The sequence below is a fragment of the Gluconobacter sp. P1D12_c genome (assembly GCF_018812105.1).
GTDB classification, from domain to species: Bacteria; Pseudomonadota; Alphaproteobacteria; order Acetobacterales; family Acetobacteraceae; genus Gluconobacter; species Gluconobacter oxydans_A.
On the sequence record NZ_JACSIQ010000011.1, the window covers coordinates 56,748 to 110,146 of the forward strand.

Annotated in this window: 50 protein-coding genes, 1 tRNA gene and 2 pseudogenes (1 of these 53 only partly in view); 23 read left to right on the forward strand and 30 right to left on the reverse strand. The window is 54.9% G+C overall.

Annotation, left to right across the window (positions count from 1 at the left end; genetic code table 11):
* Nucleotides 1-222, reverse strand: partial view of a POTRA domain-containing protein gene (locus KP705_RS12515; protein ID WP_046900796.1) — the 5' portion only. Its footprint begins 435 nt before the window's first position; the window shows 222 of its 657 coding nt (coding positions 1-222); it begins with the start codon at nt 220-222; its stop codon lies off the left edge, out of view.
* Between the two features lie 301 nt (nt 223-523).
* Between KP705_RS12515 and KP705_RS12520 the strand changes: the two genes are divergently transcribed.
* Complete coding sequence (locus KP705_RS12520; protein WP_046900795.1) at nt 524-2,092, forward strand: carbohydrate porin; 1,569 nt, start codon at nt 524-526, stop codon at nt 2,090-2,092.
* A gap of 171 nt (nt 2,093-2,263) precedes the next feature.
* Nucleotides 2,264-4,513: a TonB-dependent siderophore receptor gene (locus KP705_RS12525; protein ID WP_046900794.1), complete on the forward strand. Its 2,250-nt coding sequence runs from the start codon at nt 2,264-2,266 to the stop codon at nt 4,511-4,513.
* A gap of 83 nt (nt 4,514-4,596) precedes the next feature.
* On the opposite strand, the gene KP705_RS12530 is transcribed toward KP705_RS12525, so the two are convergent.
* The 11 genes from KP705_RS12530 to KP705_RS12580 form a co-directional block, all read right to left on the reverse strand.
* Nucleotides 4,597-6,144 carry a carbohydrate porin gene (locus tag KP705_RS12530; RefSeq protein ID WP_046901006.1) on the reverse strand — a complete coding sequence of 516 codons (1,548 nt, stop codon included), beginning with the start codon at nt 6,142-6,144 and terminating at the stop codon, nt 4,597-4,599.
* Nucleotides 6,145-6,338: 194 nt separating this feature from the next.
* Nucleotides 6,339-7,847, reverse strand: coding sequence for a peptide MFS transporter (locus KP705_RS12535; protein WP_046900793.1), 1,509 nt, complete (start codon nt 7,845-7,847; stop codon nt 6,339-6,341).
* Nucleotides 7,848-7,881: 34 nt separating this feature from the next.
* A complete protein-coding gene (locus KP705_RS12540; RefSeq protein WP_167386128.1) occupies nt 7,882-8,031 on the reverse strand; it encodes a hypothetical protein in 150 nt (49 codons plus the stop codon).
* A 2-nt stretch (nt 8,032-8,033) separates the two neighbouring features.
* The gene (locus KP705_RS12545) at nt 8,034-8,945 is read right to left on the reverse strand and encodes a DnaJ C-terminal domain-containing protein (RefSeq protein ID WP_215764540.1); all 912 of its coding nucleotides are present in this window, start codon (nt 8,943-8,945) and stop codon (nt 8,034-8,036) included.
* The gene (locus tag KP705_RS12550) at nt 8,942-9,100 is read right to left on the reverse strand and encodes a hypothetical protein (protein WP_167386127.1); all 159 of its coding nucleotides are present in this window, start codon (nt 9,098-9,100) and stop codon (nt 8,942-8,944) included. The genes KP705_RS12545 and KP705_RS12550 overlap by 4 nt, the downstream gene beginning before the upstream one ends.
* A gap of 49 nt (nt 9,101-9,149) precedes the next feature.
* A complete protein-coding gene (locus KP705_RS12555) occupies nt 9,150-10,118 on the reverse strand; it encodes an alpha/beta hydrolase (RefSeq protein ID WP_252348364.1) in 969 nt (322 codons plus the stop codon).
* Between the two features lie 50 nt (nt 10,119-10,168).
* Entirely contained in the window at nt 10,169-11,674 is a 1,506-nt protein-coding gene (locus KP705_RS12560; protein ID WP_046900791.1) for an efflux transporter outer membrane subunit, read from the reverse strand.
* Between the two features lies 1 nt (nt 11,675).
* Nucleotides 11,676-12,587, reverse strand: coding sequence for an HlyD family secretion protein (locus tag KP705_RS12565; RefSeq protein WP_046900790.1), 912 nt, complete (start codon nt 12,585-12,587; stop codon nt 11,676-11,678).
* A 12-nt stretch (nt 12,588-12,599) separates the two neighbouring features.
* On the reverse strand, nt 12,600-12,794 hold the full coding sequence (locus KP705_RS12570) for a DUF1656 domain-containing protein (protein WP_007284708.1): 195 nt from the start codon (nt 12,792-12,794) through the stop codon (nt 12,600-12,602).
* A gap of 171 nt (nt 12,795-12,965) precedes the next feature.
* Entirely contained in the window at nt 12,966-13,400 is a 435-nt protein-coding gene (locus KP705_RS12575) for a hypothetical protein (RefSeq protein WP_046900789.1), read from the reverse strand.
* Between the two features lie 82 nt (nt 13,401-13,482).
* Entirely contained in the window at nt 13,483-13,761 is a 279-nt protein-coding gene (locus tag KP705_RS12580) for a hypothetical protein (RefSeq protein WP_046900788.1), read from the reverse strand.
* Nucleotides 13,762-13,847: 86 nt separating this feature from the next.
* On the opposite strand from KP705_RS12580, the gene KP705_RS12585 reads away from it, so the two are divergent.
* The 8 genes from KP705_RS12585 (at nt 13,848) to KP705_RS12620 (ending at nt 19,825) form a co-directional block, all read left to right on the forward strand.
* Nucleotides 13,848-15,008 carry an ABC transporter ATP-binding protein gene (locus KP705_RS12585; RefSeq protein WP_215764541.1) on the forward strand — a complete coding sequence of 387 codons (1,161 nt, stop codon included), beginning with the start codon at nt 13,848-13,850 and terminating at the stop codon, nt 15,006-15,008.
* Nucleotides 15,009-15,050: 42 nt separating this feature from the next.
* On the forward strand, nt 15,051-16,238 hold the full coding sequence (locus KP705_RS12590; RefSeq protein ID WP_252348365.1) for an extracellular solute-binding protein: 1,188 nt from the start codon (nt 15,051-15,053) through the stop codon (nt 16,236-16,238).
* The gene (locus tag KP705_RS12595) at nt 16,235-16,666 is read left to right on the forward strand and encodes a hypothetical protein (protein WP_215764542.1); all 432 of its coding nucleotides are present in this window, start codon (nt 16,235-16,237) and stop codon (nt 16,664-16,666) included. Before KP705_RS12590 ends, KP705_RS12595 begins: the two co-directional genes overlap by 4 nt.
* Nucleotides 16,663-17,151 (forward strand): YcgN family cysteine cluster protein, encoded by a 489-nt coding sequence (locus KP705_RS12600; RefSeq protein ID WP_046900785.1) that lies wholly within the window; start codon nt 16,663-16,665, stop codon nt 17,149-17,151. The genes KP705_RS12595 and KP705_RS12600 overlap by 4 nt, the downstream gene beginning before the upstream one ends.
* A 4-nt stretch (nt 17,152-17,155) precedes the next feature.
* Nucleotides 17,156-17,839, forward strand: a complete 684-nt coding sequence (locus tag KP705_RS12605; RefSeq protein WP_215764543.1) for a M48 family metallopeptidase — start codon at nt 17,156-17,158, stop codon at nt 17,837-17,839.
* Nucleotides 17,840-17,846: 7 nt separating this feature from the next.
* Nucleotides 17,847-17,932: transfer RNA gene (locus KP705_RS12610), tRNA-Leu, on the forward strand.
* 94 nt (nt 17,933-18,026) lie between these two features.
* On the forward strand, nt 18,027-18,569 hold the full coding sequence (locus tag KP705_RS12615) for a DUF6538 domain-containing protein (protein WP_046900783.1): 543 nt from the start codon (nt 18,027-18,029) through the stop codon (nt 18,567-18,569).
* A gap of 347 nt (nt 18,570-18,916) precedes the next feature.
* Nucleotides 18,917-19,825 (forward strand): hypothetical protein, encoded by a 909-nt coding sequence (locus KP705_RS12620; RefSeq protein ID WP_215764544.1) that lies wholly within the window; start codon nt 18,917-18,919, stop codon nt 19,823-19,825.
* Between the two features lie 77 nt (nt 19,826-19,902).
* On the opposite strand, the gene KP705_RS12625 is transcribed toward KP705_RS12620, so the two are convergent.
* Both KP705_RS12625 and KP705_RS12630 read right to left on the reverse strand, forming a co-directional pair.
* The gene (locus KP705_RS12625; protein WP_252348370.1) at nt 19,903-20,901 is read right to left on the reverse strand and encodes an alpha-E domain-containing protein; all 999 of its coding nucleotides are present in this window, start codon (nt 20,899-20,901) and stop codon (nt 19,903-19,905) included.
* 26 nt (nt 20,902-20,927) lie between these two features.
* Nucleotides 20,928-22,400, reverse strand: a complete 1,473-nt coding sequence (locus tag KP705_RS12630; RefSeq protein WP_215764546.1) for a circularly permuted type 2 ATP-grasp protein — start codon at nt 22,398-22,400, stop codon at nt 20,928-20,930.
* A gap of 261 nt (nt 22,401-22,661) precedes the next feature.
* Here KP705_RS12630 and KP705_RS12635 point away from each other — a divergent pair, with 261 nt between their 5' ends.
* Together KP705_RS12635 and KP705_RS12640 are read left to right on the forward strand one after the other, a co-directional pair.
* Nucleotides 22,662-23,510: a transglutaminase family protein gene (locus tag KP705_RS12635; RefSeq protein ID WP_215764547.1), complete on the forward strand. Its 849-nt coding sequence runs from the start codon at nt 22,662-22,664 to the stop codon at nt 23,508-23,510.
* Between the two features lie 39 nt (nt 23,511-23,549).
* Nucleotides 23,550-24,632: a putative zinc-binding metallopeptidase gene (locus KP705_RS12640; RefSeq protein WP_046900779.1), complete on the forward strand. Its 1,083-nt coding sequence runs from the start codon at nt 23,550-23,552 to the stop codon at nt 24,630-24,632.
* Here the strand turns inward: KP705_RS12640 and KP705_RS12645 are convergent.
* Nucleotides 24,629-25,561, reverse strand: a complete 933-nt coding sequence (locus KP705_RS12645) for a LysR family transcriptional regulator (RefSeq protein ID WP_046900778.1) — start codon at nt 25,559-25,561, stop codon at nt 24,629-24,631. The genes KP705_RS12640 and KP705_RS12645 overlap by 4 nt on opposite strands.
* Nucleotides 25,562-25,668: 107 nt before the next feature.
* Between KP705_RS12645 and KP705_RS12650 the strand changes: the two genes are divergently transcribed.
* Entirely contained in the window at nt 25,669-26,691 is a 1,023-nt protein-coding gene (locus KP705_RS12650; protein ID WP_046900777.1) for an isocitrate/isopropylmalate dehydrogenase family protein, read from the forward strand.
* A 33-nt stretch (nt 26,692-26,724) separates the two neighbouring features.
* Nucleotides 26,725-29,415: an aconitate hydratase AcnA gene (acnA, locus tag KP705_RS12655; RefSeq protein ID WP_046900776.1), complete on the forward strand. Its 2,691-nt coding sequence runs from the start codon at nt 26,725-26,727 to the stop codon at nt 29,413-29,415.
* Between the two features lie 58 nt (nt 29,416-29,473).
* Here the strand turns inward: acnA and KP705_RS12660 are convergent, their stop codons facing one another.
* Nucleotides 29,474-31,159: a Hint domain-containing protein gene (locus KP705_RS12660; protein ID WP_046900775.1), complete on the reverse strand. Its 1,686-nt coding sequence runs from the start codon at nt 31,157-31,159 to the stop codon at nt 29,474-29,476.
* 128 nt (nt 31,160-31,287) lie between these two features.
* Here KP705_RS12660 and KP705_RS12665 point away from each other — a divergent pair, with 128 nt between their 5' ends.
* Complete coding sequence (locus KP705_RS12665; protein WP_252348366.1) at nt 31,288-32,391, forward strand: LuxR family transcriptional regulator; 1,104 nt, start codon at nt 31,288-31,290, stop codon at nt 32,389-32,391.
* 64 nt (nt 32,392-32,455) lie between these two features.
* Here KP705_RS12665 and KP705_RS12670 read toward each other — a convergent pair whose 3' ends face one another.
* The 6 genes from KP705_RS12670 to KP705_RS12695 all read right to left on the reverse strand — a co-directional run bounded on the left by KP705_RS12670 (nt 32,456) and on the right by KP705_RS12695 (nt 37,964).
* Nucleotides 32,456-32,788 carry a YegP family protein gene (locus tag KP705_RS12670; RefSeq protein ID WP_046900773.1) on the reverse strand — a complete coding sequence of 111 codons (333 nt, stop codon included), beginning with the start codon at nt 32,786-32,788 and terminating at the stop codon, nt 32,456-32,458.
* Between the two features lie 110 nt (nt 32,789-32,898).
* On the reverse strand, nt 32,899-33,567 hold the full coding sequence (locus KP705_RS12675) for a LysE family translocator (RefSeq protein ID WP_046900772.1): 669 nt from the start codon (nt 33,565-33,567) through the stop codon (nt 32,899-32,901).
* Between the two features lie 29 nt (nt 33,568-33,596).
* A complete protein-coding gene (gene ahpF / locus KP705_RS12680) occupies nt 33,597-35,159 on the reverse strand; it encodes an alkyl hydroperoxide reductase subunit F (RefSeq protein WP_046900771.1) in 1,563 nt (520 codons plus the stop codon).
* Between the two features lie 98 nt (nt 35,160-35,257).
* Nucleotides 35,258-35,821: an alkyl hydroperoxide reductase subunit C gene (ahpC, locus tag KP705_RS12685; protein WP_046900770.1), complete on the reverse strand. Its 564-nt coding sequence runs from the start codon at nt 35,819-35,821 to the stop codon at nt 35,258-35,260.
* A 146-nt stretch (nt 35,822-35,967) separates the two neighbouring features.
* The gene (add, locus tag KP705_RS12690; protein ID WP_046900769.1) at nt 35,968-37,113 is read right to left on the reverse strand and encodes an adenosine deaminase; all 1,146 of its coding nucleotides are present in this window, start codon (nt 37,111-37,113) and stop codon (nt 35,968-35,970) included.
* Nucleotides 37,114-37,232: 119 nt separating this feature from the next.
* Nucleotides 37,233-37,964, reverse strand: a complete 732-nt coding sequence (locus KP705_RS12695; RefSeq protein WP_046900768.1) for an SDR family oxidoreductase — start codon at nt 37,962-37,964, stop codon at nt 37,233-37,235.
* Nucleotides 37,965-38,109: 145 nt separating this feature from the next.
* Here KP705_RS12695 and KP705_RS12700 point away from each other — a divergent pair, with 145 nt between their 5' ends.
* Together KP705_RS12700 and KP705_RS12705 are read left to right on the forward strand one after the other, a co-directional pair.
* Nucleotides 38,110-39,042 carry a hydrogen peroxide-inducible genes activator gene (locus KP705_RS12700; protein WP_215764548.1) on the forward strand — a complete coding sequence of 311 codons (933 nt, stop codon included), beginning with the start codon at nt 38,110-38,112 and terminating at the stop codon, nt 39,040-39,042.
* A gap of 141 nt (nt 39,043-39,183) precedes the next feature.
* Nucleotides 39,184-40,128: an SMP-30/gluconolactonase/LRE family protein gene (locus KP705_RS12705; protein WP_046900766.1), complete on the forward strand. Its 945-nt coding sequence runs from the start codon at nt 39,184-39,186 to the stop codon at nt 40,126-40,128.
* Nucleotides 40,129-40,145: 17 nt separating this feature from the next.
* On the opposite strand, the gene KP705_RS12710 is transcribed toward KP705_RS12705, so the two are convergent.
* The 7 genes and pseudogenes from KP705_RS12710 to KP705_RS12740 form a co-directional block, all read right to left on the reverse strand.
* Nucleotides 40,146-40,610: a hypothetical protein gene (locus tag KP705_RS12710; protein ID WP_235271767.1), complete on the reverse strand. Its 465-nt coding sequence runs from the start codon at nt 40,608-40,610 to the stop codon at nt 40,146-40,148.
* Between the two features lie 60 nt (nt 40,611-40,670).
* On the reverse strand, nt 40,671-41,924 hold the full coding sequence (locus KP705_RS12715) for a sodium:proton antiporter (protein WP_046900764.1): 1,254 nt from the start codon (nt 41,922-41,924) through the stop codon (nt 40,671-40,673).
* Between the two features lie 149 nt (nt 41,925-42,073).
* Nucleotides 42,074-43,159, reverse strand: a pseudogene (locus KP705_RS12720) (DNA topoisomerase IB).
* Nucleotides 43,160-43,543: 384 nt separating this feature from the next.
* Nucleotides 43,544-44,200, reverse strand: a complete 657-nt coding sequence (locus KP705_RS12725) for a glutathione S-transferase family protein (RefSeq protein ID WP_215764549.1) — start codon at nt 44,198-44,200, stop codon at nt 43,544-43,546.
* A 2-nt stretch (nt 44,201-44,202) separates the two neighbouring features.
* The gene (gene mnmA / locus KP705_RS12730) at nt 44,203-45,285 is read right to left on the reverse strand and encodes a tRNA 2-thiouridine(34) synthase MnmA (protein WP_046900760.1); all 1,083 of its coding nucleotides are present in this window, start codon (nt 45,283-45,285) and stop codon (nt 44,203-44,205) included.
* A gap of 5 nt (nt 45,286-45,290) precedes the next feature.
* Nucleotides 45,291-45,605 (reverse strand): ferredoxin family 2Fe-2S iron-sulfur cluster binding protein, encoded by a 315-nt coding sequence (locus tag KP705_RS12735; protein ID WP_046900759.1) that lies wholly within the window; start codon nt 45,603-45,605, stop codon nt 45,291-45,293.
* Between the two features lie 17 nt (nt 45,606-45,622).
* Nucleotides 45,623-46,771, reverse strand: coding sequence for a cysteine desulfurase family protein (locus KP705_RS12740; RefSeq protein ID WP_215764550.1), 1,149 nt, complete (start codon nt 46,769-46,771; stop codon nt 45,623-45,625).
* A gap of 93 nt (nt 46,772-46,864) precedes the next feature.
* Between KP705_RS12740 and KP705_RS12745 the strand changes: the two genes are divergently transcribed.
* The gene (locus KP705_RS12745; RefSeq protein ID WP_215764551.1) at nt 46,865-47,029 is read left to right on the forward strand and encodes a hypothetical protein; all 165 of its coding nucleotides are present in this window, start codon (nt 46,865-46,867) and stop codon (nt 47,027-47,029) included.
* Here the strand turns inward: KP705_RS12745 and KP705_RS12750 are convergent.
* Nucleotides 47,026-48,117 (reverse strand): cysteine desulfurase family protein, encoded by a 1,092-nt coding sequence (locus KP705_RS12750; protein WP_215764552.1) that lies wholly within the window; start codon nt 48,115-48,117, stop codon nt 47,026-47,028. The two genes, KP705_RS12745 and KP705_RS12750, sit on opposite strands and share 4 nt — an antisense overlap.
* Before the next feature lie 137 nt (nt 48,118-48,254).
* On the opposite strand from KP705_RS12750, the gene KP705_RS12755 reads away from it, so the two are divergent.
* From KP705_RS12755 to KP705_RS20130, 5 genes and pseudogenes are all read left to right on the forward strand, one after another.
* Entirely contained in the window at nt 48,255-48,920 is a 666-nt protein-coding gene (locus tag KP705_RS12755; RefSeq protein WP_064274695.1) for an alpha/beta hydrolase, read from the forward strand.
* 104 nt (nt 48,921-49,024) lie between these two features.
* Nucleotides 49,025-49,894: an ABC transporter ATP-binding protein gene (locus tag KP705_RS12760; protein ID WP_046900755.1), complete on the forward strand. Its 870-nt coding sequence runs from the start codon at nt 49,025-49,027 to the stop codon at nt 49,892-49,894.
* Nucleotides 49,895-49,896: 2 nt separating this feature from the next.
* A complete protein-coding gene (locus tag KP705_RS12765; protein WP_046900754.1) occupies nt 49,897-51,315 on the forward strand; it encodes a hypothetical protein in 1,419 nt (472 codons plus the stop codon).
* 280 nt (nt 51,316-51,595) lie between these two features.
* Nucleotides 51,596-53,152 (forward strand): carbohydrate porin, encoded by a 1,557-nt coding sequence (locus KP705_RS12770; protein WP_046900753.1) that lies wholly within the window; start codon nt 51,596-51,598, stop codon nt 53,150-53,152.
* A gap of 87 nt (nt 53,153-53,239) precedes the next feature.
* Nucleotides 53,240-53,399, forward strand: a pseudogene (locus KP705_RS20130) (glycerol dehydrogenase); the annotation flags it as partial.

Below are 53,399 nucleotides of genomic sequence, written 5' to 3' on the forward strand. Positions count from 1 at the left end.
ACCGTCGTGATAGCCGAATGCTGCGAGAATATCCGCAGATGGAACACGCTTGTTCCCCTCCACAGACACCGAGCCCAGTTGAAGAGGGGAATCGAGAGCGGGAACAGTTGGTGGAGCGACTGGGCCTGCGGCGGGCTCGGCCAGAACCGAGCCTGTCATTAAAATTGCCCCCACGGCAAGACCCGCTCCTGCACGTGTCAGCATGGAACGAGAGAACCTCATGCTGCCTCCTGTAAAAAAAACAAAAAATCAAGAGATTGTCTTACGCCATAATACTCCGGGAGTTGCCCTTTATCTGGACCATGATGGTCTCCATCCACACAATGTCACACTTCTCATGGTCAAAGACCAAACCACTTTAGTTCCCTTGCACACATTGACAGCGGGTCGGGCGGTCTGCGACACACCACCTCTCACTCCATAAATTGGAATTCATTTTCTTCGCCCCACCCTGTGGGAAAGTCTTCGAAGAAGACCGTCTTCCTGTTCGCCATCATCAGACAGAAGAGAGATTCGCTGCCTTATGGTCGTGCTGACTGATCACGCTCGCCTTTTTCGTTCCGGACATCTGCGGACCGTTTTTCTGGGACTCCTGTCCGCCTCGACACTGGCATTTGCGCCAGGCCAAGCCTGGGGTCAGTCGGCCTCTCCTTCAGGATCAACCCCGACAGCAGGCCCGTCGGCAGAACCCTCGGCAGGCAACAGCAAATCCGAACTGACACCGCACCCTATGGATACAGGGCGACGCGTTCCAATCCTGCAAAACAACATGCGCGGCGTACGCAGCGCTGGCACTCCTGACGAAGTTGAAGATCCGGGCGCGTTTTTCGCAGCCCCCATGGGATCGCAGCATTTCTTCGGAGACTGGGGCGGCATCCAGCCATGGCTTGTCAATCACGGCATTCATCTCCTCGCCGCAGTTAACGAAGAATTCGCCGGCAACGTGACGGGCGGTAAAGACCGCGCCTATTCGGATACAGGGCAGGTCGGCGTCGAAGTGGATATCGATTGGGACAAGATGGCCGGTATCAAAAACTTCTGGACGCATACGCTGATCGTCAACGGGCACGGCCAGAACGTGTCCCGGATGTTCGGCGATTCCATAGCTCCAGTGCAGGAAATCTATGGTGCACGTGGCAACGTCGTAGCGCATCTCGTGTCGATGTATGGGGAAGCGTCTTTTTACCATAACCGTATCGACATCAGTGCCGGCTGGATTCCAGTCGGCTCATTCTTTGCTGCCTCGCCGCTTTTCTGCGACTTCATGAACGTCGCCGTCTGCGGAAATCCAGCACCGAACAAATATACCGAAGGCAACCGCGACTGGCCGTCCGGTAACCTTGCAGCCATTGCCCGGGTCATGCCAACGGCCAACACATACATTATGGGTGGCCTCTTCGCCGTAAGCCCGCATGCTTACAACGGCGGCATTTCCGGTTGGTCCTGGGCGCAATCGGGGCTGGGGAAGTTCTCTACGCCTGTCGAAATCGGCTGGATTCCCCGTTTTGGGAAAAACCGTCTCGTTGGTCATTACGAGCTTGGATATTCCTACGACAATTCACGCTATCTGAACCTGTACGAGGACATTCACGGGAACTCGTGGCAGCAGACCGGCCTGCCTCGCCGCTATGAAGCCGGGCGCAACAGTGCGTGGCTGATCATGGATCAGATGCTGATGCGCAACGGTCCGGGTGATACCAACGGTCTGATCCTTATGGCAGGCGCCATGTACAGTGACGGCAAGACCGTCGCCATGCGAGACCACACATGGGTCGGCATGATTGATACAGGCAAAGCGTGGGGTCGTCCGCTCGATACAGTAGGCGCGATGTGGCAGCACTTCGATATGAGCACCACAGCAGCCTTGCAGCAGGAATCCTCCAAGCAGCTCAACCTGCCCTATCAGGACAACCAGTGGGGCACAGTCTACGGCCCGCAGAGCCATGAGAACGTGTACGAGCTGTTTTATAGCGCGCATGTAGCGCGTGCGATGGCGATCCAGCCCGACTTCCAGTACATTCAACGCCCAAGCGCGACGACGACATTTCGTGACGCCGCGGTGCTGGGTGTTCAGTTCACCGTCGTGCTCTGAATTCATCGACGAGCAAAAAACGACAAAGCGAAGCCCGAAAATGGCTTCGCTTTTTTTATGCCCGGATCAGACATACAGACGTAGTCATATTAAGTTACATTGATTTATTTGAGATTAATTCTCATTACCGTATGTAGCGCACATCTTCTCCTCCAATCGAGGCTTCTTTCCGTGCGCGCATATCTGCTTTCCCGCCCCAGACCTGCTCGCCATCGCAGGCACTTGGCCTGCCTGCTTCTGGCCGGAACAACCCTTCCCGCTTTCGCCTACGCAGCAAGCCCCTTGCCGAACCAGACCCAGGTCGCGTCCACCAAGGCTGCGGCAGTTCCCAGCGCAGCCAAATCGTCCACACCGAACGATGAAGAAATCATCGTAAAGGCCAAGCGCCGAAACCAGATGGAAGTCACGAGTGGCGGACAGCTGGGTGCACTGGGAAACAAGAAGGGCCTGGACGTACCCTTCAACATTCGCAGTTATTCTTCCAGCATGATCCTGAACCAGCAGTCCCAGACACTGGGACAGGTTCTGGAAAATGATCCATCCGTTCGCACAACGTATGGATACGGCAACTTCTCGGAAATGTTTGTCATCCGCGGTTTCGCCGTCAACGGTGATGACGTGGCCATAAATGGTCTTTACGGCATCACGCCCCGGCAGCTTGTCTCACCCCAGCTCTACGACAGTGTTCAGGTTCTTAACGGCGCCAGCGCGTTCCTGAACGGCGCTGCACCAAGTGGGTCTGCTATTGGCGGCAACATCAACCTGATGTTCAAACATGCAACGGATGCCCCAATCACCCGCCTGACGGGAGACTACACGAGCAGCGCCATGGGAGGCGGCAGCATTGACGTGGGCCGCCGTTTTGGAACGGAGAAGCAGTTCGGTGTTCGCCTGAACGTAGCCGGTCAGTCTGGCGAAGATTCCATCAATAATGAATACCGGCACTCCACCGCTCTGGGGGCTGATTTTGACTGGCACAGCCGCGATAACAGCACACGCATTTCGATGGACATGAACTATCAAAATCAGGGCGTTGATGGTGGCCGCCCCGGGCTGCTGCTGAGTTCATCGGTCACCAGCGTCCCGCGCCCGGTCGCCCCATCTCACAATTTCGGTCAGAAATGGGCGTATAATGACCTGAACTACATTTTTGGAATGCTGAACATTGAGCATGATCTCTCCAAAAATGTGACCCTATATGGGGCCTTTGGTGCACTGAACGCGAATGAGAAGGGCAACTATTCCAGCCCGACCCTAACGGATGCAGCCACCGGCGCTGCAACTGCGGGCAGCATGTATGTGCCTTACAATCAGACGAATGAGAGCACCCGCGCCGGCGTTCGGGCGCACTTCCGAACGGGCTTCATCAAGCACGAGGTCAATGCTGGTGGCTCTGCGCTCTGGGAAGATTCGGCTGCGGCCTACGCGATGGCCCTGACCTCTCCGACCACAAACATTTACAAGACACCGCAGTTTGCCTCCCCGGCTCAAACTTTCGTTGGGGGTGTTTTAAACGACCCGCAGACGACAAACTGGACACGCCTGTACAGCCTGTTTTTCTCTGACACGATGTCTTTCCTGAATGGTCGCGTCGCCCTCACCGGGGGCTTCCGCTACCAGAACATGATGATCAACGGGTACAACTACAGCACAACCGGCCGAGGCTCGTTAAGCACTCCGTATAACCAGGATGCCATTACGCCTGTTGTCGGGCTTGTCATTCACCCGACGCGTCAGACGTCCATTTACTTCAACCGGATTGAGGGCATGTCTCAGGGTGATACCGCCCCTGCGAGTGCCCAGAACGTCGGACAGATTTTCCCACCCTATAAGTCTGCCCAGTATGAAATCGGCGCCAAGTACGACATTGGTCGCTTTAGCGCTGCTCTGGCGTTTTATCAGATTTCACGCCCTAATTCTTATAATGTGCCCATCGAAGGCACGGGGTATTCCGTTTATAAACAGGACGGCCTGCAACGGAACCGTGGCATCGAACTCACCGTGAATGGAGAAATCCTGCCGGGACTGAGATTCAATGGCGGCGGCACGCTGATTGATGCGGACCTGCGGCACACTGCTGGCGGCCTGCAGAATGGTAATTCAGCGATCGGCATTCCGAACTATACGATCAACGGCAATCTGGAATACGATCTCCCGTTCCTGAAGGGAGCCACGGTCGTCGGGCGTGTCGTCAATACAGGCAAGCAGTGGGTTAACACAGCCAATACCCTGCATCTGCCCGTCTGGACGCGCTTTGATCTGGCAGCACGCTATACGTTCACGACGTACCACAAGCCTGTCACTCTACGCTTTGGCGTCGATAACATCGCCAACACGCGCTACTGGTCTTCATCCTTCAACGGCTATCTGCTTGAAGGCCTTCCCCGGACATTCAAGTTCTCCTTCACGACTGACCTCTGATTTCACATCAGATTACAGGCACAAAAAAACGCGCCACCTTGATCGGGTGGCGCGTTTTTCATGTCTGGCTTTTGCCAAAGAAATCAGAAGGTAATGCCCGTCTCAAAATCAAGCAGCAGAGCATTCTTGTAGCGGTTGGTGCCCCCGGGATGCATAAGATACTGCGCACCCGGACGGATCACGAGCCACGGGGTCGGGCGCCAGCCATAGTTCAATTCAATGGCATGCTCTTCAGAGGGCTTGAACAGGTTTGTTGCCCCGGCAGCCTGCATCTGTCGCGCCCAGATCGTTAACTTCGGGTTCACCCACAGCATCTTCATGCCAAGGCTGATCGTATCATTGGGTCGGCTCGGGAAAGTCCCCTTACGCGTGATGCCCCACGTAATGAAGTAAGGTGCAATCGCGGTGCGCGGATCGCCCCAGGTGAACGAACCAAAGAACGATGTTCCACGGTTCGGATCAGCCTTGTCACGTTCCAGCATACGGTCGAACTGGAACCAGCCACCAAAACGGCCACGAACCTGCTGGGTCGGCGCTGAAATCAGATACTCTGTCGGAACACCGAATGTGCCAAGCTGGCCATAGACGTTCTTGACCTGCGAAGAGTCCCAGTAGCCACCAATCTTGATGTTGGTCTGAAGCGGGCCGCTGTAATCGTCCTTACCGCCCTGATGCCATCCAAGCTGAAACGGAACGTACGTCCCCGTTGCACCATGAAGGTTCATTTTCCAGCCATTATGGGTGTTGGCGATGGTCGGATCGACCGAATACGCCCCGAACTGGATCAGGTAATGATTGTTTCCGGCAGGGTAGAACTTCACCCAGGCACCCGGATGCGCCGTGGGGTAATATCCGTAGCCCGAGTTCATTGCGACAGACTGCGGCATACCGCAGATGGCGTTGGACTCAAACTGGCAGTACTGGCTCATGCCCCAGTACATGGACGACTGCTCGAAATCATTCTCAGTGTTGATTTCACCGACTTCGGTAGAAACATACCGGTTCCACGGCATCTCCCACGAAAGACGGGTCAGGCGCACGGTTTCACCAGAGCCAAAGATCTGCTGCGGGCTATCCAGCGCCGGAAGCTTGGCACCAATACCCAGACCCTGACGCGCGGTGCTGAGGAAATGGAACAGGCCAAGGTTCCAGCCGGTCAGGCGCTTCAGATCGAGATCGATGTTAAGACCGAATTCATCCGCATAACGAACGGTCTTGGCCTTTCCACCCATCGGATTTCCTGCACTGTCCTGCAGGAAGTGGCCACCGATATTGATCCCTTTTTCCGTAAGCCAGGTGCGATATCCGCCCCAGTCACCGGTCATGGTGCTCTGCGTCAGCCAGTCATGGAAACTGGCCGGGAAGAAGCGGTTTTCTGTGGTATCTGAAGGCTGCACGTCCGCGAGGTGCGACGGGGTCGGAGCGGGTTTGACTAGCAGAGGGGTCGGCTGGATGGACCGGGTGCGAAGAACCGGGTGCCCTGCACTGTTATGGGCGCGAGGCTGACCAGGTTTTCCCTGATCAGATGCAGAAGCCGTCTCGGCGTATGCAATCTGGGGTGTGGAGAGCGTCGTGCTCAAAAGACAAGCCGCCCCCAGAGCCTTCGTCAAACCGCTTTTAAACCTCTGCATCTTTTCCCGCGTCTCCTTCTCACGTCGCCTGTAACCGGAAATCATGAATGACTTTCCCATACAGGCCGATGCCGGTCCGGAATAGAGAGAGGAAGACGGTTGTTTTCGTAATGCGACACTTCCGCCGCATCACTTCAGATCATGTCTAATCTTTTTCCTAGGTTTTCTCCCGAATTACAAAACCTTCACATGGTTCAATTCGGTGAAAGTTTCCTGTTCACAGTTATGTGTTCTCGGTCCCAACGGCGTGTCAAAGGCTCCAGGCAGACCAGAATCACAACAACAACAACCGCCACTTCACACAACGTCCGGAACAAACTGGCATACAGGGCATTTCCAGCGGAAGCTGCCATATCGGCTGGCATGGCCGCTCGGTTGGCGATGACACTGCCCACATACATCGCAATGCCCCACAGCAGATAAAGTGCGCCCATCATGAAGCCGCTCAGACGCGCGGGCGTATAGCGGGCTACAATCGCCAGACCCAAACCATTTGTCAGCAACTCGGCGAAAGACAGAAGTCCATAACCCGCGACCATAATCCAGGGGGAAACCAAACCTGTCGTTCCGACGGCAGAGAGCCACCAAACCGCGAACGCCATAGCCACCATCACGTAGCCAATCAGCATTTTCCGAGCCAGCGACAGGTCCCGCCCCTGTGCGCCCAGCCGATTGTACAAAATCGCCAGTAATGGGCTGATCGCCATGATCCAGATCGGATTGAGCGCCTGAAACTGGCCGGCCGACATATGGAAAAGCGTTACGCCGCCGATGCTGAAGTCGCCCGAGACATCTCGCAGTGCGAACAACGTCAAGGACGTGATCATCTGCTGATAAAAGACGAGATAAATCGTTCCCTGCAGGCACAGCATGTATGTGAGCCGCAAACCCGGTCGCTCTTCTCCCGGTGCACGGACGTACAGGACGACCCAGGACAGGAACAGCAACACAGCGGCAGCAAAAATACAGATCCGGGCAAGGCCGTCGCTGCTCATGATCCAGGCGTTAAAAACGGTCAGCGCAAGAAGTCCGAGCCCCACAAGAGCAAAACGGCTGGCAGGTACGCGCTCTTTTTCCAAAGGGCTGGCGGTCTGGGCAAGCCATCCTGAACGCCACACATAATAGAGCAACCCAATCACCAACCCGACCGAACAGGTCGCGAAAGCAACAGGTGCGCCGTAGTTGATCTGTAGCCACGGTGTCAGCAGCATCGATACCGTGGAGCCAACGTTGACGGACATGTAATAGAGGGTGAACGCCGCATCAAGGGCGGCATTGTCCCCCTCATAAATCCGGCGAACCAGATTACCCGCATTCGGCTTGAAGAGGCCATTTCCTGTAGAAATCAGCGCCATGGCCAGCAGAAGCAATGTCGGGGATGTCAGAGAAGCGGCAAGGCAGGCATAGCCGATGGCAAGAGAGATGGCTCCCATAACCATAGTGCGCCGCGTGCCGAGAAAACGATCTCCCAGCACGCCACCCAGAACAGGCGTGATATAGGTCAGGGCGGAGAAAGCCCCCAGCATCAGATTGGCCGTGGTATCAGCCATTCGAAGCTGCTGGACCATAAACAGCGTCAGAACTGCCTGCATGCCGTAATAACCGAACCGTTCCCACAGCTCGATTGCCAGCACAACGGTAAAGGCGCGACGACGTGTCGTCGCCAGCGGTTGCCCGGAGGCAGGTGTAGAATAAGAGGTCATGAAAAACCCGTCAGAAACAAAGACGGGCTTTATCTTAGGGCAAATGCCACTCCCCGGCGAGGATGAGGGCATGGGATCCGATCACGCTCAGCACAACAACGAAGATGATGGCGAAAATGCCACCAATAATCTGACGCCATGGCCAGTCTGGAATACGTGCTTTTGCGCGACGGATCATTCCCATGATCAGGCCTCCTGCTCAGCGAAGAAGGCTTCCAGTTCAGGAGAAACCGTCCCGATATGCACCTGTAACGTCACGAAAAGGTCGCCTGCAGGGTTCTTTTTGTCAGCGCCGATGCCACGTCCCGCAAGACGGAGCACCTTTCCACTGTCAGAGTGCTTGGGAACCTTCACCACGACGTCTCCTTTCGGCGTCGGGACAGTAACCTTCCCACCCAGGACTGCGGTCTTGAGGTCAACATTCTGGGTCATGCGCAGATTACGACCATCGCGGACATAACGTTTGTCTGGCGTGACAGAGATCGTCAGCAGCGCATCACCTGGAACGCCCGGCTGACCATCCATGCCTGGACGACCTGGCGCGCCCTTACCCCGTACACGCAGGGTCTGCCCTTCTTCGACACCCGGCGGAATACGAACTTCCGTATGACCGCCTTCGCCCAAAGCCAGATCCAGAGACGTCCCAAGAACGGACTGTTCAAAGGTGATGGTCACCGAAAAACGGCGGTCAGAGCCCTTCGTGGCCCGACGTCCTGCCGCACCACCGGGCTGGAAGTCCCCACTGAACCCGCCGCCACCAAACATGTCGGAGAAGAACGCGCCCAGATCTTCCTGATTGAAATTTCCCTGGAAGCCATGTGCCCCGGCTCCCGGACCGCCGCCACCGAAACCACCGCCGCCAAACGGTCCACGCTCCTGCCCTTCGGCATCAATCTCGCCGCGGTCAAAGCGCGCACGCTTTTCCTTGTCTCCGACGATGTTATACGCCTGACCAACAGCCTTGAACCGCTCTTCCGCGTCCTTGCTGTCAGGGTTGTGGTCCGGATGGTACTGTTTGGCCAGCTTCCTGTATGCGCTGCGGATTTCCTTGTCCGTGGCCGTCTTGGAAACCCCAAGAACTGAATAAGGGTCTTTCATCTCAACTCCGCATCATCTGCTGCGCCGTCATCCAGAAGATCAATCAGTACGGCAAGTACGACATCACGCGAAAATCCCGCGCTCACACCTTCTTCAATCAGACTGTCCAGCTTTGGTCTGAGGTAATCCTCAGCCGGGTGACCATCCTGTGCCATTGGTTTATTCCTCCATTACTTTCAGATGTGTGACGTTGATCGCTTCGGGTCAATGACCGAGGACAAACTCCGCGACATGCGGCACCAGATCTGGATCAAGAGGGCCGAAAGAAGGAAGGCCAGCTCCGGTCATGGTTTTGGAATCAACACCCGGCATGTCCGTCAGAAAGTGACTTGCAGAGGGCAGATAGACAGCCGTCGCGCGAGGGTCAGCAGCCTGGAGCAAAGGCAGATCTTCTGTCGGGCTGATCTGATGATCCTTTCCACCCTGCACCAGCAGAACGGGCCCATGATATGCCTTCAGAAGCGCAGCGGGATCATAACGCATGACATCAATCAGGTATCCCTGCACGTCCGCGTTGAACAAAGCCTGTAACCCGGGATGTAACGTTAGCGAGTCAACACGGTGGCCTGCTTCAAGAGCATCAATAGTGCTATCAATTTGTGGAAGAACCGTCTGCGCGCGCGGATTGGCGTGAAGTTGCGCCCGGATGAGTTCACCCATTGGTCGCCCCTGCCCTGACAACAGGATTAAACCACAGACACCTGGGCTATGCTGAGCTGCAGCAAGTACGACTAATGCGCCTTCACTATGTCCACCAAGCCAGACGCAACGCGTCCCCGTTTCTTTGCGAATGACAGAGATCCAGTTCTGAACGTCCGTCACGTAGTCCTGAATGGTAACGTGGTTCCCGTTCGCGACAGCTCGTGCACTTCCAAACATACCACGCTTATCAACGCGGACAGTTGAAATACCCCGATCAGCCAGGCCCTCAGCCAAGAGCTTCAGAGTTCCGGGCTTAAGGCCAGACGCTGAATCCCCGTTTCTGTCTGTGGGGCCAGAACCAGGGACGAGCAGAAGAACGGGTGCTGTTTTCCCCGCGTCAAGATAAGTGCCAGATAACGGCCCAAGTGGGCCAGGCGCTTCAAGATCACGCTCGGTTGCTGCGCGAGAAAGACCAGTTCCCAACACAACTACAGCCAGCAGAGCAAATGATCGCAGAAAGACAGGCATCATGGCAGGACTCCGTTCAAACTGTTCTTGCCCTGTTGCGAGCCAATCCTGTCCTAGCGCGTAAAGGCCCGTACCAGCGCGTTTTGCTTTCCAACTTCAATCGGCAGACGCGTATCGGTGAGCTGACGGCCCTGCCAGCCCGCACCCATCGCCGTGTAAAGCGAAATGGCGTCACGCAGACGGGCCATCCGCCCCACAACTGCCTGATCCTGAGCAGAAAGTGCGGTCTGCTCAGTCGTCAGGACATTCAGATACCCGGTCAGACCGGCGCTAAACAGCTTCTGCGCTCGGTCGCGGGCAAGACCGGAATCCGTCGCGGCTTCTTCAAGCTGCGTGACAAGCTCATTGTCATGGCGCCAGTCACCCATTGAATCTTCGACTTCAGCAAAGGCCTTCAGTACGGTCTTGCGATATACCAGACGGCTCGCCTCGGCTTCTGCACGAGCCTGAGCAATTTCTGCTGTATAGCGGCCACCATGAATGATGGGCAGCGAAGCCATCATCATGAAGCTCCAGGCCATGCCGCCCATTTGAAACGCCTGATAGGCGGCAGAAGCGTTCGGATTGAACGTCAGCGGGATCATGAACTTCGGATAGAGGTTGGCAACCGCTACGCCGACCTGAGCCATGTCAGCTGCATAATGCGCTTCCGTCGCCCGAATATCCGGGCGATTTGCCAAGACGATGGACGGCAGGGACGCCGGGAACGCGGGAACAGACGGCAGAGGACGCCGCACGTCCAGCTCTTCCTCCAGCTTGCCGGGCATCTCACCCAGCAGAATGGAAATGGCATGGATCAGGCGCTCTTCCTGCGAGTGCAGTGGAGCAAGACGCGAGCGCTCGAGATGCTCTTCCGTCTGCGCCTGCGCTACAGCCAGCGTATTACCCAAGCCGTGCGTATAAAGCTTTTCAGTCAGTTCGCGGGAACGCTGCGCCACATCAATGCTGTGTTCCGTGACTGCAAGCCGCTCCTGAATGCCGCGCAGCGTCACATAATCTGATGCGACTTCGGACAGCAGCGACAACAGAATGGCGCGACGGTTTTCCAGAGATTCCTCAACGAGCCGCTTACGTTCCTCGACCTGACGGGAAATATGTCCGAACAGATCGATTTCCCAACTGGCGCGAGCACCATAGGTCAGGACGGAAGCCTGTGGGCGGTTCTGCGGGTTACCTGGGCGGATCGGCCAGTTGTCTACATTGATGGAATACCGGTCATCGCCCCCGCCCATGGCTGCATCGAGCTGGGGATACCAAGCTGCCTGAGCCTGCCGACGGACAGCGCGCTCKGCCACGATATGCTGAGAGGCAATCTGCAGATCATAGTTACCCTTAACTGCGGCCTCGATCAGCTCGTTCAGCATCGGGTCATGGAACTGGGCCCACCAGTCCTTCATGTCTGCTTCGGTCCGCGCGATCTCGGCTGCCGTCACCGATTGTGGCTGCTCGACAAAGGTGTCGGGCACCTTGATCTTGTCTGGCTTGAAATTCGGCCCGACGGTGCAGGCCGTAAGTGACAGACAGGTGCTRAGMGCGAGGGTCAGAAGCTTGCGTGACATGTCAGAGATGGTTCTGCAGCCAGGTGGTCAACTTGCCACGGGCGCCCGGCGTTTCGCGCCCAATCGTGACGGTTGCGGTCATGCCGGCCGCGAGAGTGATTTCCGGCGGAACGTTATCCAGTTCCAGACGAACCGGAATACGCTGCGCAAGACGGACCCACGTGAAAATCGGGTTCACGTCTGGCAGGCCAAGACGGTCTGACACGCCGTTACGGTCATTAATACCACGACCAATGCTGACTACGTGAGCAGGCAGGATCTGCTTGTAACCCATGAGTTTGACACGGGCCGCGTCCCCAACATGCACACCGTGCATCTTGGTTTCTTCGAAGTATCCGTTGATCCAGTAACTATGGGCATCAATCACGGCGAGCCCAGGCTGACCAGCATGGGCATAGTCACCGACGCGAAGATTCAGGTTGGTGATATACCCATCAACAGGCGAATAGACCGTAGAACGCTGAAGGTTCAGCAGTGCCGTATTCAGTTCGGCTTTTGCTGCGTTTACTTTGGCCCGTTGGGTTTCAACGTTCGAGTTGAAGTCTTCCTGCTCTTCGGCAGAAACAATGCCACCGAGGCCCATACGACGCTTGGCATCTGAAGATCTCAGCTTGAGGTCTTCGTCCGCACCGGCAAGGCGGGCACGGGCGGCGTCAATGTCAAGGCGGAAGCGAACGGGATCGAGAACGAAAAGCGGATCACCACGATGGACAAACTGGTTATCCACGACGGGGACGGAAACAACGGTTCCGGAAACTTCAGGGGCTGCATCTACAACGTACACACGAACACGACCATCGCGCGTCCATGGTGCCAGAACGTAAATGTCCCACATGGTCCGACCGAGGCCGATGGCCATCGCCAGGACAATCAGAGTCAGCAGAACGCGGATCACACTGCGGGTCCAGTTCATAGCCGACCCCTCCTAGACGTAAAGGATGAGTAGACAGAGAACACAGACATAGAGCGCTATTTCAAAGAGGGCGACGTGCCAGAACCAGCTCAGAGCACCGGTTCGCCACAGAATGCTTCTCAACAGAAGTGTTACGAACACTGCTGCAACGGCGTAAATTGAGAGGGGTGCGACAAAGACGCCGAAGAGATTGACTTCCGTAAGCATCAGGCTGTGACCTTGGTGCCAACTAACGGACTGTTCGACGAACTTTCCACGGGACTCCTCGCAAGTCCGTGACGACTCCCCCAAGGGCGTAATCACGGCACAGGCGAAGTGCTTACGCCATTAACCTACAACTGGCCAGATGGCTTTGACAAAAATCAGTCATAAAATGTCTTATTTGGAATGACTGAAGAAACTCTTCAGAATGGACAGGAAGCTTTTGCCCGTAAAACGGCCAATTGGCCCCAGCAGAAGACCAGTAACGGCTGTAATGGCAACAGACTGCTTCAGTTCGACCAACTTGCGGTCGCGACGAATACGCGCCTCGATCTCAACAACGTCGGGGATCGACCATGCAGCAAGAACTGCAAAAATCAGCACGAAGAACAGATCAACGCCAATAACGCACAGACTGGCTTTGACGTAGCTCAGACCTGCAACGCTAATGAAGAACGCCCACAGAAAGCCGTGGAAAGAAATGGCTGCGAACAGCAGGAAGACAACTGCAACAAGCGCGCACGCAACTCTCCGACCGATTCGCATGGCGGAGCGGGAGAGAATCTGGCCTTGGGCGGAAAGGACTTCCTGACCGAGTTCGATGGGCTTCATGGAGGATCGTTGCCTTTATTTCTAACAGGACGGGCGCAGGTCTGTGAATGGCCTGCCTCCCGCCTGAAAGGTCATGTGCCGATTACTTGGAGAAACGGCCCGCCAGGAAACCGACCACAGCGGAAATCAGAATAGCGGCGATGGGCCGCGACTGCACACGCGTCGATACATTTTCAATTTCATGATCTGTGATTTTGCGGGCATTTGCAACGGCATGCTCTGTACGGTCCGCTGCCTGAAGCAGAGCCGGGTTAACATAGTCGTTCAGGATCTGCTCAACCTGCTTGCGCAGCGTCTCGATCTGGTCCTGCGTTGTCTCGGCTGCAGCTTCGATGTTCTTCTTGACGGTATCGCGGCTCATGTTCAAACCCTCATTGCAATCAAATAGGGACCTGGGAATCAGGCCCGGTATCTGGCTTCAAACGCAAAAGCATTATCAGAGGTTGCATGTCCCGCCCACCCGGCGCCCCACCTTCCCCCACACGCCGCAAGAAGCCCGCCACACGCCTGGCTCCGGCTCTCCGGCTTGAAGCTCTACGCGCTGGATTACGGGGAGAAGCGTTTGACCTCACGGTTTCCGAGGGGGAAACGGTTACCGCCTATGGAACTGATGAAGCTGCATTATCTGGCCTATTGGATCTGATCGCAGGCTTTTCTCCCCCCATGGGCGGGCGCGTCCTTGTGCAGGAAACAGATGTTACATCCCGTCCCGCCGGGCAACGCAGCATTGTCCTGATCAGCACCCGAGATCCGCTGTTTCCTCACCTCGATACGCGCAGTAACATCGTTTTTGCACTGCGCGCCCAAGGACAAAGCCGCGCAGAAGCCGATGCTGGTGCAGGCCGCATGATGTCTCTTCTGGGACTGGATGGACTGGGAAATCTTTCTCCGCAGGACCTCAATCCAGAGCAGACCTTCCGCGCAATGCTGGCCCGCGCACTCGTAACCGCCCCAACCATTCTGTTGCTCGACAACCCATACGGTGGTCTGGACATCCACGCTGGTCGACGCATCGCGTCTCTGCTGTCGAAACTGTCGCGCGCGCGAAATCTCAGCGTTTTGCAAAGCGTCACGCGCAAGGAAGACGCACTGCGCGCAGGAGGGCAGATCGCCCTCTTTAATGAAGAGGCGTTGCTTCAGTGCGGAACAGCGGCTGAACTGTATGATCGCCCATCAGACGTTGGAGTGGCGACACTCTTTGGTGAAGCCAATGCCTTGACCGGCCAGGTTCTGGATATTGCGGATGACGTCGCGCGCGTTCAACTTGCCTGCGGCGGCATTGTGGAAGCTCTCGCATCCGACGATACGCTTCAAGAAGGGCACGCCTGTCTGGTGTGCGTTCGCCCGGATCGGATCTCGCCCTTTTTCGGCAGCCAGTCTCTTGGTCTTGATGATGAGGAAGCGCCACCTGTTCGTGGGACACTGACGGACAGCGTTCATCTTGGCGATCATATCAGAATGCGGGTGCGCTGCCCGGATGGTACCGAGATTGAGCTCCGGCGCCCGCCCCTTCAGGCCCAGAAGCTGCCACGAGCCGGAGCCGCCGTTCAGCTCGCCTGGCCAGCCGGCCATGCAACGGCCTTTCCGCTTCGTGCCGACCTGTATTAAAGTGCCGCCGCATTCGGTCAGGCATCGGCGCCTGACTTCTTCATGCTGATTGAGGACACCATTCTGACCCGGCCCGCTTTCTTTCTGCGACATACGCTCCCGGCACGATGCCGGGCGGGTCTCGGTCGTATCATGCGTCCTGCAGCATTTCTGGTGGGCCTGCTTGCGATACAGGTTCTGCCTGCCAACATGCACGCGCACGCCACATCCGCAAGCAGCACCCGCCCTTCCGATGACATCGGGGATTTCTTCTCCCATGTCGGCCAAAGTGTCGCTTCTGTGTTCTCGCCATCCGAAGCCTCGGCGCACGCGCATAAACGAGCGGTTACACACCGCTCCACAAAACATCATCGTGCAGCCAAACCTGCTCCTCCCGCCCCCGGCTGGGCCATTCCTGAAGGTGCGGTGACTGCGAATGCCCTGATCACAAGCGACAAGTCGCTGAAGCAGGTTGAATGGGACGGCCAATACAGCACCCTGGACGCGGGCGTTCATTCATCGAACCCTAGTTGGGCTGCTATCCTGTTAAACGGCAGCCAGCTTGCAGATGCCTGTCAGAAAGGTTGGGTTCACCCGCTGGACGGTACTTTGGGATGTGGCCTGCCCGGAGGCCAGACAATCATGGCACTCGCATGGGATCGTTCACGACTACCTGCCGCCCCTGACTGGAAAGACTTCTGGGACGTTGCACGTCATCCAGGACGCCGCGGTCTTTATCTGGGCGCACGTACAACGCTGGAAATTGCCCTACTTGCAGACGGCATAGACGCGCGTGACATTTATACTGCGCTGTCCACACCCGCGGGTGTTAGTCGTGCGTTCCACAAGCTGGATCTGCTGCGACCCTATATTGTGTGGTGGAAAACACCCGATGATGCCGCCCGGATTATGGAGCAAAGCAGTGCGCTCATGACCAGCGCCCCCATGACGGAAATTTCCAGCGTCAGCATGAAAGTCAAAGCGGGACCAGCGGCTTCTCTTTTTGTCGCGCAGCCAGAGCAAACTCTCAGCACGGCACTCTATTGGGCAATCCCGGCTAACAACCCGACAACGACAGCACAGAAAACCCTGACCCAACTACACACTCAGTCTCCACATCTGAACGACATGCCTGAAAGCGTCCTTGATCCGCGAGGAACAGCTTTGTCCGTCAATGACGCGTTCTGGACGAAATACGGTGATCAGCTGGAGCAGCGGTTTCAGGACTGGTATGGCAGCAGCAAGCCATGATGGCCATTTCCATGCGGCTTCACTTGCCCGCCATTATACTTGGCCTGCTCATTGGCTGTGGTGTCATCACGCTGCTGATGCGTCTTCTGCCAGCCAAACACGTACGCCTTCTTGGTTTGCTGGTTTTACTGCCCGGCCCAGCTCTCGCTTTTGCGCTTCCTGAACTTCATCACGCTGGACTGAGCGTTGTCGGCCGACATTATGACATCCTTCAGGGTGTTCTGATTTCCCCAGCTGTCATGATGCCGTTCGGAGCCACGTTACTTGGGCTGCCCATCGGAACAACGCGCGCAGCAATCGGCCTGGGCGCAGATCTGACGACACGCCTGAAATTAATATGGCTTCCCCTGCTTTTGCCCGCCGCCCTGCTTTCCCTGACAATAGCGGTTCTGTTATGCCTCGGCTGTGTGATACTTGATCGGCCATGACTTCAGTTTCTCCTTTCTGGCAAACTACGCCGCTAGATCAGATGACGTCCGAGCAATGGGAATCCCTTTGTGACGGATGTGGGCGTTGCTGCCTGAACAAGCTCCGCGACGAAGATACAGACGAGATCGTTTACACGACCGTTGCCTGCCGGCTTCTGGACACACAGACGTGCCGTTGCACAGATTATCCGAAGCGCCATCGCAAGGTGCCGGACTGCGTTACTCTAACGCCTGAACTCTTGGCTGAGATCGACTGGCTTCCACCAAGCTGCGCTTATCGATTGCTGCGAGACGGGTTCGATCTCCCGGAATGGCACCCTCTGCGCTCCGGGACGCAGGACAGCGTTCTGCTTGCCGGTGCTTCAGCAGGTGGGCGCTGCGTAAGTGAGCGCCGCGCGGGCCCATTGGAGAATTACATTACCGCATGGCCCGGTGAGTGGCCTGCGAATGCACCGGCCTGCATTTCCAGAAAGCGCTCCGGCTAACCCCATGCTTCCGCCGACCGTCCCTCTCGTATGGAGACGTTCGCCTCGTGCACGCCGCATGACCCTCCGCATTGATGCGCAAGACGGCAGTGTTGTTGTTACAATGCCGGAGCGCATCAGCCAGCGGCAGGGTCTTGCGTTCGTCCATCAGCATATGGACTGGATTACATCCTCTCTGGCTGCTCTGCCTGAAAAACGCGTACTGGCTAACGGCCACGAAGTCATGATCGAAGGATCACCGGTTCCCATTCTGCACGAGCCAGATGCCCGTCGTGGCACATGGCTGGATTCAGATGGCCTTCATGTCAGCGGAGATGCGGCTCATACCGAACGTCGCGTAAAGGATTTTCTTCACAGCCTAGCCAAAGAGCGCCTTTCAACGGCTGTTGCACTGCACAGTAGAAGAATGGGGCTTGTGCCGTCCCGTGTCGATTTGCGGGAAGTCCGGTCTCGCTGGGGCAGCTGCACCCGAAAAGGACGCATCATGTTGAGCTGGCGACTGGTCATGACGCCGCCGGAAATTCGAGATTACGTCGTGATCCATGAACTCGCTCATCTTCAACATTTTGACCACAGCGCTGCTTTTTGGGGCTTAGTTGACAGATTTTGCACAAATGGACACACAGGACGTCTTGCAGCAGAGCGCTGGCTGAGCCAAAACGGGACCGCCCTGCTGCGAGCAGCATGAGGCGTGTGCGAGCTTGGCGGAATGGTAGACGCACGAGACTTAAAATCTCGAGTCCGTAAGGGCGTGCGGGTTCGAGTCCCGCAGCTCGCACCACATCTAAGTTATTGAAAATAAACGGATTTTAGGGTTTTCAGCAACCCGAAGCCCCCATTCTTCTACAAAGGGCTTCTACAAAACGAGCCCTGTTGTGCTGATTCGTCTGCAATCCGGTTTCCATTTCAGACGCGGGATTCCCGTTCGTTTTCGGCCTGCTCTGGGGAAACGGGAAATCTGGCACTCCCTGGAAACACTCGACAGAAATCTTGCCAGAACCCGTGCCTGTGCCATGTATGGACTGACCTCTCAGCTTTTCGAGTGCATCAGTCTGGCCATGTCTTCATCGGAAGAAACATCCCCGCTCAACAAGGCGGTTAAGACCTTTCAGGAGGCTCTGGCCACATCTGACCTGCATCCTGTCCAGCAGGACCTGTTCCAATCCATTGTCCAGACCTACGACAGTGAGATTCAGGCTCTGAAGGCTCGCTATAAAACCATGAATGCTGAACACCTTCTGGCACGAATGGAAGACCATCAGCGGGTTTCCAGCGCGCTTGAGAAGATTGGTCCCGAAATCAACGCCCTAATGGACATCATTCATAAAATTAAGGAAATCTTTGAGAAGCACGGAACACGGCTTGTTCAGCCCATACAAAAAGCATCTTTCCGTAAGCACCTTGAGTCCCCAAAATAAAAACATCAGTCAAGAATCATTTATTATGTAATTATTAAAATAATAATTCATTATTTTCTGATTAATTATAAGTATTAATTATCATTTATTTAAAAATGAATGATAATTGTATCATATTTTATCTTAAAAATTTAGAAAAATTATTTATAAACTTAAAAAAATAGATAATCTTATTCGTGTCAAAAAAAAGTTGATATCCACATTTTTAAGAAATGCTATTGATCCTTATCCACGAAACAAAAAAATTCCCCCAGAAAAAAGGTGAATTATTCTTATAATGACGAATAAGAAATTCAAAAAAATAAAAAATTTACTCAATACTTTCTAAATCTTGGGGAACAATTTAGATGAACAGAAAATCAAACATAAAAATTCGTCATTTAAACGTAATAAAACACATTTATAAAATACAAAATCTCAAAAAAACTTCTGAAGTAATGTCTTTAACACCAGCCGCAATATCTAAAACGTGTATAGAATTTGAAAAAATTATCGGGAAGACGCTATTTTCGAGAACCATCCATGGGCTCATTCCTAATGAAATTGCTAAACGCGTCGTAGAATCAAGTATTTTAATTGAAAAAGAAATAGATAGGATGATTATCGATATAGACAATATATATAATGAAAAAAATTATGTTAATATATCATTCCAGTCTAATTCTATTATTTCTGAAATGATGAAATGTATATTGTCTATAATTTCTACTAAAAATGTAAATTTTACAGTTAATTATGGCTCAAGAGAGCACCTATTTTCTTCACTTTTGAAGGGAAGAACAGACATAATTTTTGCCAGCGCTTATAATGATATAATAGATGAAAGAATTAACTACAAATATCTTATCCAAGATAAATGCGTTATTCTTGACAAAGATCGTATTTATTCTATGCAAGAGATAGTCAGAAATTGGGATAGTTTTCAACCACGAGTATGGGTTCTACCCATTCGTGGCACAGCTATGCGTGATAGATTCGATTCTATCCTTGAATATAATGGATTAAAAACCCCAAAAAATCTTATCGAATTAAATTCAATAATTGGCGCATCGAGCCTTATAGACACTCCTAACATCATTGGAATGTCTACAATTTCTTACCTGAAATCAGTAAACTACAAATTTGACGAAAATAAAAATGTTGAGGATCTATCCGATATCACCCTTAATGTAGGAGTTTACTGGCGGCAAGATTCAAAGAAACTAGTTTCTGAGGTGGTAGATTTTTTTATTCATAACATGGATCTGAATAAATAATTCATTTTATCTTTATACCTCTCCCTAATAATAATTTTTATTTCTCATCCCATTTTGAGGGCCAAATCCTTCCTGTTCTATTGCGCGACACTGGCATCTGACAGGTCCTGCGTAGCTGCGGAGGGCCAGTAAGCCGTCATCAGTTCGGTCTGGATTGTTTCTATCTGCCCCTGAATCCAGTGCATATATTCATGCAGCCCACGAATAATGATCTCTTCTGCCGTTTGATCTTCGAGACTTGCGCGTAGGTCGGCCAGACGTTCCTGTACGGCATAGCATTGCTTGCGCAGATTGTAGTGCGTGGACAATGCGCCCAGAACGCTATCAGTCTGCCGTAAATTCAAGGCAAGAGACCGGGGAAACCCTTCGTTCTTCAGTAGAAATCCAACCACATTTGCCGGTGTTGTCGTGACCGGCTGCAAGCGTCGAAATGCGTGGTATGCAGCCGCAGACCGCAGAACAGACGCCCATTGTGTCGTATCGATTTCAGAGCCGACTTCTTCCTGGGGAAGCAGCGTATGATATCGCGTATCTATGAGACGGGTGATCTGGTCACCCCGCTCCATATGCCGCCCTAGAAGGTAGAAGAGCCATGCTTGATCGCGATATAATGTGCCTTCGGTTACGCCGGTATGGGTCTGGCAGTCCTGCTTGATGCGATTACACAACGCAGAAAGGCCAGTCCTGCGGATATCGGACGCCTGAAGATCAAGGACCCAGCGTGTGAAGACGTTCAATTGCATCCACATTTCTGTGGAAATCAGTGGGCGAACCGAACGGGCATTTTCACGAACAGAGTTGGCCATCGCCTTGATGGAACTCGAATTTGCAACATCCGTAATGTAAAACTGTAGATAGTCCTGCTCGGTAGCCGCTGGATAAAGAGCGCTGAACCGCTCTTCGTCTGAATTGATCTGAACGATTGTATCCCAGGACGTCCGTCCGTCCGGGCCTCGTACGAACGCCTCGGTCACCTCAATCAGACGCGCCAGATTTTCAATCCGCTCCATGTAGCGCGCCAGCCACATCATGCTCTCGGCATACCGGGACAGAAGGGTATTCAGGCCCGGAAGCATGCCTGATGCCGTTGGGGAAAGCTGTGTCATACGGACATCACCCATGTATCCTTCGATCCTCCGCCCTGGGAGGAATTAACAACCAGAGATCCTTTGCGGAGAGCCACACGCGACAAGCCCCCTGGCAGCACCCATGTCGTTTTTCCGGTTAATGCGAAGGGACGCAGGTCAACATGGCGTGCCTCTACGCCTGCGTCACACAGGGTTGGCGTCACCGAAAGATCGATCACGGGCTGGCTGATGTAATTGGAAGGGTTTTCCGTCAGTCGGCGCCTGAATTCCTCGAGTTCGCTCTCCGTTGCGTGTGGCCCTATCAGAAGCCCATAGCCTCCGGACTCTCCGACAGGTTTGACGACAAGCTTCTCCAGATTGGCCAAAGTAAAGGCGAGCCCTTCTGGCTCAGCGCAGATGTGCGTTTCAACACTTCCCAGAATGGGTTCTTCTTCCAGATAGTACCGAATAATCCGCGGCATATACGCGTACACGGCCTTGTCATCCGCAACGCCGGTCCCGAGAGCGTTGGCAATCGTCACGTTGCCTTGACGGTAGGCTTCTACCAGTCCGGGAACGCCGAGAAGACTTTCCGGATTGAAAGCCAGCGGGTCCAGGAAAGCGTCATCAATGCGTCTGTAGATCGAATGCACCGGTCGGAGCCCAGCGACAGTTCGCATGTAAACGTGATTATTTTCAACGAGGAGATCGCGTCCCTCAACAAGAGGAACACCCATCTCGCGTGCCAGAAAGACATGCTCGAAATACGCTGAATTATAGATCCCGGGAGACAAAAGAACGACCTGCGGGTTGGTTACGCCTTCCGGTGCGACATCGCAAAGCGCCCGATGCAGACGCAGCCCATAATCCTCTACCGAACGAAGAGGCATCCCTGATGCCAGATCCGGCATCAACCGCAGCATCATGTGCCGGTTTTCAATGACGTATGACACGCCTGACGGGGTTCTGGCGTTGTCTTCCAGAACGAGGAACTGACCGCTGCGATCGCGGATCAGATCCGTTCCATTAATATGGACATACACGCCACCCGGAACATCAACCCCGACCATAGCCTGACAGTAATTGGCATTTTTCAGAACCAGATCCGCGGGAATGATACCATCCTTCAGGATCTTGCGATCATGATAGATATCCCACAGGAAAAGATTGATCGCCTTGACGCGCTGTTGCACGCCTTTTTCGATAAATGCCCATTCGTCGGCTGTCAGAACGCGGGGGATCACATCAAAAGGTAAAACCCGGTCAATGGCCTCCCGGTCAGAGTAAACCGTGAAGGTGATACCAAGGCGGTACAACTGCGTTTCCGCATTGGATGTACGGTGGCGGAGTTCCTTGATGTCGAACTGGGACAGCCTTTCCTGAACCAGTTGCAGGGCCTCAGGTAACGCCTCTCCCCGGTTCATCAGTTCACAGAAAAATGCGGGCTTGAGATAAGAGGAGAAAATGCCGGCTTCCTGGACCTGGGATTGCAAGACGTTGAACCTCATCTGTTTGCCCCGTTTCCTTACCCGACAGCTGTATGAACCATACCCGGCCGGATCATTACGATTATTTATTAACCTATCAACTCCCTTCTGTTTGCCAAGCAATAAAAGCAGCGAGCAGTTTTGTTTTTCCCAGAATATATCAAGAGAGTTGCCGTTGCCGTTCTTCCTGTTACGATAAAGGAAGGATAATCCCGAGCTAGCGGGACATCAGGGGAGCAGGGAACATCAGGTCATGAGAGTGGATCGCGGAAATCTGCCACAATGAACACGCTCGTGACACTTCGCCACCACACGTCCTATCGCTATGACCGTCCCGTCTTTCTGGGCCCTCAGACCATTCGGCTGCGCCCACCCGTTAACGCACGCAGCCCCATCCTGACCTATGCCCTGAACGTCGGTCCGGGTGAAGGTCAGATCGCGTGGCGACTGGACGCCCACGAAAATACGGTTGCCGAAGCCATCTTTGCCGAGCAGGTCTCCCATTTTGATATCGAAGTCCGTATGACTGTGGATATCACGCCCTATGACCCCTTTCAGAAGGGCGGTCAGCCACTTTCACAGACACCGGACAATCCCGCCTACAGAGTGGCTACGTCTGATCCAGACCTGCTGGACGGCTTTCTTGACGGTCAATTCCTTTCAGCGGGAGAAACAGATCTGGCTCGCCTGATCTGGCTCAATCGCAGACTGGCACAATCTCTGCACTATAAAACCCGTATGGAGCCCGGCACCTGGGCGCCAGCTGAGACCCTGTCCCGCCTGACGGGTTCCTGCCGGGATAGTGCATGGTTAATGATTGCTTTCGCGCGCAGGTTAGGCTTCGCAGCTCGGTTTGTCTCCGGATACCTGATTCAGCCAAAGCCATTGGACACAGGCAGCCAGACTTTGACCTGTGACTTGCACGCTTGGGCTGAAATCTGGGTGCCGGAATCAGGATGGTTCGGATTCGACACGACTTCGGGTCTGGTCACAGCCCAGAACCATATTCCCCTCGCTGTTTCGGCGACACCAGAAGAGGCTGCGCCTGTTTCAGGGCTTCTGGATCACTGTCAGGCGCGGTTTGATGTCTTGATGGAAGCACAACATTTGCACAGAGAGACCAATACCTGACATCATGCTTCGCAAGAGCTGCAATAAGGTGCCGAAACAGTGAAGCTTTTCTCATGTCAGTGCTGCCAGCAGGCTCTGTATTTCGAAAATATTGCGTGTGAATCCTGCCATCACCCCGTGGGCTATCTTCCCGGTTTGGCAACGCTGACCGCGCTGGAACCGACTGGAACGGGCCGCTGGCACCCCGTGGAAGAACAGGTCCAGCATGCAGAGCTCGTCTACTGTGCGAACCATGCCTATGACGCCTGCAATTGGCTGACGACACCAGACAGATCCGGCAGGCCCGCCATCTGCTTTGCCTGCCGCTTCAACCGGACAATTCCCAATCTCGATAATCCGAAAAATCTCGAACGCTGGCGGAAGATAGAAGTCGCCAAGCACCGGCTGTTTTACACACTGCTTCGCCTCAAGCTTCCAATCCGGAGCCGTTGGGAAGACCCTCATAACGGCTTAGCATTTGATTTCCTGGATGACGCCGCAGACGGCTCTGCCCCCATTATGACCGGCCATAACAACGGCCTGATTACTTTAGCCATCCGTGAAGCGGATGACGCCGAACGCGAGCGGATGCGGGTGGAGATGGGCGAGTATTACCGCACGCTTCTCGGCCATTTCCGGCACGAGATTGGACACTATTACTGGAATGTTCTGGTCCGGGATGCAGGGCGCCTGGAGAGTTGCCGCGCAGTGTTCGGCGATGACCAGCAGGACTATCAGGAGGCCCTGCAAAATCATTACAGCAACCCACCGCCGGAAGACTGGCGGGAGCGACATGTCAGCATGTATGCGACGTCCCATCCTTGGGAAGATTTTGCAGAAACATGGGCCCATTACCTCCATATCGTTTCCACTCTGGAGACCGCATGGGCCTATGGCGTGACCATTCATCCTGTTCTGCCGGATGCATCACCCCTCTCAACCAATGGCCCCGGAAACGACCCGTATCTGACGTCCACATTTGACGAAATCATGGAGGCCTGGGTCCCCCTGACATCAGCAGTCAACAGCCTTAACCGCTCCATGGGCCTCTCAGACTTTTATCCCTTCGTGCTTACGTCCGGGGTGCGGGAAAAGCTGGCGTTTATTCACTCGCTGATCCGGGAGACACAGGCGCTCGGCTAGGAAGCCGCCTTTCCTGTCCCGAATTGGCGGGTACGCATCTGCCGAGCTTGATGGATGAAGTACAGTTTGGCGCCTGTCATACGGACAGACCTGAATACAAGATAAACCGGTGCAGTCAGCGCCGTGCGGGACGAAAGCGGAATATAAGTAATCTGCCCCGCATGGTGCTGCTGCATGGAATGCGGGACCACGGAAATCCCCAGCCCTCCAGCCACAAGACTGAGGGCCGCCATAAGTTGCGGCCCTTTCTGGCGGATATTGGGCATAAAACCTGCCCCGAGGCAGGCATCCACGATCGTCTTGTACAGACCGTTGTTGTACTGGCTTTGATAAAGAATGAAGTCTTCATTTTCCAGATCAGCCAGCCTGAGCCCCTCGGGCGGAGGATTGACCGCAAGAGGATGGGCCTTGGGCACAGCCACAACCATGGGCTCTTCCAGAATTAACTCCACCATAACGTCCGAAACATCCGGGATGGACGCCCGGACAAACGCGACGTCCACCAGATCGTCTCGCAAGGCGCCGAGCAACTGACTGGAATTCCCCTCCGTCAGGCCAAGCGTTACATCCGGCCAGCTTTCGCGAAAATACCCCAAAACGGCTGGCAAACTTGGGTGGCACATTGCTGAGTTGGTGAAGCCGACCGATAGCTCCCCGCTCTCGCCCCGCACGACACGACGGACATCTTCAACCGTCTCGTCCACACGGTCGAGAATGTCATAGGCCCCCTTGAGCATACTGCGTCCGGCAGCCGTCAGGCGCATCCCTTTGGCATGACGCTCGAAAAGTTGAACACCCATGGTTTCTTCACAGGAGCGCAACATGCGCGTGAGAGGGGGCTGCTGAATCCCCAGCCGTTCTGCGGCTCGTGTCAGGGTGCCTTCCTCCGCGATGGCAACAACGGCGCGGAAATGACGGAGCTCAACCATGCGATACCTTTAAGGTATGATGAAACCTGTATGGAAATATTGGATCTAACAGTTTTCCTCTCTAAAGTCCGCACGCCTTCTCACATACGGACAGACAGGACGCCCCCATGACCGACAAGATCCCCGCTACCCTTCTCGCCGGTGATGGTATCGGACCAGAAATCATGGCGTCTGTGACAACAGTGCTTGATGCTCTGGGAGCGCCTTTTGTCTGGGACCATCAGAGCGCAGGCATGGGCGCTCTGGAGAGCCAGGGAAGCGCCCTGCCTGATGCGACGCTGGAAAGCATCGCCCGTACGGGCCTGGTGCTTAAAGGCCCGTTGACAACGCCTGTTGGCAAAGGCTTCCGCTCTATCAATGTGACACTCCGTCAGCAATTTGATCTGTATGCGAATGTTCGTCCGACGCAGACAATCGTGCCGGGTGGTCGTTATGAGAACGTCGATCTGGTCGTGATCCGGGAAAACGTCGAAGGCCTGTACGCCGCCATGGAACACTACATGCGTGTTGGGGACGATCCGGAAGCTGTGGCATACGGTGCCGGGTTCAACACGAGAGCGGAATGTAACCGAATCGTAAGGTTTGCATTCGAGTACGCTGTGAAGAACGGCCGCAAGAAGGTTACGCTGGTTCACAAGGCCAATATCCTCAAGATCCTGAGCGGCATCTTTTTGCATGAAGGCCGCCGCGTAGCCGCAGAATATGAAGGCCGCGTGGAGCTTGAAGAGCGCATTGTCGATGCCTGCGCGATGGAGCTTGTCATCAAGCCGGAGAATTACGACGTCCTCGTCACGACCAACCTTTTTGGCGATATCCTGTCTGATCTGGCTGCGGGGCTTGTTGGCGGCCTGGGTATGGCGCCAGGCGCGAACATTGGCGAGAAAATGGCTGTTTTTGAAGCCGTTCATGGATCAGCACCTGACATTGCAGGTCAGGGCATCGCTAATCCGCTCGCACTTATGATGGCAGCCAGCATGATGCTGGCCCATGTAGGACGTCAGGACCTGTCCGCCCGTCTTGATGCCGGCATGAAGCAGATCCTGACGACAGACAATATCCGCACCCGCGATCTTGGCGGCACAGCTACAACAGAAGACGTCACGCAGGCCCTCCTGCGCGCTATTCACTAAACCAGACGACACGACCAGCAGGGAACACACATCATGAAACAGGTTGGACGCGATCTTCTGGGCAGCCAGCGCGACCTGTCCGTTGACGGACAGACCTATCGCTATTTCTCTCTTCCTGTCGCAGCGGAGAAGATCGGGGATATTTCCCGCCTTCCCGTCAGCCTCAAGGTTCTGCTCGAAAACGTCCTGCGTTTCACGGACGGCACGAGCTACAAAGCTGAAGATGCACAGGCCATCGCAGACTGGCTGCAATACGCGGGTTCAACGCAGGAAGTGCCGTTCAAGCCATCCCGCATTCTGATGCAGGATTTCACAGGCGTTCCAGCTGTCGTCGATCTGGCCGCCATGCGCGATGGCATTCTGGCGCTCAACGGCGATCCACGGAAGGTCAATCCGCTTGTGCCAGTTGATCTTGTGATCGACCATTCCGTCATGGTCGACGTGGCAGGCCGCGCAGATGCCCTTCAGCAGAACGTCTCGCTGGAATTCGAGCGGAATGGCGAACGTTATGCGTTCCTCCGCTGGGGCCAGCAGGCATTCGACCAGTTCCGCGTTGTGCCGCCGGGTGCGGGCATCTGTCATCAGGTTAATCTGGAATACCTGTCCCAGGTCGTCTGGACCAGCACGATTGATGGCGTGACCTACGCCTATCCGGACACGCTGTATGGCACGGATTCCCACACCACCATGGTCAATGGACTGGGTGTTCTGGGCTGGGGCGTGGGCGGTATTGAAGCTGAAGCCGCAATGCTCGGCCAGCCAATTTCCATGCTCATTCCGGATGTCGTCGGCTTCCGTCTGGACGGCAAACTCCCGGAAGGCACGACGGCCACAGATCTTGTCCTGACCATCACGCAGATGCTGCGCGCCAAAGGCGTTGTCGGGAAATTTGTCGAGTTCTATGGTCCTGCGCTGGATCATCTGCCGGTTGCAGACCGCGCCACCATTGCCAACATGGCTCCGGAATACGGCGCAACCTGCGGCTTCTTCCCGGTTGATGCGCTGGCACTGGATTATCTGCGGCAGACCGGCCGTGACGAACACCGTATTGCGCTTGTCGAGGCCTATCTGCGGGCGCAGGGCATGTTCCGTGATGCGTCCACGCCAGAACCGGTCTTTTCCTCTACGCTCTCACTGGATCTCAGCACCGTTACGCCGTCCCTCGCAGGACCAAAGCGCCCACAAGACCGTGTAGAACTGCGCTCTGCCTCTGAAGCTTTTGAACAGGCCCTGACGGAGACACTCGGCGTCAAACCGGAAAATACCATCGTCACCGCCTCGGTCGCTGGAACGGATTACGCGCTGGAGCATGGCTCGGTTGTCATTGCAGCCATTACGTCCTGCACCAACACGTCCAATCCAGCCGTTCTGATTGCCGCAGGACTGGTTGCCCGTAAGGCACGTGCGCTCGGCCTCAAGCCCAAGCCATGGGTCAAGACCTCGCTCGCGCCAGGGTCGCAGGTTGTGACCGATTATCTGGATCGTGCAGGCCTAACGGCAGATCTGGATGCCTTGGGCTTTGAAACCGTTGGGTATGGCTGCACGACCTGCATCGGAAACTCAGGCCCGTTGGCCCCGCCGATAGTTGATGCCATTGAGGGATATAACCTCGTGGCAACATCCGTCCTGTCCGGCAATCGGAACTTTGAAGGCCGTATTTCACCCAACGTTCGCGCAAACTACCTTGCAAGCCCGCCACTCGTGGTTGCTTACGCGCTGCTCGGGACGATGCGTCAGGACATTACGACAGCCGTTCTGGGCCACACGCCGGACGGTAAGGCCGTCTATCTCAAGGATCTCTGGCCCTCCAACCATGATGTTGCAGAACTGGTTGGGTCCGCGGTTACTCGAGATGCCTTCGTTGAGCGGTATGGTCGCATCACGGAAGGCACGCCGGAATGGCAGGCGCTTGGAACAGCCAGTGATTCAGCCACATTCAAATGGCAGCCTGGCTCCACGTATGTGCAGGATCCGCCATATTTTTCTGGCCTGACAGCTGACCCACAGACAACGAGTGACATTTCAGGCGCCCGCGTTCTGGCGCTGCTTGGTGACAACATCACCACCGATCACATCTCGCCTGCCGGTTCGATCGCGACGTCCTCCCCTGCAGGCGAATACCTTCAGGAACATCAGGTCGCGGTTAAAGACTTTAACTCCTATGGGTCACGCCGTGGCAATGACCGCGTGATGGTCCGCGGCACCTTCGCCAATATCCGTATCCGCAATGAAATGGCGCCGGGTACCGAAGGTGGCATGACACGTCATCAGCCGGATGGGACACTCATGTCCATCTATGATGCGGCCACGCGCTACGCTGACGAAGGAACACCGCTTGTCGTGTTTGGCGGCAAGGAATACGGCATGGGCTCGTCCCGCGACTGGGCCGCGAAAGGTACGCGTCTCCTGGGTGTCAAAGCCGTCATCGCCGAGAGCTTTGAGCGCATTCATCGTTCAAACCTTGTGGGGATGGGCGTTCTGCCACTGACGTTCGAACCTGGAACGACGCGCAAGACACTGAATCTGGATGGGACTGAAACCATCAATATTGCGGGCATCAGTGATCTGACCCCTCGCAAAACATTGGTTATGACCATCACCCGTCGCGATGGCACACAGGAAAACGTTTCCCTCCTGTGTCGCATCGATACGGTGGACGAGGCAGATTACTATCGCCATGGCGGCATCCTGCCTTACGTCCTGCGCGGTATGGCTGCGGCCTGAACAAAAAAGGCTCTGCCCCCGACAAGGGGACAGAGCCAAAGCAGGAAAATACCGTGTCTCAGGCTGTAAGAGACAGGCCTGCGTCGTTCTGAGCGGCCAGCTTGTATGGTCCGCCAGCTTTGATCTGCAGAGCAAGAATGGCAATGCTATTGGAAGGACGGCTGCCAAGCGGCAGAAGGCCACGACCGGCTGTCCAGCGCATGTTACCCTTCTCCGGATTGCTCCAGCCTTCCAGAGTCTCAGTCGTCAGATGAGCTGTAATCCGGTGGGTACGGCTCTCTTCAAACAGAGTGATATCACCAATCAGAACGCCGAGGTTGCGTCGGTCGTCTACAAACGGGCCGATAACGTCACTCGGGCGGCTGGTTCTGGACACAATCCGCACGCTTTTGACGTTGGCAGGGATCATGAACATGACACGGTCATTGGCTTCACGGGTCTTGCGAATAACCGTGCCGGTGTCCGTCACCAGGTGAAGATCCGCATCTTCCGTAAGAGGTGCATCTCCGGAAACCGTCTCTGAGCAGACCTTGCTGGCACGCGCATCAAACTGGTGGAATAGCGGCTCCACAAATTCGCGCCTGACATCCAGCGGCGCATTACCGTCTTCAGCCCATGTTTTAGCACGGCTACCCAAGGCGACGACATTGCCGCTTTGAGCAAACGAGCGACGATTACCTGTGTCCAAATAGCTCTCTGTAAGAACGCCATTCGCGGTGATAACAGAGTGCTGCTCCGTCTCTACATGGTAATAGTCGTAAGACGTGATGCTCTTGTCGTAAAAAATAGAACGACCGTTTACGAGCATCCGCACAGGTACGAATTTACCGTCGAAGAATAGGCAATGCTCAGCAGTGATCAACAGGTCTTCATAGGGAACACCATCTGAGATGGCATCCTTGAGAACACGAACCGGATAACCGGCTTTGTCATCAGGCAGTCCTGGGCAGACAAAGGCCTTTTTGGTTCCAACCCACACGACCGGACGATTTACTTCGGCCTGAGCCTGCCAATCGTAAACGGTAACTTCGTCGCCAATGCAGATATCTTCAACAGCGACCTCTCCCTGTGCAGTACGGACCATTGATCCCCGCAAAAAGCACACGACAACCAGTGTTCTCAGATAAGTTTTGCCGTTGATCGTCGAAACCGTGAAGGTCGTTCCTTCATTCGCTGCCGGGAGCTGGAATGAGGATGTTCCGGAAATTGGTACGCCTTGATTGGTCAGCGTATAAACGCCGTTCTCATACGTATAGCCGTCTGCCGTCAAGCCGCTGAGAATAATTGTGTCATTTTCTTTAATATTCGTTATATAGCTAATAATACTTGGCGTTGTTCCTGCTGCAATTTCAAGTGTTCCACCGCCACCTTCATCAAACTGGATAAGTCCCGTTGTTGTCGTTGCATAACCACCAAGAACTACAGTACCGCCATTACCAATAATTATCTTCGATCCGCTGGCGATCGAAACTGAGTTATCAAGAGATAGAGATCCCCCTTCACTCACTGTGACAGCTGCACTTTCGGATGCGGTTCCCACTTTCCATGTAGAAGCGGTAACAGCAGCACTGTTATTTATAAATAGAGACCCTGTCGTAGCTTGACTTGCATCTGGAATTGGGAAGGCAGCATAGTAAGCTGCACCAGCAATAGTTCCAGAGTTATCTATAGTGATGGTGCCATTCTGCGCACTGACGACAGACTGGCTACCCCCTGTTGGGGTAAAAATTACTGACGCTACCATTGTTTTCTCCTGCCTCTAGCCAGATGAGATCTGCAACTCACCGCGCCTGTTTTTTTGAAGCATGAGAATTTTGGCCACCACTCCCATATGGTAGTGGATGTTTGCTTTTTTTTGAATATTTTTGTCTGATGATTCCGGCTTCAAAAGAAAGAATCCATCAAATGGAAAATCATATTTTTATTACAAAAAATATCTACAAAACTATTGAAGACCGTTCTGAATGGAATGAAGCCTTAGTAAATATCGCAGAATACTGCACAGATAGCAGTTTTGGCGGCGCATCTTTAATTCCATTAGACGAAGATATGTCTGAGTGGCGTTTTGGTTCAAATAAAGATCCGAGAACAGAAGAATTATATTACAATAACTGGCGAAACAAATCACCTCTGTCTGTCTATACAAGAAAAAAAATAGAGAATGACTTCCTGTATGCTGACGACAGCTTCTTATCCGACGAACAAATCGACAAAATACCGTTTTACATGGAGTTTTTAAGGGAATTTGGTGTTCGAAGAATACATCATGCCATGTTCAAAACTGAAAATGGGAATAGGTTCCTACTGTCAGTACAGTCTCCAGACGGATTAACAATACAATCAAGCGCAATCATCAAGCAAAACCTGACACGAATAATTCCGCACGTTATTCAAGCAGTTGGAACCGGAATTTCCTTTAACAAGAGCAAGAATTTTCATGAAATATTTGAGAATTCCTTTAAAGAAATGCCGTTTGGAATTGCTCTGATTAATTCAGAAAATAAAATTGTATATGCGAATAACAACCTAATCCGGATGGAATCCGATGGAATTTTTATAAAAAACAACACAATCCAAGTGAAAAGTTCTGATGGTAACAGCAAATTTTCTCGCCTTCTCTCTGGATCCGGCGATATTCACAATCCCATAAAAATAAAAACCGAAACAGATAAGATATTTTTTGCAAAAATAATAAACGTTTCATCCAAAATGGAACAAACCAGAATGGTTATTTTCTCCATTCATAGAGTCAATTCTGAAACGGAAGCTATCCTGAGCAACCTTTTCCTTACAGCATCTCAATCAAAAATTGCCTGCCTGATCGCAAATGGGAATTCCATTAAGGACTCTTCTTTGAAAATGAATATTACCGAAGGAACCGCCCGACAGATGGTCAAAGACATTTTTGTCAGATTAGGCGTTAATAGTCAGAGCCAACTGACGGCTTTTGTTAAGAATATCAGCTTTATAGCATAGTTTTTATTATATACCCCTGCATCAATATTACCAAAACGATGCAGAGGCAGGTTAACAGATCTTCTTATACAGCATCCACCGTCACAGCTGACGGTGCATTTTTCTTAACGGATTCAATTCCGGCATTCCGCGCACTCTCGCTGCTGTACGCCTGACTGCTGCCAATCACCTGTCCGTTTGAAGCTTTCAGATTGAAGAATGGCTTTCCAGACGCTGAAGTCTTGCGCTCATAATGGGCGTCGTCAGGGGCGTGCTTCTGAACGGAAGCAATACCATTCACCGCACTGGCTTTCTGCTTGTACCCTTCACTGGCAAGAATATTCTCTCCGTTAGCTGCTTTCAGGCGAAAACGATATTCGCCAGCAGTGTCGGTATAGAGTTCAAATTTTGCACTCATGATCGAGCTCCTTTCAGAACAGCATTCATCAGCAGACCTCGCATACCAGATTCAAGAAGACCTGCTGCTGTGAGCCTGCCACAAAAAGCGCTGAAAAATCGAGTCTGCTCTCAAGCCCGACGGGCAAGTGCCAGCTTAAGGCTGAACAGTAAGAAAACGCTGCCGGTCAGGCGGTCCATACGCCGTACGACAGTCGGGCTGGACAGAAAGCGTCCAAGGGGAATGGTCAAGGCGACCAGCAGCCCAAGCCATGCAAAAGACAGCAATGCCTGGATAGCGGTTAGCAAAAGCGAAAATTCGCGCACGTTGACATGGGGCGGAATGAACTGCGGCATAAACGTCATGTAAAAGACGCCAACCTTGGGGTTCAGCAGATTGCTCAGCAAACCGCGCCGAAAGGCCAGTCCTGCCTCTGGACGGTTCGTCGGCTGCTCAACGGCTGCTTCAGCCTCTTCTTTCGACAGGGATGATCGGGGATGTAGAAGAAGCTTGATGCCTATCCATCCCAGATAAAGCGCACCTGCCCATTTGACGGCTGTGAATGCCGTCTCTGACGCTGCCAAAAGTGCAGTCAGCCCAAAAGCCGCTCCCAGGCCCCAGACGCCAAGCCCAAGACAGATTCCCATAACCGCTGCCAGCCCGGCTTTCCAGCCAGACGTCGTGGCCGTCCGGAGGGTCATGGCGGTATCTAGACCCGGCGTAATGGTGAAAACGGCGGCAGTCAGTGCGAAAGCAAGGAGGGGGAGCAGATAAGGATGCATGGCCCGAACCATATACATCCTTTTCCTTCTCCCCAAGGCCTCACCAATTATGCCTGCACGGGCAAGCGGATCAGGTAGTCAAAGGCAGACAGGGAGGCCTTTGCGCCCTCACCCATGGCAATGACAATCTGCTTATACGGCACTGTCGTCGCATCACCCGCAGCGTAGATCCCCGGCACTGATGTTGCGCAATGATCGTTGATCACGATCTCACCATACGGGCTCAGATCCAGGGCCCCCTTCAACCAGTCCGTATTTGGCAGCAGACCGATCTGAACGAATACGCCGTCTGTCTTGATGTGGTGCAATCCGCCATCAGCGTCGCTGTAAGTCAGGCCCGTGACTTCCTTGCCGTCACCCTCGATCTTCGTGGTGAGCGCACTCATCAGAACCGTGACATTGGGCAGGCTCAGCAACTTGTCCTGCAACACCTTATCCGCCTTCAGGTGCGCACCGCGCTGCAAAAGCGTAACGTGTGAGACGATATTCGCCAGATCAATTGCAGCTTCTACACCGCTATTGCCACCGCCCGTCACAACAACAGGGCGTCCCTTGTAGAACGGGCCATCGCAATGTGGGCAGTAGGCCACGCCCTTGGTGCGATATTCCTCTTCACCTGGAACGCCTAGCTGCCGCCACCGTGCACCAGTTGCCAGAATAACCGTCTTGGAATGCAGGCTCGCCCCACTTTCCAGAGCGATCTCATGCAAGCCACCAATCTGAGCCGCCGGAACAAGTTTTGCTGCTTTCTGAGACGCGATGATCTGCACATCATACTGGCGCACATGGGCTTCAAGCGCAGCAGATAGCTGTGGGCCTTCTGTTTCCTTGACGGAAATGAAGTTCTCGATGCCAGCCGTATCCATCACCTGACCACCGAAACGGTCCGCAACGAGGCCCGTCCGCAAGCCTTTACGTGCAGCATAAATCGCTGCGGATGCACCCGCCGGGCCCGCGCCCAGTACCAGAACATCAAATGGTGCAAAGTCGTTCAGCTTGGCAGCCGTACGCTCAACAGACGACGCATCCAGCTTTGCCAGAATATCCGCGACTTCCATGCGGCCAGAGGCAAATGGCTGCCCATTCAGATAGACCTGCGGCACAGACCGAATGCCAAGGCGTTCGACTTCTTCCTGAAAATCCGCCCCATCAATCGCGACGTGATGGATTTTCGGATTCAGGACGCTCATGGCGTTCAGCGCCTGCACCACATCCGGGCAGTTCTGGCAGGACTGGGAGAAATAGGTCTCGAAATGGAAATCCCCGTCCAGCGCTTTGATCTGCTCGACAAGATCAGCGTCGATCTTGGGCGGATGACCGCTGACCTGAAGCAGCGCCAGGACCAGCGAAGTAAACTCATGCCCCATCGGCAGGCCGGCGAATGTCACGGCTTCAACCGAACCGGCCCGGCGAATCAGGAAAGATGGGCGGCGGGAAGCAGTTCCGGCATCGGAGAACGTCACCTTGTTGGACAGGCTGGCCATGTCTTCCAGCAATCCACGCACTTCGGCGGAGCGCTCGTCGGTGCCAAGGGTAGCTTCCAGCACGACGTCACTGCGCAGATATTCCATATAGGCGCGCATCTGGGTTTTCAGGTCGTCCTGAAGCATCGTTTTCTCCAGCAATTTAAAATTGGTGAAATCTTGTAGAGCCCTGCCCCGATGAAGGGGCAGGGAATGGTGAGGCGATCCCGCCTCACCCGGCAAAATCAGATCTTGCCGACGAGGTCGAGAGAAGGCTTCAGCGTTTCGCCGCCTTCCTTCCACTTGGCCGGGCAGACTTCACCCGGATGCGTGGCGACATACTGAGCGGCCTGGATCTTCTCCAGCAGTTCCGTCGCGGAGCGGCCAACGCCACCAGCCGTGATTTCGATGTACTGAACCTTGCCTTCCGGATCGAGCAGGAACGTGCCGCGATCAGCCAGACCAGCTTCTTCGATCAGAACACCGAAGTTGCGGGAGATTACGCCCGTCGGGTCGCCCAGCATGGTGTACTTGATCTTGCCAATAGCCGGGGACGTGTCGTGCCAGGCCTTGTGCGTGAAATGCTTGTCCGTGGAAACGGAATAGATTTCAACGCCCAGCTTGTCGAAGGCGGCCTGATTGTCAGCCAGATCTTCGAGTTCCGTCGGGCAAACGAACGTGAAGTCTGCCGGATAGAAGAAGAAGACGGACCACTTGCCACGGACGTCTGCATCCGTGACCGTCAGGAATTCGCCGTTGCGGAATGCATCGGTCGAGAACGGGGCCAGTGTGGAGTTAATGCGAACCATCAGAAGGTCTCCTGCTTTGTCGCTCGTGTTAGGTTGCGGAACCTATGTCCCACAAAATGAGAAGGTCAGGAAACAGTTCCTGTCAATATGATTGATCGGTCAAACCGAACAGAGATCAAACCCTCATCACCACTACCTATTTCATATCAGCCCCACTGACCAGTCCTTCCAGCCCACTGACGACGAAAGGCTTCCAGCTTGCCCAGATAGATTTTGCGCTGCGCCGGACTGATCCAGGCGGCCTCAAAACTGTTTCGCGCCAGCGTCAGAAGATCGTCTTTGCTCAACGCGCCATCGCCCTGCGCCACGACAAGGCTCTCCGCCACATAATTGCTCTTCATGTAGGCAGGATCATCAGACGCGACCGTAACTTTCAGACCCTGATCCAGCATGCCGCGAATGATATTGATGTTTTCACCATTTTCCCGCAGCCAGCCACAGGCAACCGGGCAAACAGTAAACGCTGTGCCTCGGCGTTTTGCCACAGCCACCAGATCCGGACGCTCCAGAATATTGCCGCCATGATCAATGCGGTCTGCCTGAATGTCTTCCAGCACCTGCCGGATGTGTTCATGCGTATCGAGCTGGTTCAGGTCACAATGCATCGTCAGGTGGAAACCGGCTTTACGGGCGCGGGCAAACACCTCCCGGAATTTGTCAGGCGGATTGTTCTTCTCGTCAGAGTCCAACCCAATGCCGACAATATGCTGACGGTACGGAAGCGCTGCCTCCAGCGTCTTCATGGCAGACTCAGCCGTCAGTTCCCGCTCGAAGCAAAGAACAAGCTGGGAGTCGATCTTCAGATTGCGGCGGCCATCAGCCTGCGCCCGCGTGAGACCATTCATAACCGTAGCGAATGGGATGCCACGATCCGTATGCATCTGCGGATCGAAGAATATCTCCGCATACAGCACATTCTGGGAGGCTGCTTTGGTCAGATAGGCATATGTAAGGTCATAGAAATCCTGCTCCTTGAGCAGAACGGTTTTGCCCTCATAGAAAATCTTCAGGAAACTCTGAAGGTCGTGGAAGTTATAACTGGCCCGCATGTCTTCAACCGTGCTGTACGGCAGGGACACACCATTGCGCTGGGCCAGACGGAACTTCATTTCCGGCTCAAGCGTGCCTTCAATATGCACATGCATCTCGGCCTTTGGCATTGCATGGATGAAGCGGGTCATGTCATCGCCCGCTCCATCTGAAGCTGCCGCAGCCGATGCACGGCCAGTCAAAGCGATACTGGCTGAAAACAGCATTGTATTTGCCAGAAAGAACCTGCGCCCGAACGTCATCCTGTTTTCCTTTAGCGTTTACGCGGCATCCCCCTGCCCACGACTTTCGCAGGGAGAATGTTGCGCATCCGCTCCGATAACAAGGAGAGAAAACAGGATAGACCGCACGTTAATTTAGATCAGGCCGTCAGACCGCCATCTACCGGGAGGGACGCGCCCGTAATGTAAGAGGCCGCAGGGCTTGCAAGGAAGCCTACGAAATCCGCAATATCAGCAACCTTGCCGTAGGAATTCGTCGCGGTGAAACTGCTGATCAGGGCTGCGCCTTCGCCGTCAGCCGGGTTCAGATCCGTATCAATCGGACCTGGCTCGACCACATTGACGGTAATCCCTTTCGGCCCCACATCACGCGCTACGCCGCGGGCAAAGCCTTCCAGAGCCGCCTTGGTGGCGGAGTAAAGGGAAATACCCGGGAAAGGTGCGCGAGCACCAAAAGCAGAGCCGATGTAAATCAGGCGGCCACCCTGCCCCAGATGTTTCACAGCTTCCATCGTCTCGATCATAACGGCACGAACATTCAGGTTCAGCACCTGATCGATCTGCTCAACAGTCATCTGATCGATCGGCCCGTAAGGATAAATCCCGGCGTTACAGACGAGTGCATCCAGCCGACCAAATGTTTCCACGGCCTTCGTGACAACAGCGCGGTTACCTTCCGCTGTTCCGCCATTGGCCTTGATCGCAACAGCCTTGCGGCCCTTGGCTTCAATCTTGCTGACGATATCCGCAGCAGCCCTTTCGTTGCTGGCATAAGAGATCGCAACGTCATATCCGTCTGTGGCCAGACGAAGGGCGATTGCGGCCCCGATACCACGGGAACCACCGGTCACGAGAGCAGCGCGTTGTGTCATGGAGTCTTCATCCTTGCTGTGGAAATTCTTTGAAACCTTATACGCTTCGTCAGCAGATGTGTCTTGCCAAGGCCGATGACGCTTTCATGCAAATATAGGAAAAACCGCACTTCCATATTTTGGTGTTCGGTATTATCTATAATTCATGAGTTACGTTCCCCTTTCCGGCCTGTCCCTTCGGGACATCGAATATGTCGTGGCAGTGGATGACCTGCGCAATTTCTCCCGCGCGGCAGAGCGCTGTGGTGTGAGCCAGGCGGGCCTTTCAGAGCAGGTCCGCAAGCTAGAGCAGCTTCTCGACGTTACGCTGTTCGAGCGCTCGCGCAGGCATGTCGCCCCCACACCTGATGGAGAGCGCCTGATTGCGCTTGGCCGTGAAGTTTTGACGGCAGCCCGGAATCTTCTGGAAGTCGCACGGACGCGCACCAGCCCGCTGGATGGCATTCTGCGTCTGGGCGTCATCCCGACGCTTGGCCCATATTATATTCCCGGCACTCTTCCCCATCTGCGGCAGTCCTATCCGAACCTGAATCTGCGCCTGACAGAAGGAACGACGGATACGCTGGTCCAGTCTCTGCGAAACAACGAACTCGATCTGGCTCTGATGGCTCTGCCTGCTCCGTCGGAGGCGCTGGAAGCCCTTCCTCTTTTCGAAGAGGCATTTCTGGGGGTTTTTCCGGTTACGCACGAACTGGCTGGCAAGAACAGGATCTCCCTGAAACAGCTGGGTCGACCTGATCTTCTGTTACTGGAAGACGGTCATTGTCTTCGCGATCAGGCGCTGTCCATCTGCCCAACCATTCCCAGACAGCGCGAAACCAGACTGGCCACAAGCCTGGAGATGCTCTGGCACATGATTGGTGCAGGCGAAGGCTTTTCGCTCATTCCCCAGCTTGCTCTGCGCAACCGGATGGATTTTGAGAACCTCATCACCGTCCGCCCCCTTTCCGAACCGGAAGCAAGTCGGACAATTGGCCTCGTGTGGCGCGCTTCAGATCCACGTGCCAGTACATTCCGGGAGCTCGGCACCTTTCTGCGCCAGGCAACCCCGGAAGGATGCAAAATGTATCCGGCGTGAACCGCGTGCATCCCATAGCGTTTTCATAGAACAGCCTTATTCCTCGGAAATTTTATTCCGGAAAAGGCAACCGCTTCTACAGACTGGCGCCACAGACGTGGCCAAGAAAGTCGTAATGTGTAGCCAAAGAAGACGCGACAAGTGAAGAATGTCCTGATCGGCACATTCCTGCGTTTACCGGGAGCCCCAGAAATCTCAGGGCCTCTTCAAGGTATCCGGATCGACGACCCAGCGCTTGCGGCAGTTCTGGATTTCGATATCCCGCTTTTGCTTCTGCACGAGGGAACAACGCTGGGAGAAAGCCCCGTCTGGGATCAGGACCGCAACAGGCTCATCTGGTCAGATGTCATCTCGCGCCGGGTGATGGCATGGCACCCCGATGGGCATGTTCACACCATTCTTGATCCTACCTGGTTCATCAATGGCAATGCGCTGCTCGCGGACGGTACCTTGGTACATTGTGAGCAAGGACGACGCTGCATCAGCCTTTCACAAGACGGTCAGGAAGCACTTCCCCTCATCACACACTATCAGGGTGGCCGTCTTAACGCCCCCAACGCCATTATCCCTGGCCCCAATCATACCCTCTGGTTCACCGACCCAATCTTCGGCATCCACTCCGCAAGAGAAGGGTATATCGCGGCACCAGAACTTCCCCATCGCAGCGTGTACCGATACGATCGAAAAAGTGGGGATCTGACGCGCATGGCTGATCTGGATCAGCCTGATGCTCTGGCATTTTCGCCAGACAGGAAAACCCTATACGTAACGGACACATCCAGAAAAATTGGCGGTCACGGCTGCCACATTCATGCGTTTGATGTCGGCCGCCATGGAAAGCTAACGGGGAAACGCCCCTTCTACAGCACAGAAAACGGCGTACCTGATGGCTTGGCCGTAGACCATCGCGGATGGGTCTGGACCACCTCAGATAATGGGATTTACGTGCTCGACGCCTCGGGCTGCACGCTTGGGTTCATCCCTCTTCCGTGGTCACCCACGAACTGTACATTTGGTGGCCCAGAGAACAGGCGCCTTTTCATTACCTGCCGTGAAAAGCTGATCGCTCTGGATCTGAGAGACTAAATCCAGAGCGCCGTTCTTTAGTTGGACGTATCGCAGGCTTTCTTGCTTCCCGGAAAATCGGAGCAGCCAGCCTTGCTGACACCCCACTGATAATCCTTCTCGTCACTTGCCATGCCGTTCGGCTGAACCTGCGTCAAAACAGCAGACAGATCCGAGACGTGTCCGGCCGTGTATGTCAGCTCAACGTAGCCGTTATAGGCTCCGGGCGTTTTGTTCGCGCTCTCGAAATAGGTGGGCTTATGGTCCTTGCCTGGAACACCCAGAATAGACGTCACCTGTGCAGGCGTAGCTTTCTCAAGACTTTTCAGCAAATCTTCCGTGAAGCTCCGACACGTCACTTCCGGTCGCTCGTCTTCACCTGGAAGAGCGGCCCAGCATCCTGCCTGTCCCGGGAACCCCTTGGCGGCAAACGCATTCCCGGACATGCTCATGACGGCACCCGTCACGATTAGTAGACCCATCACCCGCTTTAAAGTCACCATTTTACCGCACTCCTGCCGATCCATTTTTCAGTCTGCCAAAATCTCTCAGCAGGCATACACTCAACTGGTGGCTTTCGGGTAAAGCCGATTGACCACCTTCTCCATCGTCAGTCCCTGGACGATGATTGTAAAGACCACTACCCCGTAGCAAACCGGTAGCAGCGTCTCCCTTAGTTCTCCCGGAGGCAACCCCAGGGCCAATGCCACAGAAATCCCGCCCCGAAGCCCACCCCAGGTCAAAACACCGAGAGCTCTACCACGCTCACCTTTTTTCAGGTGAACCGGCATTGTGGACAGGAACACACTCAGTCCGCGAACAATTACGGACAATGGAATGATGATGAGTGTCGCCACAAGGTTGGGCAGATGTGGGGTAATTTCGAGAAGCTCAAAACCTATCAGCAGAAACAGCAATGCGTTCAGGATTTCGTCGATCAGCCCCCAGAACGTGGTGAGCTCCTGGCGGGAATGCTCCGGAATTGCACGCTTGCCTGTATCGGTCGCCAGCCACATCCCTGCCACAACCACGGCAATCGGGCCGGACATGTGCAAAGAACTGGCAAGGCTGTAAGTGCCCGTTGCCAAGGCCAGCGAAGCCAGCAGGTCAATCTGCATGTCCTGCACGCCCCGAATGATCTTCAGGGCGACCCAGCCCAGCACACCTCCCAGCACACCACCACCGACCGCTTCCACAAGAAAGCGGACGATAAAGTCCGTCATTGCAACGCTATGAACCTCTCCAGTCGCAAGACCGATGACGGTCCCATACATCACAATGCCTACGCCATCGTTGAACAGGCTTTCTCCTGCAAAGGTGGCCTGAAGAGCTTCTGGCAAGCCCAGCCGACGCAACATTCCCACGACGGAAACCGGATCCGTCGGCGCGAGGATGGCCCCCAGAACGACACACCAGCTGAAGGGAACATTCATGCCCAGCAGCGGAAAGACCAACCATGCTGCGCCTGCCAGAAGCCCCACGGCCAATACCGTTCCCAAGATAGCCAGTGCAGCCACAGCCTTTCCGCGGGAGAGCAGCAGTCCGAGATTAACCTGCATGGCCCCGGCAAAAAGAAGAAAGGACAGAGCCCCTTCCAGAAGCGTTTCTGGAAGATTGACCTGCCCGAGGAGAGTCCGGGGAATGTGCTGGAGGTCGTAGCCTGGCACCAGCGGATTGATCAGCATGATCAGCATCGAAATGACCATGGAAATCAGGAGAATACCGATGGTCAGGGGGAGCTTGAAAAGGCGCTCGTTCAAAACCCCGAAACACGTTGCTCCCAGCATCAGCAAGGCAAAAAGACCCAGCGAGTTCATCCGTTCTTCTCCTCCTGACAGTGCATCATGCACTGACCTTCCGTCGCCAGCCATCAATTCCGTTGCGACGCATTTTTATACGGTCCGTCAGAAACAGAAGCTTCTGTAACAGGCAGAGTTTCCTGCGAAAGATTTCAACATACTGCGGTTCAGGACTTTGATGTGCCGTTATTTCGAAGATGCGGCAAACGGTTTGCCAGGAAGCCCGTCACCGCTGCTTCTTCAGCCGATAATCCATGCTCCGGCATATCCAGCACATCCTGTGCCCGTTTCTGAAACGCGGCCCTCAAAGTCCCGTCCAGATGCCCATCCACCACACAGGGATTAATATAGCTCTTTCGACAGACCGCAGGCGTATTTCCAAGCCGGGCAGCCACGGACTTCACGGCTTCCACAACCTGCTTTTTGGCTTTCGCTTTCGTATCGTAGCCGCTGAAGGCACAGAGCGTAACGGCAGCCAGTTGCGTGGCGGCCCAAGTGCGAAAATCCTTGGCCGTAATGTCCTCACCAGTGATGGTCTGAAGGTAGTCGTTCACGTCCTGTGAGTGCACATCGTGGCGTTCACCGTTCTCATCCAGATACTGGAAGAGACGTTGTCCCGGCAGATCTTCGAGGCGTGACACAAGCCGCGCCAGTCGAGCGTCGGACAAATCCAGATGCTGCTCAATCCCATGTTTGGCCCTGAAATCAAGCGTGACGTGCTTTCCGGTCACATCAACATGCCGGTGCCGCAGCGTCGTCAGGCCATAACTACGGTTTTCACGCGCATACCGATCATTTCCGATACGGGCCATCGTCCGTTCCATAATGAAGACAATCGCGGCCAGAACGCGGTCCCGGTCCAGCGTCTTTCGCGCCAGATCCTTTGCCACCTGCGCTCTCAAGGCAGGAAGATGCTCGCTGAAGACAAGCATTCGACCGAACTTGGCGACGTCTCGTGTTTCCCGCCATTTGGGATGATAGCGATACTGCAACCGCCCCCGCGCATCTGTGCCGATGGCTTGGAGATGACCATCGGGATCAGCACAGATCCAGACATCGCGATAAGCCGGAGGAATCCCCAGGCGTTTCAGGCGCCCGATAACGCTCTGGTCCGTGATGCGCTCCCCGGAAGAATCGTAATAGGCGAAGCCTTTGCCAGCTCATCTGCGGGTAATTCCTGGTTCCGTCCTGTCCACATAATGCAGACCCGCGCGCCGGGCCTGTTTATGCTCAGGTGAAAGTCTTGCTGTCACGGTTTCGCGGTTCCCTGTCCGTCCAACTGTAACAGCGTGCTGCTGGAACCGGAGTTTCGTCAGATCTGCTTACGCTTCCTGATACTTCCTGACATGACACCTGCTTTTCCACAGGTGACTTACAAGAAGGGCATTACGGGTAAGGAATACAGATGTGAAACGACTGTTGTTGGGATGCAGTATGCTCTTGCTCGCAAGCTGCGCATCGCATGCACCATCCGATATGTCAGAAACTGCTGACAGCAACGATGCCCCACCGTTCAGTCAGACGGGCAGCGGACCTGGTGGAGGTCGTGGTGGCGGTAACAGCATCTGGTCTGATGTGTTTCGCACCGCCCTTCAAACTGGAATGGGCTTCGTTCACCACTGAACGAAGCCAGACCCTTATTTGTCTTCGTAACTCAGTCGCCACTCAGCAGGCTCTGCATCCGCAAGACTGTACCATTCCTTTATGAGCGGATGGTGCAACATGCTCTGAACCCAAGCGTTCACGACGGGGTCAACATTAAGTTGATACGCGTGAATCCGGATAGCGACGGGCGCATACATGCAGTCAGCCACCGTCAGGACGTCCCCGAACAGATACGGCGTGGCCGTGCCGGAGCGCAGAAGTGCTCCCTTCAGGGTCTCACTCAGCAGAGCAACATCCTTGGCCAGGTCTTCGCTAATTTCTGACAAAGGCGCTGGAACACGTTCCACATCCATCGGGCAATTCTGCCGGATTGGGCGGAAACCGGCGTGCATTTGGGCGCTGATGCTGCGAGCATGAGCACGTACCACACGGTCCTGCGGCCAAAGAGACGGCTCATGCTCGGCGCAGTATTCGCAGATAGCCAGACTTTCCCAGACATGAGCGCCATCATGCTGCAAATACGGCACCAGCTTGTTGGGAGATAGTGCATGGATTTCAGTGGTCTTGCCACCGCCCTTGAGAGCAATGACCTTCTCTTCCACATCCAGCTTCGCCAGCTTCACAGCCAGCCAGCCACGCAAAGACCAGGACGAATACCGCCGCGACCCGATCAGAAGTGCCCCTGCCATGCTTACGCTCCCGCCAGAATAAACCCGCCGCCCAGAACACGGCTCCCATCATACAGAACACAGGCCTGCCCCGGGGCCGGCATGGCTGGCTCCAGCAGTTCGACTAGCGCGCCACCATTCTCAAGAGGCTTCACCACCGCATCCCGGAGCTTCTCACGGGCACGGATCTGCACACCACAGGATACCCCTTCCGGCGGAGCATCAATCAGCCAGTTCATGTCCCGCAGACGGATCGCCTTGCGGGTTTCAACTTCGGTCGCCTGAACGCGGGGTCCAACAACAATCCGGCGCTTTGGCACATCAATCCGCGTTACCATCTGGCGTTCGCCAACGGCTGTATGAATGTCTCCCAACCGCTTGCTCTGCCCAACCGTATAGCGCGCAACGCCTTCATGATGCCCAAGGACCTTACCCTGTTCATCCACGATTTCGCCTTCACCCCGAATTTCAGGACGAAGCTTTTCCACGATATCGACGTAAGACCCGCTTGGCACGAAGCAGATGTCCTGACTGTCCGGCTTGGCTGCAATTTCCAGTCCAAGCTCCTGCGCCAGTTCACGCACATGCGCCTTGTCCGGCATCTCGCCGAGCGGGAAGCGCAGGTAATCAAGCTGATCTTTCGTCGTCGCGAACAGGAACCAGGTCTGGTCCCGCTCTGCATCAACAGGGCGATGCATTTCAGCACCAGACGGACCTTCAACACGCCGGACGTAATGCCCGGTCGCCATCGCTTCACAGCCCAGATCGCGGGCCATGCCCAGAAGATCCGTGAACTTCACGCCCTGATTGCAGGCCACGCATGGCACGGGAGTTTCCCCACGCGCATACGCATCCGCGAAGTTCTCAATCACGCTGTCACGAAAGCGACTTTCCGCATCAATGACGTAATGCGGGAAATCCAGCTTATCCGCCACGGCGCGGGCATCCATGATGTCGCGTCCGGCACAACAGGCCCCCGGCTTGGACGCCTGACCGTGATCGTAAAGCTGGAGGGTCGCGCCGATCACCTCGTGGCCCTGCCTTTTAAGCAGCGCGGCCACTACGGAGCTGTCCACGCCTCCCGACATGGCAACGAGGATACGCATGGTCTTCAGCCCGCCTTTGGAAGCTGAACGGTCAGACCGTCCAGATCTTCGGTCATGACAATCTGGCAGCCCAGACGGGATGTCTGCTCAAGGCCGAAGGCCAGATCCAGCATGTCTTCTTCATCGTCGGTCGGCTCGGACAGCTTGCCAGCCCATTCCGGGTCCACCACGACATGGCACGTCGCACAGGCCAGGGAGCCTTCGCAGGCGCCTTCGAGGTCAATGTCATGCTTGTGAGCGATTTCCAGCACCGACAGGCCGACAGGCGCGTCAACTTCACGGCGGGAACCGTCACGTTCGATAAAGGTCATCTTGGGCATGGGCTGTCCGTCTTGTTTCAGTCTCTTGAAGGTTGGCAGGTACGGACAGCCTCGATCAAAAGAGCCGCCGCACGGTCAATACCGGGCTTGGAGGTAGAGCGTCCGACCGACAGGCGCAAGCACCGCGATGCTTTCTCTGCAGAAAGTCCCATCGCCGTCAGCACATAAGAGGGGGTAATTTCTGCGGCCGAGCAGGCTGACCCCGTAGACATGGCAACTTCCGGGACCCGTTCAAGGATGTCCGTCGCCCGCACTCCTTCCGGCAGACAGAAATTCAGCGCACCCGGCAGGCGCGAAACTTCACGTCCATTCAGTTCACATCCTGAAAGTGCCGTTTCAATCTGGCGCCACAGATCATCCCGCAGGGCGGAAATCTGCAAAATATCCATATCCAATCTTTGTTTCGCCAGCTCCGCAGCTTTCCCGAACCCCACGACAAGAGGGGTAGGCAATGTACCTGACCGGAAGGCCCGTTCCTGCCCTCCCCCGGAAAAGAGCGACTGTAGTCGCACACGGGGCCGACGCCGCACATACAGGGCACCGATCCCCTTGGGGCCATACATTTTGTGCGCGGAAAAAGACGCCAGATCGATACCATCCAGCGAAACAGGCAACTTCCCGGCCATCTGCGCCATGTCAGTGTGAAACAACGCCCCAGCCTCATGGGCGATTCGTGACAGGAGTGAAATGTCCTGCAGGATGCCCGTCTCATTATTTGCCGTCATGATGCTGACAAGCAGTGTCGGCACCGCCAGTGCCTCCCGCAGAGCCTCGGGATCAACACGCCCTTGCCCGTCCACTCCCAGGATAAGAGGGTCAAGGCCTTCAATCTCCAGATCCCGCACGGATTCCAGAACGCATTTATGCTCAGTAGACACGGTAATGACGCGACGACGCTCATTACCCATGCGCTTCAGGTGGCGAGCAGCTCCCTTGATAGCAAGATTGTTTGCTTCCGTGGCTCCAGACGTAAAAACGAGCTCCCGGGCTTCAGCGCCGATCAGGTCAGCGATAGTCTGGCGGGCTGCATCGACAGCTTGCGCCGCTTTCTGACCCGGGCCATGGACACTGTGTGGATTCCCAAAATCCTCCGCGAACCAGGGCAGCATGGCTTCCACAACCTCAGAGGCGCAGGGCGTTGTGGAAAAATAGTCCAGATAAATCACGCTATACCTTCCACTGACCAGCACAGATCGTTACGGTTCCAGATATAGATAGGCTTTTCAGCCTTGAACCCTGTTTCAGGCAGAGAATGCCTCATGGACGCGATCCTCCTTGGCAGCACACTGTTTGCCATCGCCTTCGGTATTCTACTCCTCAGCCTCATTTCTCCTTTAGACCGATGGATCAACGCCCGAAGCGCCCTCCTGGAAGAGCAGGCCCGGAGACTCAGGCTGGAAAATGACCACATGAGCGCGCCTTAACGTTTGCGCAAACGACGCGCCATACGCTCATAGGCATCACAAAACGCGTCAACCTGCTCTATCCTCACATTCCACGGCAACGACACTCGTATGGCCTGAGAGGCCCCGGTCGTCTCGCCCATCGCCGTCAGAACATGAGATGCCGCGACCTTTCCAGAAGAGCATGCCGAACCGGCAGAAACACAAAATCCTTCCAGATCCAGCGTCATGAGTTGCACCTGTGCGGCAACCCCGTCGAGGATCAGGCAGCTTGTGTTCGGCAGGCGGCCGACCTGACGCCCGGCAACACGGGCTCCCGCTGCCATCGCCACCTGTTCGACGCGCTCCCGCAGTGCCTCAATAGCGGACCAGTCCTGAGCCTGCGCCTCGTCAAAAGCAGCAGCCATGCCCAGAATAGCTGGCAAAGGCTGCGTTCCTCCTCGCCGACCGCGCTCCTGACCACCGCCCACCATCAGGGCATCAATCGGCTCATCCAGTGGCAGCAGCAACGCTCCTGCGCCTTTTGGTCCGCCCATCTTGTGCCCCGAGAGAGCAACGCTGCACTCAGTCAGGCTGAAAGGCAGTCGCCCAGCGCTCTGAACCGCATCCACATGCAGATGTGCACCCGAGTCGCGGCAGAGTGCAGCCACCTCCTCCAGTGGCGACAAAACCCCTGTCTCGTTATTGGCGGCCATGACACAGACAAGTGTTGGTACCCCATCCGCGAGATGCTGACGGAGGATTTCAAGGTCCAGAATGCCCTGGTCATTCACCGGAATAATGTCCGCGTCCGGGGCGGCTTTACGCACGGCGTCATGCTCCGTTGCGCCGATCAGGATCCGACGTCCCTGACCGAACGCATGAATGGCCATTGCGTCAGCCTCCGTGCCACCTGATGTGAACACACAGGTCCCGGAAATCCGCCCGAAACCCGCACTGATACGACTACGGGCATCTTCAAGACATCGCCTGGCTTCGCGCCCTTCCGCGTGGACCGAAGACGGATTGCCGGACAGCAGCAGACCGGACAACACAGCCTCCCTTGCTGCGGGGCGCAGAGGCTCGGTTGCATTGGCGTCAAGATAGGTCGGAGCAGATGCGTTCGTCATGTTCTCTAGATCGTGCAGAGTTGCAGGAATCGCAATCCCGAGTCGATTTTGGTGGAAATTCTGGCTTTCAACTCGATATACAGACGCCCACCGGAAGGCAGGGCCGTAATCCTGCCGGACATAGAGCGAGAGTATTCATGCCTGAAGTGATGTTCGCCGGCCCAGATGGCCGGCTTGAGGGTCGTTACCACCACTCCAGCGAACCAAACGCTCCCCTCGCCCTGGTGCTGCACCCACACCCGCTTCACGGCGGCACCATGAATAATCGTATTACGTACACGATGTATCGCCACTTCGAGAAGATGGGCTTCTCGGTCATGCGCTACAACTCGCGCGGCGTCGGCCGCTCCCAGGGGCGTTACGATGGCGGTATCGGAGAAATCTCCGATGCAGCTGCAGCACTTGACTGGATGCAGATGGTCAACCCGAACTCCAGCGAACTGTGGATCGCCGGATACTCGTTCGGGGCGTTCGTCGGCATGCAGCTTCTGATGCGCCGCCCGGAAATCAGTGGTTGGATCAGCGTTGCACCTCCAGCCAATGATTATGACTTCGGTTTCCTTGCACCTTGTCCGTGTAGTGGTCTGATGATCGCTGGCGGCAAGGACGAAATGGCTCCCGAGCCAGGCATCCGCAAGCTGGTCGACAAGCTCAACACGCAGAAGAATGTGACGGTCGATTATCGTATCTTCGACGATGCCGACCACATTTTCGCCAAGCAGGCTGAGCGCGTCGGAGAAGCACTGGAAGATCACGTCATGACCATGCGTGGCCGCAAGGCTCTCGCACTGGCCGCCGACTGATCCCGGTTCTTCAACCAGGACTATAAAAATGGCCTGCTTTCCTGTCCGGATCGCAGGCTATTTTTTTATTTGTCGGTTCAGTAACATTGTGCAACGTTTATTGCATGACAATCCGGCCCGCCCCCCCGACCTTACCCGTCCGTGTGACGGACCTCACAAAACGCTTCGGCAGCTTCACTGCGCTCGACCACGTTTCTTTTACAGTCGAACCCGGTGAAACCGTAGCTCTATTGGGGCGCAATGGTGCCGGAAAATCCACTTTGATCGGCTGTCTCATGGGATTTCTGATCCCCGATCAGGGTTCTGTAGACATCTTTGGCCAAAGTGTTCTCTCGCTGCCGCGAGACCTCCGGGCCCGTACCGGGTTTGTCCCCCAGACCATGAGTGGATTTACAGCGTTCAGTGTTGGTCGACTGATTGATTATATCGGAGCGTTTTACGGCGATCTGCCCCCTATTGATCCCATCCTGCTGCAATGGGCCGATCTGGATTTCAAAAAGATTGTTCGCAACCTCTCGGGCGGCCAGAAACAGCGTCTGGCTATTCTTCTGGCCATGCGGCACGAGCCCGATTTCCTCGTACTGGATGAGCCTGTCGCCAGCCTCGATCCTCATGCCCGGCGGGATTTCATGAATCTGCTGGGCAGTTATGCAACGCGCGTTGGCGCCAGTATTCTGATTTCATCACATATTCTGTCAGATCTCGAACGTCTGTGCTCACGCCTGCTGTTCGTTCGGCAAGGCCATCTTGTTCTGGATGTGTCTGCCGAAACTTTCCGAACACAGACCCGGTGGCTCGATCACAGCACTCCGGAAGTACTGCACACTCTGCCATGCCAGATATTGGGGCAGCGGGAGAGCGGCATTCTTGCTCACGGGTGGACCGAGGACCTCGCCCTTCCTGACGGAACATCCGTTTCCATCCCCGACTTTGAAGACGCCTTCCTTGAAATCACGGCTCCGCGGGAGCATTGACCATGGGCAGCCTCTCCCTCACCCGGCAGGAATGGTCTGACCTCTGGCGAGCCCTGCAACTCTACGCCAGCCCCGTATTCCTTCGGGCAAACTACCTGCTGATTTCAGTTGGGTTCTTTCTGTTTACGTCCTTAATGGATCTTCGGAGGCTGCACAGGCTTCTGACGCATGAGACATTTGAGCAGGCTCTGTCGCATGCCAATGTTGTCAGTCTCATCCTCACATCCATGTTCATCCAGAACTGCCTGCAATTGCATGCTACAAGACAGATCGGTGCAGCTCAGGCTCCTGCTATTCCCGGATTGGCTTTAGCGGAAGCAAGAGCAGTCTGCATCGTGGATGTCGTGTCCGTCTTACTGCTCAGCACGGCCCTGAGTTTCGCGCCCATTCCGTTCCACGACGCCCTCTTCTTTGTGCTGTTCAATTCAATCCCTACCGTGCTGCAGTGGTACGTCCCGCCCCAAGGCCAGTCCCAGAAACTACGCTTTCTGATCAGTCTGGCAGGGGGCATCCTGATATTGGCGCAATTCGGCCTCCTCCTCCTCTCAAATGCCAGCCTATGGCTTCTGACGCGTCCACCCATCCTCACCATTCCAGCAGATGTTTGTCTTTTGCTGGTCATGATCGTCAGTATTCTCTCCCTGCCCAACCGCCTTCACGGTGCTCCCGCTACTCCGCATGCTCTCGACGCTTCTGCGTCTTTGAAAGACGCGCTGCCAGATTTTCCTTATGGCAAAGCAAAGGCACGGGCCCGCAAACCCATCACATTCTATCAGCTTCGCCAGATGCTGCTGGCACCGACCTCACCTCTGACACTCAAAACTGACATCCTGCTAAGCTGCCTGTTCATTCCTGTTCTCATGTCCATAGCGGCAATGGGAATGTCGCTCTTCACTCACAAGAGTTTCGCAGCATGCTGGAAGCCACTTGTCTTCAGCGCAGGCGCGATGATCGCCGTTAGCGACAACTGGCTTACCCAACGGCAGCATTGGCCTCTCCTGCTGATTACCGGGCGTTTTGGCGATCGTCTTTCCTTTGTCCGGTCTGTCTTTTCGGCAAAGCTTTCCCGCCTGTCCGTCACGATACCGCTGCGTGTTCTCAGCCTGATCATTCCATACGCCCTGATTACATCATTCGCCCTGCGCGACACCCTGTTGTTCAGTTTGGAATTTATGGGGCTGGCGCTTGGCTTTGCCCTCTGCGGGGCGCTTCCTTTTCTGGTAAGCGGAAATCCTTGGAAGGGCGTTGTTTATGCCTTCAATTTCATTCCGATCTTCCTTCTGCAAACCTGCAACCCATTCATTATGGGAACACGCATTGCGGGCGTGATCGCAGGACTTTCCATAGCTCTGGGCTGCGTGGCCTATGTCCTTGCGCCTCGCAGTCTCAGCAAGGCAGACTGGCCCTACGAAACCGAATAGGACCTTCACCAGGCAGGCCTTGTGCGGAGGGACACGCAAGCGTGATCCTGCCTTTGGATTATGACCACTCAAATGGATTTTGGCGGTCTTTCCAAGAAAAACATTAATGAAAACAAATAGAACCCTTTCTTCAAAATCACAGAAAGAGCGTCTGCAAAACTTCTCTCTTCTTTGTCATTCCCAGGCCTCGTCCATCTCGTGAGATAGATTCATGTTCATGTAACGGAACGGTCCGTTACTTAAGCAGAGTTGGGACACGGCCCGCCCGGCCGTTGAGAATATGCAGCCGTTCGAGAGACAATGGGTCAAATCGCTGGGACTGGTCTGCGCCATTACGTCAGGATTTGCCTTCACCACAGGCACTGCACGGGCGCAATCTTCCACCGCAACCGTATCCGAGGATGAGCGAACAACCTCGGAACATGCTGCCCTTCGCTACAGGAGCAATGCAAAAAGCCGTATCAAGACAATCCGTCCTGCTCCCAAGCCCGTAACCGTCACACCATCCCAACCTGGCGTGAACGACCTTGCCCAGCCGATAACAACGGATCAGTCCTTTCTTCCCGCCAGTCTGCATGACTGGATGAAGCAAAGCACCATGACCGGGGACTGGGGCGGCTGGCGCCCATGGCTGACAGACAAGGGCGTGAACATCACGGGCCATTACTTTCAGGATTCTGCTGGCAACCCGATGGGCGGCAAGTCCCAGAATGTGAGGTACGCACACGAAATCGGCCTGAATTTTGATTTCGATCTCAAGAAGCTCACAGGCTACAGCATCGGCCTGTTCCACTTCATCGTGACCTCCCGCGCGGGACAGGGCCTCGGTGCAAAACTTCCTGCACTGAACAGTCCGCAGGAAATCTATGGCTCTCCCACAGTGCGTTTGTCTCTGCTGTCCTGGGAGATGAACTGGAACCGCTACGTTTCAACGACGATCGGCGAAATCAACTCTGAAACCGATTTCGAAACATGGTCCATCTACTGGGGCATGAACAACTACTGTCAGTTCCAAACCAACGCCATCTGCGGCATGCCACAGTCCATCGCTTACAACTCAGGCTATGGATACTATCCGACGGCCCATCCCGGAGCATGGGTGAAATTCTACCCTGCCGGAAACAACCATTATTCCATTCAGTTTGGCGTCTATTCTGCTGATCCAACGATTGGAAACACCCATAACGGATGGAAGATGAACCTGCACGGCGCCACCGGCACCTTCCTGCCCTTCCAGCTTGTCTGGCATCAGGGTGGAAAAGACGATTACAGTGGCCCCCTTCAGACCAACGTCAAGATCGGCGGATACTGGGATACGTCACAGGTCAACAATGTGTACTCCCAATATGGAATGTTTGAAATTCCAAGTAACTATCTAGTTAGTGCATCAACAGCAAAAGTCAGGGGACGCTTCGGCGGATGGTTCCAGTTCGATCGCATGATCCAGCGCGACACAGGGGACGCACATCGCGGCACATCGTTTTTTGCGTCCTTCACCTGGGGTGATCCGAGAACAGCCATCGCACCATACTTCGTCGATTGGGGCCTGACACGCAAAGGCACGTTCAAAAGTCGCCCTGATGACACCATCAGCCTCGGCATGAAGTTCCTCTGGGTAAACGCCAAGATGGCCAACTGGGTCGCCGAACTTCAGAAAAATGGCGCCACCGGTCTTTACCGCCCAAGTGGTGAACACGCCATTGAGCTGAACTACGGATGGCGTCCTACCCCATGGCTGTTGATCCGTCCTGGTGCCCAGTACATCTGGAGCACAGGGGGAACCAACCGGTACAAAAATCCACTGATACTGGATTTCGAAACCGGAATTACTTTCTGATATCAACCATGAAAACCGGGATCATGAATAATTCCAAAATCAATCCAAACAACAGAAATAATCCATCTTTTACCGGAGAACACGTCCATGGCTGTCCATAACGGCACGAAGACTCTGACGGAGTGGCTGACGCTGCTTCTGGGGGTCGTTATTCTTCTTGTGGGCCTGATCTTTGTCATCATGGGGGCTGACCTCGCGATGCTGGGCGGCTCTGTTTACTATGTCATTTGCGGGATCGTGCTGGTTG

Bases quoted from the DNA above. Each gene is read 5' to 3' on its own strand.
- KP705_RS12670 (WP_046900773.1), bottom strand. From the start codon at position 32,788: ATGAGTGCAAAATTTGAACTCTATACCGACACTGCTGGCGAATATCGT.
- KP705_RS12755 (WP_064274695.1), top strand. From the start codon at position 48,255: ATGCCTGAAGTGATGTTCGCCGGCCCAGATGGCCGGCTTGAGGGTCGT.
- KP705_RS12555 (WP_252348364.1), bottom strand. From the start codon at position 10,118: ATGATGCCTGTCTTTCTGCGATCATTTGCTCTGCTGGCTGTAGTTGTG.
- KP705_RS12540 (WP_167386128.1), bottom strand. From the start codon at position 8,031: ATGGGAATGATCCGTCGCGCAAAAGCACGTATTCCAGACTGGCCATGG.
- KP705_RS12635 (WP_215764547.1), top strand. From the start codon at position 22,662: ATGAACACGCTCGTGACACTTCGCCACCACACGTCCTATCGCTATGAC.
- KP705_RS12620 (WP_215764544.1), top strand. From the start codon at position 18,917: ATGAACAGAAAATCAAACATAAAAATTCGTCATTTAAACGTAATAAAA.
- KP705_RS12630 (WP_215764546.1), bottom strand. From the start codon at position 22,400: ATGAGGTTCAACGTCTTGCAATCCCAGGTCCAGGAAGCCGGCATTTTC.
- ahpF (WP_046900771.1), bottom strand. From the start codon at position 35,159: ATGCTTCAGGACGACCTGAAAACCCAGATGCGCGCCTATATGGAATAT.
- KP705_RS12550 (WP_167386127.1), bottom strand. From the start codon at position 9,100: ATGGCACAGGATGGTCACCCGGCTGAGGATTACCTCAGACCAAAGCTG.
- KP705_RS12745 (WP_215764551.1), top strand. From the start codon at position 46,865: ATGGACGCGATCCTCCTTGGCAGCACACTGTTTGCCATCGCCTTCGGT.
- KP705_RS12725 (WP_215764549.1), bottom strand. From the start codon at position 44,200: ATGGCAGGGGCACTTCTGATCGGGTCGCGGCGGTATTCGTCCTGGTCT.
- KP705_RS12520 (WP_046900795.1), top strand. From the start codon at position 524: ATGGTCGTGCTGACTGATCACGCTCGCCTTTTTCGTTCCGGACATCTG.
- KP705_RS12535 (WP_046900793.1), bottom strand. From the start codon at position 7,847: ATGACCTCTTATTCTACACCTGCCTCCGGGCAACCGCTGGCGACGACA.
- KP705_RS12770 (WP_046900753.1), top strand. From the start codon at position 51,596: ATGCAGCCGTTCGAGAGACAATGGGTCAAATCGCTGGGACTGGTCTGC.
- KP705_RS12660 (WP_046900775.1), bottom strand. From the start codon at position 31,159: ATGGTAGCGTCAGTAATTTTTACCCCAACAGGGGGTAGCCAGTCTGTC.
- KP705_RS12665 (WP_252348366.1), top strand. From the start codon at position 31,288: ATGATTCCGGCTTCAAAAGAAAGAATCCATCAAATGGAAAATCATATT.
- KP705_RS12700 (WP_215764548.1), top strand. From the start codon at position 38,110: ATGAGTTACGTTCCCCTTTCCGGCCTGTCCCTTCGGGACATCGAATAT.
- KP705_RS12595 (WP_215764542.1), top strand. From the start codon at position 16,235: ATGATGGCCATTTCCATGCGGCTTCACTTGCCCGCCATTATACTTGGC.
- ahpC (WP_046900770.1), bottom strand. From the start codon at position 35,821: ATGGTTCGCATTAACTCCACACTGGCCCCGTTCTCGACCGATGCATTC.
- KP705_RS12600 (WP_046900785.1), top strand. From the start codon at position 16,663: ATGACTTCAGTTTCTCCTTTCTGGCAAACTACGCCGCTAGATCAGATG.
- KP705_RS12735 (WP_046900759.1), bottom strand. From the start codon at position 45,605: ATGCCCAAGATGACCTTTATCGAACGTGACGGTTCCCGCCGTGAAGTT.
- KP705_RS12750 (WP_215764552.1), bottom strand. From the start codon at position 48,117: ATGACGAACGCATCTGCTCCGACCTATCTTGACGCCAATGCAACCGAG.
- KP705_RS12565 (WP_046900790.1), bottom strand. From the start codon at position 12,587: ATGAACTGGACCCGCAGTGTGATCCGCGTTCTGCTGACTCTGATTGTC.
- KP705_RS12605 (WP_215764543.1), top strand. From the start codon at position 17,156: ATGCTTCCGCCGACCGTCCCTCTCGTATGGAGACGTTCGCCTCGTGCA.
- KP705_RS12645 (WP_046900778.1), bottom strand. From the start codon at position 25,561: ATGGTTGAGCTCCGTCATTTCCGCGCCGTTGTTGCCATCGCGGAGGAA.
- KP705_RS12710 (WP_235271767.1), bottom strand. From the start codon at position 40,610: ATGGTGACTTTAAAGCGGGTGATGGGTCTACTAATCGTGACGGGTGCC.
- KP705_RS12580 (WP_046900788.1), bottom strand. From the start codon at position 13,761: ATGAGCCGCGATACCGTCAAGAAGAACATCGAAGCTGCAGCCGAGACA.
- add (WP_046900769.1), bottom strand. From the start codon at position 37,113: ATGACGTTCGGGCGCAGGTTCTTTCTGGCAAATACAATGCTGTTTTCA.
- KP705_RS12675 (WP_046900772.1), bottom strand. From the start codon at position 33,567: ATGTATATGGTTCGGGCCATGCATCCTTATCTGCTCCCCCTCCTTGCT.
- acnA (WP_046900776.1), top strand. From the start codon at position 26,725: ATGAAACAGGTTGGACGCGATCTTCTGGGCAGCCAGCGCGACCTGTCC.
- KP705_RS12575 (WP_046900789.1), bottom strand. From the start codon at position 13,400: ATGAAGCCCATCGAACTCGGTCAGGAAGTCCTTTCCGCCCAAGGCCAG.
- KP705_RS12585 (WP_215764541.1), top strand. From the start codon at position 13,848: ATGTCCCGCCCACCCGGCGCCCCACCTTCCCCCACACGCCGCAAGAAG.
- KP705_RS12545 (WP_215764540.1), bottom strand. From the start codon at position 8,945: ATGAAAGACCCTTATTCAGTTCTTGGGGTTTCCAAGACGGCCACGGAC.
- KP705_RS12695 (WP_046900768.1), bottom strand. From the start codon at position 37,964: ATGACACAACGCGCTGCTCTCGTGACCGGTGGTTCCCGTGGTATCGGG.
- KP705_RS12650 (WP_046900777.1), top strand. From the start codon at position 25,669: ATGACCGACAAGATCCCCGCTACCCTTCTCGCCGGTGATGGTATCGGA.
- mnmA (WP_046900760.1), bottom strand. From the start codon at position 45,285: ATGCGTATCCTCGTTGCCATGTCGGGAGGCGTGGACAGCTCCGTAGTG.
- KP705_RS12760 (WP_046900755.1), top strand. From the start codon at position 49,025: ATGACAATCCGGCCCGCCCCCCCGACCTTACCCGTCCGTGTGACGGAC.
- KP705_RS12625 (WP_252348370.1), bottom strand. From the start codon at position 20,901: ATGCTTCCGGGCCTGAATACCCTTCTGTCCCGGTATGCCGAGAGCATG.
- KP705_RS12590 (WP_252348365.1), top strand. From the start codon at position 15,051: ATGCTGATTGAGGACACCATTCTGACCCGGCCCGCTTTCTTTCTGCGA.
- KP705_RS12715 (WP_046900764.1), bottom strand. From the start codon at position 41,924: ATGAACTCGCTGGGTCTTTTTGCCTTGCTGATGCTGGGAGCAACGTGT.
- KP705_RS12570 (WP_007284708.1), bottom strand. From the start codon at position 12,794: ATGCTTACGGAAGTCAATCTCTTCGGCGTCTTTGTCGCACCCCTCTCA.
- KP705_RS12765 (WP_046900754.1), top strand. From the start codon at position 49,897: ATGGGCAGCCTCTCCCTCACCCGGCAGGAATGGTCTGACCTCTGGCGA.
- KP705_RS12530 (WP_046901006.1), bottom strand. From the start codon at position 6,144: ATGCAGAGGTTTAAAAGCGGTTTGACGAAGGCTCTGGGGGCGGCTTGT.